The following is a 57,492-nucleotide window of genomic DNA, read 5'->3' as shown; positions in this document are numbered from 1 at the left end:
AGGCTTTATTTGGGAAATAGGAAAGGAGGGGGAAAATGAGTGAAACAGGGTATACATTACCGACATTAGATGATAGCAATTTGAAAGAGTTTATAAAAAACTTAGATGTTACAATTTCAAAAATAAAAGCTTTAGGAAAATCTGCAGATTTTGCCTTTAATTTATTAAAAATAAGTGCAAAGCTTGCAATTGCTCCTATTGAAAATCTCGCAGGTAAAATACTAAATAAATTAGAAAATAAACTTAAATCCACAGGACAAAATATTCAAAAATTCGGTAAATATTTCAAAAATACATTTAAGGAAAAACCCATTGATATTAGTGGCGCAGCAAGCAAGATAGCTGGATTTGTTAAAGAAAGCATTGGTGCGGCACAAGCTCAGGTGGCTAATGAGTTAAAGTTTAAATCAGCCTTAAATTTAAAAGCCAAAGCCTCTGATCAGGCTTCAAATTCTATATTAAAAATGATATCGGCACAGCGAGCAGAGGGCGTTGTCAGTGATGCAGTACAAATGGCGGGGGTTGAGCAACTTGCTACTTATGCTAAGAATACAAACAGTATTAAGACTTTATTACCTGCAATGAATAATCTTATTGCGAAACAAAAAGGGCTAGGAAGTACAACCGAGGACGCAACAAAGATTGCGGATTTAATGGGAACAGGACTAAATGGACAGACTGATAAATTGCAAGAAGCTGGAATCGCATTCACCCAAGCAGAGGAGAATGCGATAAAATATGGCACTGCAGAAGAGAAGGCGTCAGTACTAGCAAAAGTTATAAGTAAAAATGTAGGTAATGCTAATAAGCAGATGGCTAAAACAGATGCAGGGGCAATTAAACAAGCAAAGGATCAATTTTTAGATTTAAAGGAATCCATTGGAAAAATACTTTTACCTTATTTAGCCAAGTTCGCAAAGTGGTTTACAAAAAATCAACCAGTTATAAAATCGGTTATTCAATCAATTGTAAAAACATTCATCAAGATAGGTGAACCGATATTTTCGTTTCTAAGTGGATTCTTTGATATCATTAAGAAAAATAAAAAGGTGGCTACCATTATAGGCATATTTGCGGCAGTATTTGTTACATTAACGACGGTATTAGGAATATTTAATGCAGTATTGGCGATGTCACCGTTATTTATTATTGTAGGAGTAATCGCCTTAGTGGTTGCAGCTATAGCAGGATTAATTTTATATTGGGACAATCTAATAGAAGCAGTGAAAAAAGCATGGGGAAAAATAACAGAGTTTTTTAAACACCCTATTAAAGGAATAATCGATTTAGTTCAAAAGAGCAAGTCAGATGGAACGCCAGGGAAAGCGAGCATTGGTAATAAGGCACTTGGCACATCCTACTGGAAAGGTGGCTTGACGTACATCAATGAGCGTGGTGGAGAAATCGTTGACTTACCGAATGGTTCTAAGATAATACCTGCTGATAAAAGTGATAGGCTTCTTAGCGGTAATGGTGTCAGCTTTGGCAATGTTTATATTACTGCAAAAGGTGTAACAGCCAGTCAGGTTGTAAATGAAATTGTTCCACAGTTAAAGCTTCAGCTTGCAAATATGTAGGAGGGGAGATATGGAAATTATATTAAGTATTAATAATCGAGAAAAAGTAATTCATTTACCTGTTTTACCTTCTGAAGTAATGATTCAATCTCCTGAGCAAAACGAAACATATCAGACAATTGGCCTTGGAGAGGTAAATTTGATAGGAAATAAAGGTCTTAAAAGTCTTAGTTTCTCAAGCTTCTTTCCTGAAAAAGCGGTATCCTATTCTAAAAGCAATGAAATGTTTGGCTGGGAATATGTAAATGAACTTGAAAATTTACGTGACAGAAAACTACCGTTCAGGCTAGTTATCACTGAAACACCTATTAATATGCCAGTGACAATTGATACTTTTGAATATGGACTGAGGGCCGGCACAAATTATATTCAATATTCGTTAGAATTGAAAGAATTTAGGTTTATGTAGGTGAGCAGATGATTTTACAGATAATCAAAGAAGATAATAGTTCTAAAGATATTAGTTCAATGGTGGGCAACATTTCTCTAAGCAGTAGTCTGGACACGCTAGGAGATCAGCTTGATTTTGAAATCGCTTATTCGGACACCTATTACTATCCTAAATTTGAAGTAAATGCCGGTGATAGAGTAATATTGCAAGATGCTGATAAACAAGAGGTTTTTAGGGGAATTATAGTAGAGAAAACAAGAAATGAAAAGGCACAATCGTTTTCATGCTTTGACTATGCCTTTTACTTAAATAAGTCCAAGACGATCCAACAGTTCAATAGCATTCGAGCAGATAATGCTATCAAAATGTTATTAAATTACTTTAGAATACCTATTGGAGGTATTGCTAATATGCCGACGATTATAAAAAAAGTGTATTTTGATCAAGAGGTATCCGAAATTCTCAAGGATATTATACAGCAAGTTACTGATACAACTCGTGCCAAGTATGTAATGGAGATGGACAAAGGGAAGTTTTATATTCGTCAAGATACCGAATCGCCGCTGAATTTGAAAATAAAGGTTGCAGATAATCTTCCTCCGGTTGACATCAGCAAGACCATTAGTAATCCGTCTAAAAAAGCCAGCATGGAGGAACTCAAAAACAGCATTAGAGTATACGTGGGTAATGAGGACAAAGTAAGATTCAGCGACCAAGTAACAGATCCAGATTCAATAGTGCGTTATGGAGTATTGGAAGAAACAAGAAGCCTTGAAGATAAGGATATCGCTCAGGCTAAAAACATCGCTAAGAATTTACTGAAAGAGCTAAACAAAATGCCGGTTGAAGGAAGTATTGAAGTTCTGGGGCACTTTGACCTGAGAGCAGGGCGCACTATTCAACTAAATGAGCCTATCACTAATCTGGTAGGTAAATATAAAATAAAGTCGGCCAATCATAGTATCGGAACAATACACACAACAAGTTTGGAACTGGAGGGGGTATAGTATGGATTCTATAACAGAACTGGCAAAACTATTTAAAGAAAGGAATAATCCGACCCTGCAAGGGATTAGTGTCGGCAAGGTTCTATCACCACCTCCTAATCTAAAAATTACGGTGAATGGTTTTATCTTTGATAAATCAGACCTAGTAGTAGCCAATCACTTATTGACTACCTACGACACAAGCAGTGCACAGGTAGGAGATCATGGAGAGCATTTGCATACCGTGGAAGAATTATTACACAGTGGGGATAAAATAATCGTTATACCAAGCATAAACAATGCGATCTATTTCATAATTGATAAGGTAGGTGATATTTAATGTTTCCGAACACAGAAATAACGGAAATAGCAGTCACGGAAGAGGAGACCAACATGGGAACCTCTTTTTTATTTGACTTCAAACGAGGAGATTTTGTCACCGTTGACGGCAAAGTAACCGCTGTAAGCGGACTGGGTGCTGTTAAGGGTTGGATTAAAAAAGTACTAAACACGGAAAAGGGCAAGTTCAAGATCTATGAAACCGATGAATCCCAAGAGTATGGAGTCAAGTTAAAAGATTTTGTAACAAGCGGCTATTCCACGGACTTTGTGCAAATTGAACTGGAAAGAGAAATAAAGGAAGCATTAGCCCGCAATACGGATATTACCAGGGTGCATACTTTTGAATTTGAAAAGAATAAAAGGAAGCTAACGTGCAGTTTTACCGTAGAAACGGTATATGGAACGACAGGAGGTGAAGTAATACTATGACAATAACAAAAGAAACATTAAAAACAAGAATGCTTGCCGATATTAGCAATGATTATGATAAATCCGAGGGCAGTTTTTTCTTTGATGCGATTGCTCCTGTAGCAATTGAGTTAGAAAAATCATATAGCAGTCAGGATACCATTCTAGAACATGCTTTTGTCGATACTGCAACCGGAGCATATCTGGATCGCAAATGTGCGGAACTTGGACTGAGTCGTAAGGCTGCAACGAAGGCAACGGGTAAGGTTCAGATAACCGGAGCCATCGGAGCCACGGTACAAAAAGGCATATCTGTAGCCACAGAGTTGGTGACGTTTGTGACTACGGAAAGTGCAATCATTGGAGAAAGCGGAACCGCTTTGGTTAGTGTGGAATGCGAAGATAACGGCAGTATCGGTAATGTAGCCGCCAATGCAATTAAGTATTTTCCAATCACGATAGAAGGGCTTATAGCCGTTACCAATCCGGAAACCTTTACAAGCGGCTATGATGCAGAAACAGATAAAGGTTTAAGAGATCGGTATCATGACAAAGTGAATACCCCGTCTACATCGGGCAATGCTTCACATTATGAACAATGGGCTAAGTCTGTAACGGGAGTGGGGGGCGCTAAAATATTTCCCACGTGGAACGGCCCGGGAACGGTCAAAGTAGTAATCTGCGACAGTAATAAACGTGCAGCAGATAGTCAGTTGGTGGCTAGTGTAGCTGCCTATATTGAAACACAGCGGCCTGTCGGTGCAACAGTGACCACAGAAAGTGTGGCAGAAAAAAACATTGATATTACGGCAAGCATTGTGATTTTAGGAAATACAACAACGATTGAACAGGTGAACAGCAGCTTCCAGAGCGAAATAAATGCGTATTTTAAAGAAACTGCACTGAATCAGACGTACATCAGCTACGCAAGGATAGGAAGCATTTTGTACGATATCTATGGGGTGATGGATTATTCTGATTTAGAACTAAACGGTGAAGCAAGAAATGTTATTTTATCGGATACGGAGCTTCCTGTCATCGGAACGGTGGTGTTGTCATAATGTTGCTGGATTACATGCCAAGCTATTATAAGGACAGCAAAGTTTTTGCAGCGCTATTAAAAGCTTTTACCGATGAGATCAATGCCAACAATTACGCTATATCAGATTTGGAAAGTCAATTTTTTGTTGATACGGCCACATGGGGACTGAGTGTCTGGGAAAAAGAATTGAATATAACCACAGATATATCAAAGGCCTATCAGGAACGACGGGAGCTGATCAAATCCAAGATGAGGGGAACCGGAACCTGCACGATCGAGATGATTAAAAATACGGCATTGGCTTATACCAATGCGGAGATCGAAGTGATCGAAGACAATCCGAACTATAAGTTTGTCGTACGGTTTATCGGTGTGAAAGGGATACCAGATTATATAGAAACTTTTAAACATACCATCGATACCATCAAGCCTGCTCACTTGAGTTATAGAGTAGAGTATAACTATAACACGTGGGGAGAGGTAAAAGAAGTCACATGGGGGACTATAAAAACAGGAACTTGGGGTGAATTAAAGACGAGAATTCTGGAAAACCCCTACACAAGATGGCAGGATGCCAATGCTATGACATGGGATCAAGTAGAAGCAAAGACATGGGATGAATTAAATACAAGGAAGGTGATTTAATGGCAACGAAAACAGCAAACTACAATTTAGTTAAACCATTGGGGAAAGAGAAAGTGGACGTTGATGTTATTAATGCAAATATGGATGCTATTGATACAGCCATGAAAGGGTTGGATAACAGCAAGGTGACCGTAGCAAATAATTTGACGACAGTCGAAGCAGGTCACGCATTAGATGCGGTGCAGGGAAAGGTGCTGGCGGATAGCATTTCTGCGGTTAACAGTGCCTTAAGCAAGGAAGCCACTCAATCATTAAAAGGATTAATGAGCGTAGTGGATAAGATCAAATTAGATGGGGTAGAAGCCGGAGCCAATAAGTACATCCATCCAAGTACTTCCGGCAATAAACACTTACCATCAGGGGGAGCGGTGGGTCAGATACCACAAAATACTGCTGATGGTACTGCAACATGGCGGGATTTAGTGGCGGTGGAGGCTGCTTTGTCGGCAACGGTACAGACATTATATGGTGTAGCCAATGTGGATGCGGCGCTACAGAAAACTATGCAAGGGGGATTGCTCTCTGCCCTACTAACAGGATTTAGCAAAACCAATGATATGGGTGATATCGTGGCGACTGATACTTTAGTAAGAGCATTGAGTAAGTTGAGTAACAATCATCTGTACGCTTATGGCAACTTTACCACAGATGGTACTGCTAACAGAGAGATCAATGTTGGATTTAGTCCGAATCTTGTAATGGCGGCTGGTTATAGCTACAACGCCTCATACAAGACTTGGGTGGGACGTATGGACATTTATACTCCTAATGCCAGCATTACGATGTCAAATAAAGAAGGTTTAGGTGCAACTGATGTTAATTATGAAAATAAACTAGTTGTTAATGGGTTTGTGCTAAATAATGGTTTAAATGGTGTCAATGGCGGAAACACTAATATTGGGACATGGTTAGCGTTTAGGATATTATAGGAGGACGTTATGGTTGTTTATGAAAATAAAGGTTTTGAGACCAACAATTTGTTTCCAAATGAGGATTGGACAGGAAAAGCAAAATACATAGTTAAAGATAGTACAGAACTGGCAAATAAAATATCCGCCTATGCCCCTTCCTATGACTTTGTAACCGATGGAAATGACACACTAATTGATATTATACCGACAGAAAAACCACCAGAACCAACACTGACCAGCGTAGAACTCCGTGAACAAGCCTATGAAACCATGCTCTATAGAGACGAGGGGGTGGCACTTATTGCGTGGGATAATAATTCAGCTATCACTGTTGATCAGGCAAACAAAAAGTGGCTGGACTATAGCGCAGAAGGCAGCACGATTGCAAATGAATTGTCGACCCTAATCGTGAGTGCAAAGGCATACATTAGGGAACTGTATCAGGATGAATAACCTTACTTAAATAGCATTAAGCATAGAAATTAAGACAAAAGAATAGAGGTGATTGAATGTCGACAAATACAACAAATTATAATTTAATAAAACCGGCTGATAACGAGACGGCTGATATTAGTGTTATAAATGTTAATATGGATAAAATGGATCAGGTTTTGAAAGTTATAGAACAGCATGCAGAAGATTTAGATATTCAGAATGTAAAACTTGATGGAGAACAGATACTAACCGGAGTAAAAATCTTCCCTGCCTTAGTTAGTAACGGAGATAATAATCATCTCCAATTTTTCCGCAATTTCGAAAAAGAATGGCATATAGAAGCCTTAGAGGATCGACTCAGCATTGTACAGAGTGGAATTGGGGAGAGGCTTTCAATAAATAAGGATGGAAATGTCAATATAAACGGAGAGTTAAACGTTCCAGAACCAACACAGGATTCCCATGCTGTAAATAAGCAGTACGTGGACGAAAATAATTATGTTCATCCGATTAACTCGGGAAATAAACACATACCTTCTGGCGGCATAGTGGGGCAGATATTGCAAAACATTGATGATGGTACAGGAACGTGGCAGGATTTAGCTGCATTAGAAACTACTTTATCTGCAACTACACAGACGCTTTTCGGCGTGACTAATGTAGATAGTGCTTTACAGAAAATAGGTAATAGTATGTTTACATATACTGTTGAAAACATTACTTCGTCACAAGCATGGGCTGTACCTATTGGTGTAACAAAAATAGATATAATAGGAATAGGTGGAGGAGGTGGAGGAGGCGTTGTTTTGTCTACATATACAAATCCTGGTTCTAGTTATACATATACTGGCGCTGGTGGCGGAGGTGGAAATGGAGGTAGTGCTATTGTTTTAAATAATATAAAAGTTACTTCTGGAAATATTTTAACTATTTCTATTGGTAGCGGTGGTTCTGCAATTAGTGCAGGCGGTTCTAGCAAAAGCGGTGGAAACACAACTATTAAATTTCCAAATGGTGCGACAGTAACGGCAAGTGGTGGTTTGGGAGGTATTTGTACATCTGGTGTAGGCGGTTCATTATATTCTGGTACTAATTCTCCTAATGCAGAATCATCTTCAAATTATCCATTCACAAATAATGCTGGTGCAGCTGCAACATACACTACATCTGGTACAGTGTCACCAAATTTTTTAGTTGGTTTTGATTTTAATTCTTTAATTACTTTGTCTGCTGGAGGTAGCGGCGCCGGAACACAATGCGTAAACAATTCATCTTATACATTAGGCACGGCACAAACAGCATCAAGCGGAGGAGGTAGCGGTGCTTCCGCTGGTGTCGCAGTAGCTCACTCTGCTACGGGATACGGTTGTGGCGGAGGAGGTTCTTGTGCGAGTACATTACCAACAAGTGCATCTGCTTATATAGTAACAAACCCAACATCTGGTGCAGGTAAGCAAGGTGTGGTTTATATAGGATATTATAAAGCAGTATAATAGGAGGACATTATGAACTTAGCATTAATAAATAAAGAAACAAATATATGTGAGAATATAGCTGTATTTGATAATGTGGAGATAGCAACAAATATGTTTATAGATCACTACATTATAGCCGAAGTAGAAGCAGACTATGGTATCGGTGATACATATAAAGATGGAGAATGGATTAAAGCGGTAGGAATACGTGAATTAGTTGATACGGAGTATGAACCTAGTTCATCAGGTGCCTCAAATAAGAGGGGGAGGAGTATCTCACAAAAGTTAGCCTCTTTTCTGATGAGGCATTAAATATTATCGCAAAATCATAGAGGCTTTAAAATAAAATTTATCCTAATACCAGAAATATAAGAATTTAAGATAAATTTTGATCTTTGTTAGTATAAAAAATCCCTAGTGAAGGTAGGGACAAGGGGGATAAGCTTATATGTAGACAATTAAATACAAGAGAGGTGATTTAATGGCAACAAATACAACAAATTATAATCTAGTAAAGCCAACGGACGATGAATTCGCAGAGATAAGCGTCATTAATGCAAACATGGATATTATTGATACAAGTCTAACGGCTTTAGAAGAGGAAAAAGAAGCTATCTTAAAAAGTGCAACAGAGAAGCTAACTTTAGTAGATGCGGATGCGCTGCCAATGATCGATAGTGTTGATAGTGGTAGAACTAAGAAGCTTTCGTTTTCAAATCTAAAGGCTTTGCTCAAAACGATCTTTGCTACAACAGAAGATGTCTCTGAACTCAATATTTTCTTAAGTAAATCAATAAATCAAAAAGATTCAGATTCTACAACACTAATGTTTAATTGTACTTTTGAGCAAAGTACATCAAAATGGAAGGCGGTTGATAATACTAAGCCAGTGCTATTGCTAATGCTTTTGTCAACTGGCTCATTTAGTATTTATAAGTCAACTGCAATTGATGCTGAAGGTTATGTAACTGCATGGGATAGTGGGCAGATACCCAAAAAAGCAGATGTATTACCTTTAATTGGTGGAACGTTGAGTGGGAATATAATTATATCACGAGATTCGCCCGCTATTTCTTTCAAAAATGGTGATAATACTAAAATGTTTGCTAGGATCGCTAAAGACGCAACTAGTGACTTTTCCAATGATTATGGAACAAGTTTACGTGACTATGATATAGACGGAAAACAATGCCAGCTTGTGGTCAGGTCGAATCTAGATATTACGAATCAATTAATCTTTAATACTGATAAACCAACGTATCGATCGTATAAGGTATTTGGTGAACACAACATCACGGTATCAACCTCGACCCCATCTTCTGCCCTTGCCGAAGGTGCACAGCATCAAGTATATGCATAGTGAGGTGATTGGCTATGACAATATATAGAGGTGTTGGAGGTGTAAATCGAACAGTAAAGCAACAATTTAGAGGTGTGAGCGGTGTTAATCGAGAGATTAAAGAGCAGCATAGGGGAGTTGATGGTATTAATCGGAATGTGTTTAGCAGTAATGTTGATTTAATACAAATCCCATATCCAAGTGATTTACTATTTTATTTACCGATGAATGATGATTCGGTAATACCTAAAGAAAGAATCAATAATGAGGCTATCACAATGGTTGGTACGGCAAATATAGAAAGTGGGATAAATGGAACTCAATCAAAATCTAGATATTTACCAAAAGATACATATTTCTCATATGCAAAACCATACATTCCAACAACAGGAGCATTTTCTGTGAGAGCATTTGTTAGGTTTTCTACTTCTAGTTCTGGTACAGGTGGAAGAATTATATATAGTACTAGGTATGACGACAATCTTAGATACGGTTTCATATTGAGTGTTACCAAGAATAACGAAATCTTTTTTGCACTTGATTATGCTTATAATTCGCAGATTTTTCCTGAAACCACTGTCGCAAAAAACATAGTTGATAATGCTTGGCATGAAATCATATTTTCATGGGATGGAACTTTAAACTCGGGTGGAGTAAAGTTATGGGTTGATGGTAGCCTTATTAGTTCTCCAAAAGCAACATCAATGTATTCTGTGCAACATCACAATAATGGTTGTACTGGTAATAAGATGTTAAATGGGGCAAGTGTTTATAGTACATTCAATGGCTATATAGCAGAACTTGCAATATTTAACACAGTTAAAATCCCAAGTAGTTTTTAGAATAAAAAGTGAGGTATTAAAATTATGAAAATAAAATTAAACGACAACACAGAATTAAACGTAATCCAAGTGAATGGAAGCTCAAGATACTTCCAAGGTTCAAATCGGGACAGTCTTGAATTTGTATTTGCAAAAGATGCCTATACTTTTACAGAGTTAGAGGCATTATTTGCGGAGAGAACAAAGACAGCAAAGGTGACCACTCTTGATGATACGGATACAGAAAATCCAGTAGAATTAGGTGCATTTGATGACTATACCTTAAGAGCATCAATGGAACTTAAGCCGGTCATAGTAACTCCTGCAACGACAGAAATCCCGGAAGTAACCGAAGAAAGAATTTTTGTAGTAATGGCACAGCTTACATATATAGAAAAGCAATTGAACAAGTTAGGAGTTCTATAACTGACTATACCATTAATTAAGTAGACAAGAGAGGTAATTCTATGTCAACAAGAACAACAAATTATAAATTAGTGAAACCGGCAGAAAATGAATTTGCAGACATCGATGTTATAAATAGCAATATGGATATCATCGATTCAAGCTTAAAGGGACTAGAGAAGGAGCTGTCTGATAATATTGATACTATAAATAAAAAACTTATTGCAGATGCTGTTGTACCATCTATTAGCTTAGGGATGAACTCTGTTATCCGTAAAACAGATAACCAAACATCAATACCGAAATTCACCATACAAGGAAAGAGCTATGTAAACTTACTTGGTAAGGATGGGAATTGTGAGGATGTTAGTAAGTTTGGTGTGTCTGCAACTACTATAGAATTAGACTCTACAAACAAAGTGTTCGGTACTAATTCTATTAAAATAACAACTAATACAGCCAACTCAGCACACGATTTCAGATATACTGGGCGTGGTTCGGTATACATACCTATAGCAGATATTGGACTTTCTATAGGAGAGTGCTTTACTGCTAGTGGTTATACAATGCCTAATGTGGGAGGCGCGTTGTTAAGAGTCAGTTATTACGACACAACTCAAACATTTATCTCAACAGTAGACTCTGGTATAAATCTCAATACATCTGGATTCACTAGATTATTGTGCAAAGGGACAATACCTGCGAATACCGTATATATTGCTTTATATGTTAGGCTTACTAATGCAAGTGGTAATGTTACGTTCACAGGCACTACGGAAAATACAAACGTCGATGGAATCATGCTACAAAAAATCACCTCCGACGAGTACACCAACCTAACCGTTGATCAACTCCTAGAGAAGTATCCATATATTGATTCGTACGTATGCTTACAGAACCCATATATCGAAGTAAGACATGATAATCTTGTAAGGAATGGCAATTGCGAAGAAGGTGTTGGCTGGTGGCAAGTTCCCGGTAATACAGGGTTTACAATAGTTAATGGAAAGCTTAGAGTGACCGCAAACGCTGTCGGGAATTATATTGCTCAAGCAATTTCAGTTAAGCCAAATACCGACTACTATATTAATTACAATGCAACAGATGGAACAGCGACTGGCACTACTTACATATCTAACCCTACAGATTTAGCTACTATTAAAACAGGTGCTGGTACGTTCAATAGTGGTAACAACACTTTATTATTATTAAGGCTTAGACCTTCTGCCGTAGGGTATTGCGATTACGACCATATTCATTTAATCGAAGGAACAACCCCACCAACGGCATATAAACCATGCGGAATAGAACGCTGTGTGATTGAAGGCAAATTTACATCTGATGATACATTAACTTACGAGAATGGAGAGGTAAGTGGACTCCTGAATTGGAAACATAGAACGCTGTATGGTAAGGATTACGATTGGGTGTATAGTACTGACTACGTTGGATATAAACAAATAACGTTACTTAACATTCTATTACCAAATATTAAAACCGATTTTACTAATATTTGTATAAAATACGATGGAAAGTCACTTCCGTATGCTGATACCGCTGGTGGAGCAGACAGGCACAATTGCGCTAGTAACGGCACCACTTATTTATCTATACTTGACACAGATACAGGTTGGGCAGAAACCATTGCTCCAAATGCTGACGAAGTTAAGGCGTTCATGAATGGTTGGAAAGCTGTTAGTAATAATGGGACTAGATACAGGTTGTGGTCAGATATTAATAATTTTAGTAGTGGAACAGACATAAAATCTTACCCAAGTGAAACTGCAACCACATTAACAGTAGCTACAAGCGGTACAATAAGTGTCACTGTGGCAAATTCTAGTATGTTTTCTGTTGGAGATTCAATTTGTGTCATGGGAAATCCTGTTGCTACCATATCGGCTATAAGTGGTAATGTATTAACATTATCGGCAACACAAGCAGTACAACCTATAGGAAGAGTAGTTGTAAGAGCAGACACGCCGACTACAGACACCAGAATATTAACCTACTGTAAAAACAACATAGCACCAAACTACGAAGGTTATCAACTACACTATAAATTAGCGAATCCAGAACCGATCACAGATGTAAACACTCATATTCATGGAGATACCCCGAAGTTTGATAATGGTGATGATTACTTGTATTTAGATTATGGTATGGTGCTTGGAGAAGTTGCGAGTCCTCAATTAGATCCGAATACCCGATATTATATTAATACTACAAATGGAAATTTGTACCCTAGTATTTTGCAAAACAAAGCGGAAATTATTTCTGCTGTATATAGAAATGGTATACATGATACAAATTGGGAACTGCGCACTAATAGTCTTTATGCATACGGGATTGCAAATGCAAGTAGCTACATGCCCGTTATTTACGACACTAACGCAACCTATACAGTAGACTATCAAATTCTAAAAACAACACAGACTACCCCAACAAGCATTACAGCATCATATCAGCAGGACATATTAAATGCTATATCTGACTTGGCAGAGATTGTAAATAATAAACAGAAACATGATAGTGCGTTGGATAATTTGGTAGATTTGAGTGTTTATGAGAGAATAAATCGGATAAGTAGTGGTCAGGCTGTTAGTTGGTATCATATGTATAATGCAATGTATATAGAGTATTTAATTCCTATTAGATATAAAAAGTGCATCCCTATTATGACGTTAACAGATTATAAAATTCAAGTTGGAACAGGGAGTTCTGCGGAAGTAGTAACTAGCAAATTTAACTTAAATTATGTCGGATTTTATGAAACAGCAATGTTATTTCAGTTTAGGACAACTGATACCGCTACCATTACAAACGTTAAAACTTATGGAGCATATGTTGCACTAAATGCTATAGTAGACTGTCGAGGGAGGGTATAGACTATGATAAACTATAAAAACCATGAAATAGACATATCAACTACAAATTACTCTGATGGAGTGGCTATCATACCATTACCAACAGGTGAAATCGTTTGTATTCCTGAAGAAGATGCAACCGCAGAAGAGATGGGAATAATTGAACAGATAAAAGCGGACGCATCTGCTAGGACAATTGAAGCGCCGATAGAGAGTGAAAGTAGTGGACAGGCAACAGAGTCATCTAAGAAAAAGACCCTCAACTTGTGGAAGTCTTTTACTACTAAATAATTTAGGTTGAGCGACGAAGTTAATGCTGATGTCAATCAGCACTTATAATTACCTCAACCAAAATAATTCATATAACCCTTTGGACAATTCATATCTGAGAGTTTAACTTCTTGGTGAGAATATAGTACAAGATTGACACAACTTCAAAGCACTTAAGAAAGAGTCTAAAAAGGTAATGAAAGGGGTGAAGCAGAACATGATAAATAGCCTAAAACAGGCGATTACAGACAAGCTGACAGAAATTTATCCAGCTCATACGGTTTATGACGAAGAAATACCGGAGACTATTGAAGGTCCGGTATTTTTAATTGCTCTTACGAAGCAGGACTATAAAAAACGAATGAACAATAAGTATAAGAGCATCATATCGTTTGACATCGCATATTACAGCGATAAACCGACTACCGACGTAAAGGTTGATTTCTTAAACGCGCAGCGTGAATTATTCAGAGCATTTGACTTAATAAGCACCTTCCGAGTGCTTAATAAACAAGCAAACATAAAAGAGAACATATTGCATTTCACGTTTGATATCAGCTACTGCGAAATGACAGCTGAAACAGAACCAGTAATGCAGTCTCAAACAACAACTACAAATTTATAGAAAGAAGGTTGAAAAAAATGGCAGGAACATGGACAAGTCAAAATAAAATATTACCCGGTGCTTATGTTAATTTTCTTACAAATACGGCACTATCGATTACCCCAGGCGAAAGAGGAATGGTGGTATTATTGCAGGAAATGAGTGCAGGAAACGCAGGAGATCTGTATGGGATCACAGTGGCAGATGCAAGTGAGTATCCTGATGGCACCACAGATGCAGATAAACTACTTGTAAATGAGGCGCTAAAAGGAGCACAGAAAGTAATCATCTACAATTTAGGAACTTCCCACACATCAGAGGTACTAACTACCGCTTTAGCTATTTTAAAAACAATAAAATTTAACACGCTTTGTTATCCTTATGATGCAGCTACATATAGTGAAAATCAAGTTACTATTGCGACATGGATTAAAAATATGCGTACGGATGAAGGCATCAAAGCGCAAGCAGTGCTGGCGAATTATGAAGCAGACAACGAAGCCATTATTAATGTAACCCAGGGAATTAAATTGTCAAATGGCATCACGCTTACAGCGGCACAGGTGACCGCTTGGGTAGCAGGGGTTACGTCCGGAGCCAATATCAATAAATCCAATACAGGGCAAAGTTATGCCGATGCTATTGATGTAGTCCCTAGGATGACGAAAAGTGAAATGGAAGCAGCTGTTACAGCGGGAGAATTTATTTTCAAGGTGGATTCAGCGCAAAACGTCACCGCAGTCTATGATATCAATTCACTGACGACTTATACAATGGATAAGAGCAAATTATTTAGAAAAAATAGAGTGATCCGAACAATTGACGGAATCAATAACGATATCGTGGAAATCTTCGAAAGCAACTATCTTGGTAAGACCAATAATAATACCGATGGCAGAGCGTTACTACGAGCAACGTTGATTTCATATTTCAATGAACTTCAAGCAATGGCTGCCATTCAGAGTTTTACTGCCGATGATGTGACGATATCCGCCGGAACTGACTCTGATGCGGTGGTCATTGATTGCTACATTCAGCCAGCTGATAGCGTTGAAAAGATTTACATCACCGTAAACTTATCATAAGAAAGGGGTTATAGAATATGACGAATACTTATACAAAATTAGCAGATACCATTTCATCACATGAAGGTAAAGGATATATCACCATCGATGGGGCAAACAGAGAATTGTTCGAATTATCAAAGCTCACTGCACAGATTGATTTAACAGTCACAGCTAAACGAATGCTAGGCAATAGAATGACCCAGCATAAAGTAACAGGCGCTGAGGGCACAGGCAGCATGACGCTGTATTTCGCCAATAGCCAGATTTTCCGGCAGGCGTTAACCTATTTGAAGGATGGCACCTACACAGGAATCACCCTTCAAGTGTATAACGAAGATGCTCAGTCCACGGTCGGACGGCAAGAAGTTGTAATGGGAAATGTTATCCTAGCGACTATTCCGGTTGCGTCACTCGACGATGGCTCAGATGATCCGATCACTTTTGATACGGACTTTACGTTTGATACAATCGAAGCCTTGACAACTTTTGATTTGCCGGAGAACTATAGATAATGTATAGGGGAGCGATAAGCTCCCTTTTTTAATAAGAAAAGAGGTACGAGATGAGCTCATTAAACGCATTTTTAAATCCGATACAGGCAGAAAATAGGGAAGTTGTTATTTCAAATCGTTTTCAAGAAGATGGAAAACCTGTTCCGTTTGTAATTAAACCAATTACGCAGGAAGAAAACAAAGCACTCATTAAGAAGTTTACCAAAAAGGATAAAAAGGGCAATGAAACCTTTGATAAGACAGAATATGTCTCCGCTCTAACATCCAGTGCGGTAGTATCCCCCGATTTAACCAATGCAGAGCTTCAAAAAGCATACGGTGTATTAGGGGAGTCCTCCTTACTTCAAAAAATGCTTTACGTTGGAGAGTACGCTACATTAGCTCAGGAAGTACAGGCGTTAAGCGGGTTGGATAAAGACATTAACGAGGATATTGAAGAAATAAAAAACGAGTAGAGCAAGGTGATCCTGAATTTTGCTTGGCTCACTTTGCTTTACAAAAACTTCATATATTGCCTTCGGTTTTGGCCGCAATGGATGAAAGAGAAAAAGCCTTTGTATATGGAAGTATTCAATTGAGAATTGAAGAGGAAAAAAAGAGCGCGTCAAAGCTTCAATCTCCGAATAAAAGAATAAAGAGAGGGGGGAGATGATAATGGGTACAACAATAGACGCAATGCTTAAATTGTATGATTATGGAAAAAGTAATAAAGAGAATATAAAAAAAGGGATGGAATTAACGAGTATCTACGATAACATGCAAGCGAGAATAGAACGTATAAACGATGGCTTGCAGACACAAGCTGATCTGCAAAGCAAAGTCTATGCTGCGGCGAACAGGTCAAGAGAGTCGTATTGGGATATGGCAGATACGGTTATAAAATTAGGATCCCTAGTAGGAGATGCGTTTGAATCCAATGATGAAAGTATAAAATTTGCCGAATTAGCACAGAAATCCTTTAAAGCAGGCGGAGCAAACCCAGAAGAACGAGCTGCGGGAATGGACATACTTACACAGACAATGGCAACGGGGACGCTCCAAGGAGATGATTTTATCTCAATCATGGATAATGCGCCTATGCTTGAACAAGCTCTTGCCGATGCCACAGGAAAATCAATAATTGAATTGAGGAAAATCGGTGTGGAAGGGGGCGTTGCTGCCGACTTGATTAAAGTTGCTTTCTTTGCGGCTTCTAATGAAATAGACGAAAAGTTTTCTTTGATGCCGATGACCTTTGCCGATGCGTGGACCAGAATAAAAAATGCTGGTATTCAAGCTTTTGGTGGTCTGATGGAAAGTATTATTAATATTCAAGATCGTATACTAAATACAACAGGTGTTGAGATTATAATAAATGCATTAATTATGGGGATGTTTCTGCTGGGCGGGGTACTTCAATGGGTTGCAAATCTGATAATCCAATCATGGGAATATCTCTCGCCGATTTTGGAAACTATTGGGGGCGTTTTACTGGTTAATATTATTACAGGACTAGGGGTTATGGCTGTTGCTCTTTGGGGTGTCGCATCTGCTGCTATTTCTGCGGGTTTAGCAATGGCAGCGCAATGGGTAGTGGCAAATTGGCATATCATTTTGGTTATCTCTGCTATTGTAATGGTTATTCATATTTTTAGTGCTTTGGGTATATCGGTACAAGATGTATTTAGTTTTATTGGGGGAATTATAGGTATCTTTGTAGCTCATTTTTATAATAGCTTTATTTATATTTGGAATGTAGTGGCTGCTTTTGTTAATTTTTTTGGAAATGTCTTTAATAGTCCTCTGGCATCTGTTCAAGCGCTATTTTTAGATTTAGCCATTAATGTGTTAGGCTATATTGGCAAAATGGCGAAAGGTATTGAGGACGTTATTAATAATATCCCGGGAATAGAAATTGATATAACAAGTGGGATTAGTGACCTTAAGAGTAAATTAGAAAAAGCCTCTGCAACTATAAAAAGTGAAGGAGAACTGGTTGAGTTTGTTCAGCAAAAAGGATTGATGGACTATTCAAAAGGCGCTGAAATAGGCAGCAACCTAGGGGGTAAGGGTTATGACGCTACAATTGGAAAACTTAGCGATATGGCAAACGGCTTGGGAATTAAACTACCCGGCGGTACAGACGGTATTCCTAACTTCGACGATCTTGGCACCTCAAGCAATCCTTTAACCGTGCAAGGGACAGGAAGCAACGGAAGCATTGGAGTGAATATGGAAGAGGAAGATTTGCAGTATTTAAAGGACATGGCAGAACGGGATTATATCAATAAATTCAGTTCCAAAACCCTTGCACCAAATATTCAGGTTAGCTTTGGCGATGTTCACCAAACTGCTGATATTGACATGGTGGCAAGTAGAATGCAGAAAATATTGCAGGAGCAAATAGCGACTACAGCGGAGGGGGTTTATTAATAATGAGCAATTATGCGATCTATTTTGATTACGATAACGAAACCTATCGACTTCCCGTGAACCCTGAACAAATCCAAGTAAAGAGCTCCATGGCCACAGAAAAGTATGAAGTCCTTAAGCTGGGACAAATTGTTATGCCGACGCGCATGGAGTTAAAAGAATACTCTTTTGAATGTGAACTTCCGCATAAAAAGCAGCATTACGTTGAAACATCGGGTGGCTTCAAGGGTGCAGACTATTATCTAAACATTTTTGAGTTATGGAGAGAAAAACTGATTCCGGTACGGTTTATAGCCAGTAACGGGATTGGTGATGACATTAACACGTTAGTTCTTATTGATGACCTCTCCATAACAGAAAAAGCAGGGGAAGAAGGAGACAAATATGTGTCTTTTAAGCTAATTGAGTATAGAGAATATGCCAAAATGCCTGCAACAGTAAATCTTACAGATACCACTGCCCAGATAGTCCAAACCCCAAATGTGGAGGCCGTAAGCCCGAAAAATATGGGAACGTATACCGTAGTTTCCGGCGATTCGCTTTGGAAAATAGCAAAAACATATTACGGCAATGGTGCCAAGTATACGAAAATTTATAATGCCAACAAAGATAAAATTAAGAACCCCTCTTTAATTTATCCGGGTCAAGTATTGACCATACCAAGTTAGGGGTGATGCAATGGAATTTACAGTGCAAGTGGATTCAACCTTGTATGATATAAGCGAACTAGTAACGAAAGTCTCCTATACCGATAAGCTGAATGACGGTTGCAGCAAATTAGAATTCTCGTACATCAATGATAATTTGGTGATTACCAACGGCAGTACAGTACGGTTTAAATACAACGATTCAGAGATTTTTAACGGGCATGTGTTTAAAGTCAGCAGAGACGATAAAAAAGAAATTTCGGTAACGGCGTACGATCAGCTTCGGTATTGCAAAGCGAAAGACGTCATTGTTGTGGATGGTGACACGACGACAACCTTAGTAAAAAGAATGTGTCATTATTTTAATCTCCGAACAGGAACGCTTACGGATACCGGATATGTCTTAGACACAAATGTACATGATGATAAGACGTGGCTTGATATGATTTACGCGGCTATCAGCGACACCTTACTCAATAAAGGGTCAAAGTACGCTCTGCGGGACGAATTCGGGGCTATAACACTTCGAAATTTAGAAGATTTGCGACTAAATCTGATTCTGGGGGATGAAAGCCTTTGCTATGGGTACGACTATGAAAAATCAATTGACGATGAGTTTTATAACCAAATTAAAATCTATTTAAAAGGCGAAACATCGCGTGATAGTCAATTTGTAAGTGCAAAGGATGAAACCTCTATTGAAAAGTATGGCATGCTGCAATATTTTGAAGCATCAGATGAGAATAGTAATGCTTCAAAAGCCAAGAAGAAAGCGGATATATTGCTCAAACTTTATAATAGAGAAGTGGAGACTTTAAGTCTTGAATGTTTAGGCGACACAAGAATCCGAGCAGGGACAAGTTTCTATGCTTACATTTCAGACATTGGCCTAAACAAGAGTCTCTTTGTAAAACAAGTCACTCATAAATTTTTGCCGAATCACACGATGAGTTTGGAGGTATCCATTTGATAAACGAAATTAAAACGATAGTCCAAAATTATATAAACAATGAAAAACTTTGTAAGCTAACAGTTGGGACTGTCACCAGTACAGGGATTAAGGTAAGCGATAAACTCACTATTCCGAATGTGCTGATTAAAGGAAATTTAAAAGATTGTGTTTCCGCAGGTGACAGGGTGAGATTGATTCGAAACCACGGCGGCCAGGAATTTTACATTGTTGAGATTATTGGATTTACTCCGGTCACAAAAAACAGAACCGTTTCCATAGAACCGATTATGATTTCGAATGGGATGACATTGTCTAGTATAACGATAAAGGATGTGATTTCATGATACCAAAAAGCGCAATTCGTGCAGACTTAGAGATTTCAGAGACCGCAGAAAAAAGCAATACATATAAACTATCCGATGAGAAGATACAAGGCTTTGTCGATGAATTGGAAGCATTGCAACAAGCTATATACAAGGTACTCCATACGGAAAAGTATGAATACCCGATATATAGCTTTTCTTATGGAATAGAACTTGACAATCTGATAGGCAAAGAGCTGGGGTATGTAAAAATTGAACTCAAGAGAAGAATACAAGAGTGTTTGCTGTTGGACAGCAGAATAGAACGTGTCGATAATTTTGAATTTACAAGGACCGGCGACGAGATACGTTGTACGTTTGATGTAGTCAGCATTTACGGGAAAATGACAATAACAAAGGAGGTGAAAGCCTAGTGTTTGAAACGATGACTTATGAAAAAATATTGGCGGACATGATGTCTCGAGTGACATCTGACGTCGACAAAAGAGAAGGTTCCGTGATCTACGATGCGCTTGCTCCTTGCGCCTATCATCTGGCACAAACCTACTACAATCTGAACAATTTTCTTGATTTAGTATTGGGCGACACTGCTGTTGGTGAATACTTAGACAGAGTTGTATCCGATTATGGGATCACACGTAAAAAAGCAACGAGAGCAGTTCGGCAGATTGAAACCACGGCTGCGGTCAGCATCGGAACGAGATGGGGGATCAGTGATACAACGTATGAAATTACAGCATTACTTTCACCAAAAGTGTATAGTGCTACTTGCGATCAATTCGGTGAAATAGGAAACAGGTACTCGGGCCTTCTTGAAAATATTGATAATGTAGGCGGCGTTACTGCTACATTAACCGGCATCATGGCCTCAGGAACTGATGAAGAATCCGATGAGAATTTGCGCGCAAGATTCTATACACAAGTACAGGCGCCTTCCACTTCCGGCAATGCGAATAATTATAAGGAGTGGGCTTTAGAAGTGTCCGGTGTGGGGAATGTAAAAGTCTTTCCTTTATGGAATGGCGCAGGAACCGTTAAAGTATTAGTAGTCGATAGTGATATGGGGATTGATGAAACTTTGCCAGTAGTAGTATATGAGTATATTGAAAAGGTTCGGCCGATAGGAGCCATAGTAACCATTGAAAGCCCCACCAGCCAAACGATAGACATGACGGCAGAAGTAATGCTGGATGGCATCCGATTACTTGAAGATATCCAAACAGCTTTTACCACATTGCTGACAACATATCTGAAAGAATCTGTCTTTGAAATATACAATTTAAGTTATGCCCAAATCGGCAGCTTACTTCTCTCAGTGGAGGGAGTAAAAGACTATAGTAACTTGCTGGTAAATGGCGGAACAGCCAATATAACATTAACCGATGAGCAAATACCAGTTACCGGAACAGTAACGCTGACGGAGGGAGTAGTATGAGCATTGATTTGATGAATGTATTACCTTCTGTTTACGAAGAGAATATAACGATGAATGAGCTTCAGGGAATCCTCAGTACAGATATAAATAGCTTGGCAAGTAGCTTTAATCAAACAATTAATGAATGTTTTGTCAATACTGCTTCGAGCCTTTTAAGCCGCTATGAGAAGATATATGGATTAAAGGTGGATGTGTCAAAAAATGAAGCATTCAGACGGGAGCGTATAAGGGCAAAAACGATTGGAATAGGTACGGTGACAAAGCAGATGATCATGGATACGGCGGCATCCTATTCTAATGGCGAAGTGGAAGTTATCGAAGACCCAGTGAATTCCAACTTTACGATTAAGTTCGTGGGGACACGAGGCATCCCTGCCAACATGACCGATCTTACACTCACCATTGAAGAGGTCAAGCCTGCCCACTTAGCCTTCAATTTTGAATATGTTTACAACACGAACAGAGTTTTGAGTGCTTATACTCACTCAAGACTCTCTGCTTATACCCATGAACAATTGAGAAATGAGGTGATCAGTTAATGTCTACAACGACAACCAATTACGGTTTAACGAAATCAACAGCTGAAGAATACTACAACGTAGAAATCCCAAATGCCAATATGGATGTTATTGATGCGCAAATGAAAGCTAATGCGGATAAAATATCAGCAAATGTAAGCGATATAACTACACTTAATACTTCCTTAAGTGAGAAAGAAAATTTAATCAAGAATGCATCTGTGAAAACAACCTTAGTTGATGCTGACACAATTCCTCTTTCAGATTCAGCAGCTTCATCTAGTACAAAAAAGATAACGTTTGCAAATTTAAAAACTTTACTAGCTAGTTTATTTCTTCCGCTAACTGGTGGAACACTGACAGGTGACATTATCTTGTCGGGATCTGGGCAAAGAATATTTGCATCAACTAGAAGTGACCAGACTACACGAGCTAATTTTTATTGTTCTGGTGTAGGGACTGCAGCTATGCAAACCTTTGGGGATTCTTCTAACTGGTGCGCTTTTTACGTTGCTCCACCATCTAGTAGTAGCGCAAATGAGGCTTTAACGCTAACTCGGGTGATAGCTGGTGCAACTACATATACAACCATCTATCATACTGGAAATACAACCGTCTCAACCACTGCCCCATCGTCTGCCCTTGCTGAAGGTGCACAACACCAAGTATATGCATAGTGAGGTGATTGACTATGACAATATATAGAGCCTTAGGCGGTGTAAATCGCACCGTGAAGCAACAATATAGGGGTGTAGGCGGTGTTAATAGAGAAGTTAAAGAACAGTATAGGGGGGTAGGTGGTGTAAATCGAAAAGTATTTAGTGCAGACACCTTTCTGTACAATCAAGGAGATAGTCAAACCGCATTAACTGGTGGATGGGAAAAAGAATACTATAGGACAAATAGTGGTGCAGGCACGTTAAGTTTAGATGCGTCATACATGACGGTGGTTTGTAATGCAATATCCAGTAATGGGCAGATAGTAGTTATAGGCACTTTAAATAAAATAGATGTAACTCGATATAGGAGTATGGCCGTAACATTCGATGTTGTAACACAGTCCGGTGGTGTAGGTACCGACTACTTTTTTGCGATAGTAAACAGTAAGTTAACGGCGGGAACTACAATACCGATAGCTACGCCTGTAGCATCCGGTGTGCTTCCGACTAACACAGTTACTAGGACTGACGCGGAAATTGCTGTAGATATTTCAAGCATATCCGGATCTTACTATGTGGTACTTGAGTCATATTCCTCAACCTCTGCACAATCCACTATCCGTATAAAGTCAATTAAACTAAACATATAGGAGGTAAGCTTATGAAAATTAAATTAAACGACAATACAGAATTAAACGTAATTCAAGTGAATGGTGGAGGTAGATACTTTCAAGGGCAGAACAGGGACAGCCTTGAATTTGTATTTGCAAAAGATGCCTATACATTTACAGAGTTAGAGGCGTTATTTGCGGACAAGACAAAGACGGAAAAAGTGACTACCATTGATGACGCAGATACAGAGAATCCGGTTACTCTAGGAGTATATGACGATTACGTTTTGAGAGTGTCCATGGAGCTTAAGCCTGTGGTTATAACTCTGGCGACAACGGAAACTCCGGAAGTAACCGAAGAACGTATAACTGTAGTTATGGCGCAACTAACCTACATAGAAAAGCAGCTGGCAAAGCTAGGGTTATTATAACTACACTTAACTTTAATTAATCACACAACCCAACGCCAAAATTTCATATAGCAGTTTATAATCATATTACTTACACAACCCCCTTGGACCACCGTTCCAAGGGGGCTTTACATTTTAGGAGGGGGCATCATCGAGGAATGGATTTTGAGATACTGGCTAGAAGTAGCCTTTGGAATGATAGCAGCATCAAGTACAGCGTTCAGCAAACATATGCTGTCTAAATTTAAAAAAATAAAAAAAGAGCAGGAAGCACAGAGTAAGGGGATTCAGGCGTTACTGAGAGACCGCATTGAAACCTCGTACTATTATTATCAGGAACGCTGTAGCATTACCCTCCATGGTCTTGAGAATGTGAATGCCATGTATGAAGAGTATCAAAACTTAGGAGGCAATGGTACAGTTACAAAGCTGGTGGAAGATATACGGAAGCTTCCCGTTATGGATGATTAGATAAAGCAACAGCAATGAATAGGAGAGAATCTATGTTTCAAGAAATAATAAGCAATCTTAAACTGCTGGGATATGCATTTATGATTTTTACTTGTGCGTACGGAGCCAATATGGCTTTTTCCCTTTGGTACAATATTAAAAGGCTGCGGCAGCCCTTTGATGAGTCCAAACTCAGAGACAGCATCATCAAGCTAGGCGTATTTGTGATTGGTCTTATGCTGTTATGCATTGCGATCACAACACTGCCGGTATTCGCAGACACCATCGGCTGGCCCATATTGGAGGAATATGCGAACCTGTTTACAAATATTATAATGGTAACGGTATTCTTGACAGTGACTTGCAAATACATAAAAGAGGCATTCGAGAAATTTAAGCTCATTGTAAGCGCAGGAGAACTTCCGAATTCAAGTACGGAGGCAAAGAATGATTAGTATAAAAACCAATTTGACGACCGTTAATTTTTCACCGGGCCGAAGCGGCAGCAGCATTCAATATCTTGTTTTCCACTATACGGCGAATGATGGCGATACCGCCGAAGCCAATGCGAATTATTTCAAAAGTATTAACCGAAATGCCAGCGCCCATTATTTTGTAGACGAACGCGATATCGTACAGGTGGTAAAAGACTCGGATACCGCTTGGCATTGCGGAGATACGCAGAAATATACCAATGGAGGGGCGACCCTAAAAGGCATTGTGAAAAATGTCAACAGCATCGGTATTGAGATGTGCTCGGACAAAGTCAACGGAGAATTTGTCATTACAGAAGCTACGCAGGCGAACGCCATTGAACTTGGGAAGATGTTAATGGGGAAATATAATATCCCAGTAGAACGAGTGGTACGGCATTACGATGTAACCGGAAAGTTATGTCCGCAGCCGTTTTTTCAAGACATAAGCCAATGGAATAGGTTTAAAGCGAGATTGGTAGAAATGGAAGAGGAGGATGAAGACGTGATTCGGTATAATAGGTTAAGTGATATCCCTGATACTTACGGATTCCGCACGATTGTGGAGAAACTGATGACAGTAAAAATTATCAATGGAGATGGGTCCGACCCTACCGGGAACAATGACGTAATCGATCTCAGTCATGACATGGTCAGGATGCTGGTATTTAATTATAATGCGGGGGTATATGATTTAAAGCTGAAACAAGCCGGAATATTAAGATAAAAAACAAGAGTCTCTGAAAGAAACGTATAGGACAGGCAACGCTGATGGATATTTTGAGAAAAGATTCATTTCCAAAATTAATCCTGAAGCGATGCGTGTCCTATATGGCTATTTCAATATATTCTCGCTGAATTCTTTTTAATCCTTGTGCGTCTTAATCTTCTCCGGCGATATGAACCTTAAGGATGTTGGTCTTTCCGGAAACGCCAAGAGGTAGGCTTGCGGTGATGACCGTTAGGTCACCGTCTTTAATATAACCTGCCTTTTGTACTGTTTCCGCCGCCAACTGAAATAAATTTTGCAAATCATCAACGGTTGGGAGCATAATCGGGATAACACCCCAGTTTAATCCCATTTGGCGCCATACGGTTTCACTGATGGTACAGGCAATAATCGGACAATCGGGACGATATTTTGAAATCATGCGCGCGGTTCGGCCGGAAGCCGTAACGGTGATGATGGCCGCAGCATTGAGATCCACTGCTGTGGTACAAGTGGCATGGGAAATAGCCGTCGTCACATCATCATGAACAGATGTTGTATTTTGCGTGAACCGATTGAGATAATTGATATCATCCTCGGCCCTTTCTGCGATTCTAACCATTGTTTTTAATGCTTCCACAGGATAAGCACCTGCTGCGGTCTCACCTGAAAGCATGATGGCACTTGTTCCGTCATAAATCGCATTGGCCACGTCGGTCGCTTCTGCTCTGGTCGGCCTAGGGTTCTTCATCATGGAATCGAGCATCTGAGTGGCCGTAATAACAATTTTACCGGCAGCTACGCATTTCTTTATAATTTTCTTTTGTAAGATAGGTACGTCTTCCAGTGGGATTTCAACACCCATATCCCCTCGAGCAACCATGACCCCGTCTGAAGCTTTTATAATCTCATCAATATTTTCAACGCCTTGCATATTTTCGATTTTAGCAATGATTCGGATTTTGCTGTCATTATGTTCGGCTAGTATTTTTCGTATTTCCTTTACGTCATCGGCCGTTCGGACAAAGGAGGCCGCAATATAATCCACCTGATGTTCTATTCCGAAAACAATATCATCATAATCCCGCTTGCTGATAAATGGCATGGACAATTTTGTATTCGGTACATTCACGCCCTTTTTATCGGAAATGGGTCCGCCGTTCACCACTACACATTCGATCTCTGTATCATTTATTTTCAGAATGTCCAATTCTATTAAACCGTCATCAATCAAAATCTTCATGCCGACAGAAACATCTTGAGGCAATTCCTTATATGTAATCCCCGCAATATGTTGATTCCCGATGATTTCTTTTGTCGTTAAAGTAAAGGGTTGCCCTTTCTCCAACAGAATTTTTCCTTGTTCAAATGTACATAAACGGATTTCAGGACCTTTCGTATCAAGAAGGGAAGCGACAGGAAGTCCCAGGGATTCTCGCATTGTTCGAATTCGTTCCAAGGATTTTGCGTGCTGTTCATGATCGCCATGTGAAAAGTTTAAACGGGCGACATTCATTCCTTCCAGCATCAAAGCCTTTAAAATGTTATCATCCATGGTTGATGGACCAAGTGTACATACAATTTTCGTTTTTCTCATACGTTGTCCTTTCTATATAGAAGAAATCATCATTTGTTCTTGCTTTTTATTTTATCATATCTATATGGAATATACCACAAAACCGCATTTCCTATACAAAAAGAGGGCAATTTTACATAGATTTAACACAGTTTTACAAAGCTTTTACGAACAGTGCGCTTTTGATTTAACATTATGAATATACTATGTGATTGTAGACAAAATAAGTGTGAAGAGAACCGTATAATTTAGAAGGCGGAGTTCAAGAAGGAGAAACAAAATGATTAGGAACTTAAAAAAATGTATAACGATAGTAGCAATTGCTTCTATGGTACTTGCTAGTTTTACTGCTTGTGGATCAAGCAAAAGTGACGAACCGGATAAAACACTGGTAGATAGTGAGATTTCAGTGGTATCCAGAGAAGACGGATCCGGCACAAGAGGCGCATTTATTGAATTGTTCGGGGTAGAAGAAAAAGATGCGAATGGTGAAAAGGTGGATAACACGACGGACGAAGCCACCATTACAAACAGTACTTCAGTCATGATGACGACGGTAGCAGGCGATACCAACGCGATCGGATACATCTCACTGGGCTCTTTGGACGATTCCGTAAAGGCCGTTAAGATTGATGGCGTTGCCCCAAGTGTAGAAACCGTTAAAGATGGAAGCTATAAGATCTCAAGACCTTTCAACATTGCAACAAAAGACAATTTAAGTGATGTCGCAAAAGACTTTGCCAGCTTCATCCTTAGTACAGAAGGACAGCAAGTTATTCAAGACAATCACTACATTGCTGTTGGAAATCCAGTAGCTTATGCAGGAACAAAGCCAGCAGGAAAAATTGTAGTAGCGGGTTCTTCCTCCGTCACCCCGGTAATGGAAAAGTTAAAAGAAGCGTACTTAGCAATCAATCCGAATGCAACAATAGAAATTCAGGAAAGTGATTCAACCACCGGCATGACCTCGGCAATTGATGGAATTTGTGACATCGGTATGGCTTCAAGAGAACTAAAAGACAGTGAACTTGGGGCAGGATTAAAACCAACTGTCATTGCGATGGATGGAATCGCAGTCATTGTCAACAAGGGATCTGAGGTAAATGAATTGACTAGCGATCAGGTGAAGCAAATCTATATAGGTGAAATCACCTCTTGGGCTGAACTCTTAAAATAACACAGAACGGGTAAATAGGTTGCGACACGTGTTGCAACCTATTGGCGTTGGAGGACAAGATGAAGAATTATAAAGAAAACTTTATGAAATGGATATTCCTCATTGCGGCTTGTACTTCCGTACTTGCAGTTGCATTGATTTGCCTGTTCTTATTCGTAAATGGTGTGCCGGCTATTCAGAAAATCGGAGTATTTGATTTCCTACTGGGAGAAAAGTGGAAACCATCCAATAACATCTATGGCATCCTGCCTATGATAATGGGAAGTATTTATGTAACCGCAGGTGCGATTGTTATCGGCGTACCGGTTGGTCTTTTAACGGCAATATTTATGGCAAAGTTTTGCCCGCAAGTAATTTATAAACCATTGAAGGCGGCAACCGAATTGCTGGCAGGAATTCCATCCATCGTGTATGGGTTTTTTGGCCTAGTTGTGATGGTGCCTTTCATCCGAGAAAACTTTCAAGGAAATGGGAGCAGCATGTTAACCGCTTCCCTCCTGCTCGGCATCATGATTTTGCCGACGATTATCGGCGTGAGTGAATCGGCTATCCGGACGGTACCTACCGCATATTACGAAGGAGCACTGGCCCTTGGAGCGACACATGAACGCACCATCTTTTGGGTGATCGTCCCGGCGGCTAAATCCGGTATTTTAGCAGGAGTCGTGCTTGGTATCGGCAGAGCCATAGGAGAAACGATGGCGGTGATGATGGTAGCAGGAAATCAGGCGAGAATGCCGGCAGGAATTTTTAAAGGAGTACGAACGATGACTACAAATATAGTACTGGAAATGGGGTATGCAGCAGATCTGCATCGGGAAGCACTCATTGCGACTGCAGTTGTATTGTTTGTATTTATTCTAATCATTAATTTATCCGTATCCGTATTGAACAGGAGGATGGTAAATGGAGGCAATTAAAAAAAGAGATAAAATCAACACATTAGCCATTAATACACAAACGTGGCAGCACAAATTGAAGGCCTACATAGCCAATCCAACCTCCTTTGCGTTGTTTTTACTGGTGAGCATAGCGGCGGTGCTGACCTTCTCGGTACTGATTTTTATCATCGGATATATTCTCATCAACGGCGTACCGAATCTGACACCGAGTCTATTTGCATTTCGGTATTCGAGTGAAAATGTATCCCTGACGCCCGCATTGATCAACACCTTAGTAATGACCTTCCTCTCCTTATTAATAGCGGCTCCGCTCGGTATTTTCTCAGCAATCTACCTAGTGGAGTACGCAAAAAGAGGCAATAAATTTGTAAACATTATACGTATCACGGCGGAAACCTTATCGGGAATACCGTCTATTGTTTATGGATTATTCGGACTGTTGTTCTTTGTGAGTACCTGCAAATGGGGGTACTCTCTTTTAGCAGGTGCCTTCACCTTAGCCATCATGATATTGCCTTTGATTATGAGAACAACGGAGGAAGCCCTAAAAGCAGTACCGGATTCTTTCCGGGAAGGCAGCTTCGGCTTAGGTGCCGGTAAATTAAGAACCGTATTTGTTGTCGTATTGCCTACAGCGGTTCCCGGGATTCTTGCAGGAATCATATTGGGAATCGGACGAATTGTAGGAGAGACGGCAGCCTTAATATATACAGCAGGAACTGTAGCAGAGATTCCGGAGAATCTTTTAAGCTCAGGGAGAACCTTAGCAGTGCACATGTATTCTTTATCGAGAGAAGGGATGCATATGAATCAAGCTTACGCCACCGCAGTCGTTTTACTGATTATGGTGGTAGGGATCAACTGGTTTTCAGGGTTTATAGCAAAGAGGATTACGAGAGGATAGGAAATGGATAAAATTAAGATCAAAAATTTAGATTTATATTACGGAGACTTTAAAGCACTGAAAGAAGTAAATTTAGTGTTGCCTGAAAAGGAAATAACGGCTTTTATCGGCCCAAGCGGATGTGGAAAATCAACGCTTCTTAAGTCGCTCAACCGAATGAATGATTTGGTAGAAGGTTGCAAAATAACCGGAGAAGTCCTACTGGATGATGAAAGTATTTATGGAGGCATGGATATAAATCTGCTTCGAAAAAGAGTGGGGATGGTGTTTCAAAAACCAAATCCATTTCCGATGAGTATCTATGATAATATTGCTTTCGGTCCAAGAACCCATGGCATCAAATCGAAAAGCAAGCTAGATGATATGGTAGAAAAATCATTACGTAATGCCGCTATTTGGGAAGAAGTAAAAGATCGGCTAAAGAAGAGCGCACTCGGTCTATCCGGCGGACAGCAGCAACGGCTTTGCATTGCCAGAGCGCTGGCAGTTGAACCGGAAGTCCTGCTGATGGATGAGCCGACTTCGGCACTGGATCCGATTTCTACCTCTAAAATTGAAGATCTGGCTGCAGAACTGAAAAAGGATTATACCATCATTATGGTAACTCATAATATGCAGCAAGCGGCACGTATTTCAGATAAAACAGCCTTTTTCCTACTAGGTGAGATTGTGGAATTCGGCGAAACAGAAAACCTATTCTCAATGCCGCAGGATAAGAGAACGGAAGATTATATCACGGGTAGATTTGGATGATTACCCGTTCCTATTGAATTGTAGGTAACGCTTGCGAATAAAGCAGCGCAAATATATAATGAAGGAGATTAAAGCATGCGAAGTAGATTTGATAATCAGTTATCATTGCTCAATACAGAATTAATTGAAATGGGTTCTCTTTGTGAAACAGCGATTGCCGATGCGGTTAAAGCATTGGTACAGGGAGATCTTGAGCTCGCACGAAAGACCATTGACGCAGACAAGCGGGTGGATCAAAAAGAAAGAGATATTGAAGCTCTTTGTTTGAAATTATTATTGCAGCAGCAGCCGGTAGCCCGTGACCTAAGACTGATTTCCGCTGCATTAAAAATGATTACAGATATGGAGCGTATCGGAGATCAAGCAGCGGATATTTCGGAAATTGTATTGGTAACGGATTTGTCTATTCCTCACGATTTCGAACACATCAAGGATATGGCAGATGCGACCATCAAAATGGTAACGGAAAGCATCGATGCTTTTGTAGAAAGGGATTTGGTCCTTGCCAAGGAAGTAATCGACTACGACGATGTCGTGGATAATCTTTTTGACGAAATCAAGCTCGCGGTTATTGATGCGATCGCAGCAACGAGGACTCAAAACCAAGAGGCAGAGGATAAGGAAAAACTGGCCACAGGGGCCATCGATATTTTGATGATTGCGAAATATTTCGAACGTATCGGAGACCATGCAACCAATATTGCAGAATGGGTGGAGTTCTCCATAACCGGTACCCACGATAGCCTGACCAATTCGTGAAGCGAATTGTTGACAGACTTGTGCAACACATTTCACAAATCTGTGATTTGTAGAAATTGACTGCCGATAGCTTGACCAATTGAATTGTCGGCGGAAGGAACTGAAAAATTTCTATTAGGCGTAGCCTAATGAAATTTCTGTATAGGACTTGCGCGCCGTATCGAAGATACGGGCAAGTCCGTAAAGGAGGAGTAATAGATGATATTTTGCGTCGAAGATGACAGCAGCATTCGTGAATTGGTAGTGTATACCTTAAAAAATACAGGGTTTGAAGCAGAGGGATTTGCAGATAGCACTGAATTATTTTTGGCTCTGTCAAATAAAACGCCGGAACTGATATTACTGGACATCATGCTGCCGGGAATGGATGGGATCGACATCTTGAAGAGGATAAAAAAGAATAAGCAGACGGAAAATGTTCCTGTCATTATGCTGACAGCAAAAGGCAGCGAATACGATAAAGTCATTGGACTGGATAATGGAGCCGATGATTATGTGTCAAAACCGTTCGGCATGATGGAGCTTGTTTCAAGAGTCAAAGCCGTATTAAGACGTACTCAGCCAAAAGAAAATAAAGCAGAGCTCCAATGCGGCAATCTTTGTTTAAACGCCGAGAAGCATCTGGTGACAGCAAATGGGCAGTCGATTGTATTAACGTTTAAGGAATTCGAGTTGCTGCGCATTCTCATGGAAAATAAGGGAATGGTATTATCTCGAGATAAGCTTTTAGAGAAAATCTGGGGATACGATTTCGATGGGGAGACTCGAACAGTGGATGTCCATGTAAGAACATTAAGGCAGAAGCTTGGTGAAGCAGGGCAAATTATAGAAACGATTCGTGGAGTGGGATACTTAATAGGGGAAGAGCCTAAGGAAAGCCTTAAGTAGTTTTAAAAAGGCAACTTTCGATGGAGAAAAAGATGAAAAGAAGAATTTTTATAAGCTTGTTTATACTCTCAGCCATTTCTATAGGAATCACATCTGCACTGGTATCTTTTATCATGTACAGTGAATTTTATAAGGAAATGAGAATCGAAGTGAAACAAGAGGCGAAGTACGTTGCTGCGGCCGCCAATATTGATAGCAAAGCGTTTTTAGCGGATGTGGATCGTATCTCCAAAGACCGAATCACGTGGATTGATGCACAGGGAAATGTTCTCTATGACAGCGAAGAGAATATCGCCAATATGGATAATCATGCCGACAGGCCGGAGGTAAAGCAAGCTTTGCTAAGCGGTGAAGGAGATAGCGTAAGAATGTCCGCGACCTTGGGCGAACAGACCTTCTACTATGCAATAAAGCTGAATGATGAAAGTATAATCCGTGTAGCAAATACCAAATCGAATGTATATGCGACACTGGCAGAGTGTCTCCCGTATGTCTTACTGGTTTGTCTTTTCATGCTTTTTATTACGATCTTTGTGGCAAAGAAACAGACAAAGTCTATTGTACTGCCCATCAACACCATGGATCTGGAAAAACCGTTGTCGAATGATATTTACGATGAATTTGCGCCGCTGCTAAGGAAACTGGATCAGCAAAACAAAACCATCGCTGATACCTATTCGGCGCTTAAAGCAGAGCGCAAGGAATTTGCTTCGATCACGGAAAATATGAATGAAGGGTTACTGATTTTGAATGCCGGCGGAGAGGTTTTATTTGCAAATCAAAAAGTAATGAATATTTTCTCTAAAAGCAGGGAAAAAAATACCGGAGGGCACTATTTAACGCTAAATAGAAGCAGTGAATTCAGAGAAGCAGTAGAAGAGGCGTTATTGGGGGAACCGTCTGAAAGAAGGCTGAAACAAAATGGAAGATGTTATCAGCTGATGGCAACACCGACTTATGAGAACGGCACAGAGAATGATACAGAACTACAGCTGAGCGGAGCTGTTGTATTAGTTTTAGATATTACCGAAAAAGAAGAAGCCGATAAAATGAGAAGAGAATTCTCCTCGAATGTCTCGCATGAACTGAAGACTCCGTTGACCTCCATTTCCGGCTATGCAGAGATTATGGAAGCCGGCATCGTTAAACCGGAGGATATAGCGGACTTCGCAGGCAAAATTCATACGGAGGCAAAGCGGCTGATTGCATTGGTGGCAGATATCATGAAATTATCAAAACTGGATGAAGGCACCATAGAGTTGGTCCCGGAAGAGGTGGATTTGCGAAGACTTGCGCAAGAAGTCGTGGAGCGGCTCTCCAGCCAAGCGGCATCGTTAAAGGTATCGATGACCTTTGAAGGTCCAAAAGGGCCGATCCTTGTAAAGGGCGTTCGAACCATGCTGGATGAAATGATTTATAATTTATGTGAGAATGCAATCAAATATAATCATGAAGGCGGAAATGTAACGGTTATCGTGGAACCAGCAGCAGATCATCATCAAGCCCTCTTAAAAGTATCGGATACCGGCATTGGTATCCCAATCGAACATCAAGACCGTATCTTTGAACGCTTTTACCGAGTGGATAAAAGCCATTCAAAGGAAACAGGAGGTACCGGCCTGGGACTGTCCATTGTCAAACATGTGGCCAAATATCATCAGGCCGAAATAAAACTGGAGAGTCAAGAAGGGAAGGGAACCACCATAAGTGTTACCTTTTGACGAAGTGTCAAAGATGCACCAAATGAGGAGGGAAACTTTCATATGAGAAAGATTATTGTTTTTATAGTCCTGTTAATGATGCTGTTATCCGGATGCAGCGGAGCACCCACCGATACAAATAATGGTGACAACTCGGGCAAATCCACAGATAATGACAATCAAGTGGAAGAGCAAAAAGAAGGCCAAAACAGCAACTTTAATCAATTTAAGGACGCTCCTGATGATGCCATTGCTTTATTGATTAATTTACCGACTTCCGATCAACGTTCACTTTTAAAGATACAAGAGACCTTATATTTACAGGATACAGAGGAAAAAATTATTGTGATCCCGCGTGATGCGCATGCATCGGTCGAATTATACACGGTCGATGATATTAGTGAAGCAGGAGATATTACAGCAAGTAAATTCTATACGAATGAGGATTGCGGCAAAGACTTTGCCATGGAATTACAAGCGATTCGGCCGGAAGGACTGCCGAATTACAAGTTATTAATCCAATTGCCGAACGGCACAGAAAAGGAATATTTTATTTCTTATAACGGCAAGGATGGAAATCCGAACCTAGAGTATATTTTAAAATAATATGGAACTATATACCCATACCCGATCGGTATGGGTATTTTATAATTTTTTGCATTTAAACAAAGAGCAGACGTAAGATAGGGAATTTATCAATTTGGACAGGCGATACCGATGGATATTTTGAAGAATGATAACCTTTTCAAATTTTGTGAGCAATGGTTTCAGCACCCGTTTCGGCCCGTGTAGGCTAAATAACGAAAGTATGTAGAAAATCTTTTCTTGAATATTTAACGATAAATGATATGCTATATACCATAAATACTATTTCATTTTTAATAAGATTATAGGGGGATGAAAGATGATAGTCAGTACAACGCCTTCCATTGAGGGAAGAAAAATTGTAGAGTACAAAGGAATTGTGTTTGGGGAGGTTATTTCAGGTGTAGACTTTATTAAAGACTTTGCTGCGGGGTTAACCAATTTCTTCGGCGGACGATCGAATTCTTATGAAGGGGAATTGATCGAGGCGAGAGAGAATGCCATTTTTGAAATGAAAAAAAGAGCGGAAAGCATGGGGGCAAATGCAATTGTCGGCGTAGACATTGACTATGAGGTATTGGGACAAGCCAATAATATGCTCATGGTCACGGCTTCCGGCACAGCAGTAGTTGTTGGATAAGCAAACCGCTGCCTAGAGCTATGGCAAGCCGCCTAATGTAATACGTTTTATGGAGGTGCGTCTCAAAAGAACCCAGCAGATTTTGGTTATCCAAATCCATGCATGATCTTTTTCGAGATGTCACCTTTTTTATTTAAACCCGGCATAAAAGATGTTACAGCACCAGACTTTCGTTAATGATATCCGCTATCATTCGGTGTCCTTTTACAGTGAGGTGTAAACCGTCTATATAATAATCCTCTTTCGAATCGAATTTTATCTGCTGTGAAAGAGCGTTATGGAGATCGATACAGTTGATCTGGAAGGTAGAACTGAAATGGAGCATCCATTGCTGAAGGCTTTTCAGCTTAAAGGCTACGGTATTAAAATCCGAAAAAGAGACCCAATCTCTGCGGATTAATGCAGGCTCACAAGGGGGTTCGGTGAGTATAACCGGAACGATGTTGTTTTCGTATGCCTGATGCACCAGAGCCATGATGTTGGCCTGTACAGCGGATAGCTGTGCATCACAAATAAAATCATTAACGCCTCCTGAGATGAAGACATAGTTCGGCTTTTCTAAAATAACGTCCTGATGAAACCGGGCCAGCATCCCGCCGGAGGTATCCCCATTCATTCCTTTGTTTATAAATTCGTGGGGGCTCGAAACACCTAACAGGTCAAACCACGATTCTCCTTCACCAACTCCAAAGCCTTTTGTAAAACTGTCTCCGAGACAAACTATTTTCATCTTTAAAACTCCTTTATTATCTTTTAAAAATCTCTCTATTCGATTATAGTCGCTGAGCTTTTATTCTAATCATATCGATATATCCCGAAAATATCAAGTTCTTCACCTTAATATTTAAATAGTTTATTGAACTCCTGCCTGACGGAAGGAGTTCAAATGGCTGCAGAAGAAGTACGGCATCAGAGCAGCAAGTTCGCATAAAAAGGTATGGTCACTAAACTGATCAGTGTGGATAGGCTCACTAAATTGGAGGCATATTCCCCTTCTACCTCGTAAAATTGTGCCAGAATGGCGGTCTGTGCGTGGCACGGCATCGCCGCAGTTAAAATAAAGACGTGCAAAGGTAAACCGCCTATCCCGAATGCAGTAAACAGAAGGAACACGAGGAGGGGATGAATAACAAATTTCCCCAGCATAATAAGGCATTGGTCAACCGTTATTCGGGAAAAGCCTTTCGACCAAGACTTCGATAAATTGGAGCCGATGACGAGTAAAGACAGCGGTACGCAGAGGTTCCCCAAATAAGTCAGAGCGGTTTCTAAAATGAGAGGCAGAGGCAATTGCAATTCAACTAATACACAGCCGGCTATGACACCTATTAACCCGGGGCTGAAAATCTTTTGAACAGAAAAAGAAGCTTTTTGGCTGCCGGAAGCCTTGGATAGTGTATAGGCACCAATGGTCCAGAATAATACAATGGTTGCTAAGTAGAACGTAAATAAAAAGGGCAAGCCTTCATAACCAAATATAATTTGAATGATAGGAAGGCCTATAAACATGGTGTTGTTAAACGTAAAAGTCACCTGAAAAACTGCCTTTTTTCCATTTTGCAAAGCAAGTACATGAGCAAGAATCTTCCCTAAAGCAAGCATGATGAATAGGCTTGCTGCAATAATGAACAAGTTTAAAGCAGAACTATGCAGCAGTTCAGGGGTAAATCGATTTTCAATACTGGTGACCGCAAGGGCCGGAGCAGCAATTTGGACAACCGAAATAGAGAATACTTGATTCGTGTTCTCCGGCCATAATTTTTTATTTGTAAAGAAAAATCCGACAGCTAAAATCATAAAAACGACTAATACACTAATGAAACCATTCAGCATTGAATCAAAAACCTCCCTATGGTACAACTGTTAAGCTGATTTTCTCATCATATAATAAGCAAAACCTGTGCCATAATCATAAAAAGCGATAATTATCAGCGTTGATCCCATATTTATCGAGTTTTCGATACAGTGTTCTTCGAGGGATCTTTAGTTTTTCCGATACTTTGGAAACATTTCCGTTCTCGGACTTTAGAGCCGCAATAATCAGTTCAATGGTTCGTTCTGTCTTCGCTTCGCCGGAAAATAGAGCGTATATTCCGTTTTCGTCATCCATAACAGCGGTTTCTTCCGGAAGGGTAGGGATATGGTATGTAGGACATGATGAAGCAGGCGTGATTTCGTCAGGAAGATCTTCCACATGAATGACCCCTGAATTTGCCACATTTACAGCTCTTTCTATCACATTTTCCAACTCTCTGACATTCCCGGGCCAAGAGTAATTCAGAAGCATAAACATGGCGTTGTCCTCGATGCTGTAAATACTCTTTGAAAGTTTTTTGGAAATAGTGGTGATGAAATAATTGACTAAAATAGAGATGTCACCGACGCGTGCTCGTAGCGGAGGCACCTGTATGGACAGCACATTGAGTCTGTAATATAAATCATGCCGGAATCTCTTATCATTGACAGAATTGAGCAAATCAACGTTTGTAGCAGCTATGATCCGTACATCAATTTGTTTTGGGTAGGTACCCCCAATTCGCACAATTTCTTTGCTTTGCAGTACTCTCAATAAAGAGGTCTGCAATTCCAGAGGCATGTCTCCTATTTCATCAAGAAAAAGAGTTCCCCCGTCGGCTAACTCAAATTTTCCAGGATGCCCTTCTTTGTTTGCTCCCGTAAAAGATCCCTTTTCATAACCAAAAAGTTCGCTTTCGATGAGACCCTTCGGAAGAGAACCGCAGTTGATGGCGATAAAGGGAGCCTCTTTTCTATCGCTTGCGTTGTGAATCGCCTGAGCGAGCAGCTCTTTTCCGGTTCCGCTTTCCCCTAGAATTAATACGGTGGAATTGCTCTGTGCAGCGGACCGCCCCAGCGATTTTACGCTTTCCATAGCGCCGGAGCAGCTGATGATGGAGTCAAAATTGTATTTTGCGGTGAACCCGCTCAGCTTGTTTACCAGTTTATGAACATGTTTTATTTCGTCCAGCACGATAACCGTACCGATTTTATGGCCTAGCTGATTGAGGACAAGAGTTGCGGAGAGAGAAAGAGAGACTCGGGACCCTTTATGATTGACAAAGGAAAGTTCCGTATCAAAGATTTCTTTTTGGATATTCAGTAAACTCGGATTGCAGGTCGAAAGATTGATAAAATCACCCAGAGAAGCTCCATTCAGGGAAGAAACGCTTAAACGAAGCATCTTTATTGCGTTCGTATTGTGCTGCGTAATAATCCCGTCGTTATCGATCAATAAGATACCGGAGCCAATGGCGTGAAGTGTACTGGACATCTGTTTGTGTGCTAAATTTACTCGCTCATAGGCCTCTGTTATTTTTAGCTCCTTTTCAATTCCGTCGACACATGCATTGACCATGGCCAAGGTATGGATCGGTGAGATTTCTTTGGGACCTACAGCATCCAAACAGCCGATTAAGTTGCCAAAGCTGTCGTGAATAGGAGCCGCCGAACAAATATAGTTGTGATGTGGTTTTATGTAATGCTCTTCTCCCCAAATTTGAACCGGCTGACCGATAGCAAGGCATGTACCGATTCCACAGGTACCGGCATACTTCTCGCTTCTGGTGACCCCAACGGTAAGACCGCTTTTTTTTGTTCGCGTCTGAATGGCTTGATCGTCGCCTATATAATCAATAACCGTCCCCTCCGCATCGGTTAAGGCAAAGACAAAATTACTGCCTTTTACGTATTTATACAGCTTTAGTATATAGGGATGCGCAACGGAAATAAGCCGTTGATTTTCGTTTAGAACCGCGGAGAGTTCGTCGGGGGGAAGAACCTTGTTGATGACCGCAGTAGGAGAGACCCCGAAAGCTTTTGAGCGCTTCCAAGAATCATAGATAAAAGGACGGACCCCGGAAGGATTTAAGGGCATCGGCTCTCCCTGTTCAATGTACGAATGCCAACTATTTAACAATATTTGTTGATAATTTTTTGTAAAAGTAGCCATAATCCACCTCCTGCAAACGGAAATAAGTTTATTGAAACGACTAAATTATATCAGCGAAAATTTAAAACTACAAGAACCAAAATGGCACAGATTGGCCAATGGACGGCACAGGACGGCACAGTGAGGCACGCTGCGGCACAATTATTTCATTGGCAAATCATAAGAATATCAGCTAAAAGTCACATGAATTAACTAAAAATTTAGATTTGTCCATTAAAATATTGACAAATAATTATTAAAATTTAAGTTGCTGCGAACCAAGTAAAATCAATGTTTCAATAGGTAAAACTAATAAACAAATAAAGCAAGCCTATTGCTGAAAATTCCTCTTGGCACAGGATTTGCGTTTATGCATTTATGTCAGTTAATTAATCTTATACGAATTTTGATTCAGACCTCTAAGAAATTTAGAAAGTAATCAAAAAAATTGAAAAGGAGTGATTTTAAATGCCTAGATCAGGAATGCAAGGTGTAGATTTTGAATCTGGAGTAGACTTTGCCAGGCTGAAAAGAGAAAGATTAGCAAGAGCTAAAGAGAGCATGAAGAACTATGGATTAGGGGCAATAATCTGCTATGACTTCGATAATATCAGATATATTACCGGAACCCATATCGGTGAATGGAACCGTAATAAGATGAACCGATATTGTATTTTGATAGATGGTATTGAACAACCGTTTTTGTTTGACCCTGCTTGCCCGTCCAAGAGACAAAGAGTGGATTGGATCGCATCGGATCATATCATGCCGGCAGTCGGATCAATGAGAGGAGCTATTCCTGTCAATGCGGGAATGGTAGAAAAGGTCGTGGATCAAATCTATGGATACATCAAAGAATACGGCGCTGAAAACAAGAAAATCGGTATGGATATCGTAGATATTCCGCTGATTCAGGGCTTGCAGTCAAAGAATCTGGATATCGTTGACGGTCAGCAGGCGATGCTGGATGCCAGAATCATCAAGACAGAAGATGAAATTCAGTTACTAAAGCAGTCAGCCGCTATGGTTGATGCGGCTTACTATGATTTGGGCAAGGCGTTAAGACCGGGAATCTTGGAAAACGAGCTGGTAGCTATTGCAAATCACCAACTTTATAAGTGGGGTGCAGAGCTTGTTGAATTTGTAAACAGTATCTCCGGCGTAAGAGGGAATCCCCACAGCCATACCTTCTCCAATAGAATGGTAAGACCGGGAGAACTGATCTACTTCGATATCGGTAATACCTATAACGGATACAAAACGTGCTACTACAGAACGTTCTCTTGCGGAGTTCCGAACAGGGCGCAGCGGGATGCCTATTCAAAAGCATCCAAGTGGATTAAGGATTCCATCGGGCAGATCAAGGATGGAGCAACTTCCGCAGATGTAGCAAAAATGTGGCCTTCCGCTACAGAACTTGGTTTTAAGAACGAAGAGGAAGCATTCCTGCTTCAATTCGCCCATGGCATCGGTCTTGGACTTTGGGAAAAGCCGGTTATTTCAAGGTTATTCTCATTAGAGACACCGTTCACCTTAAAAGAAGGCATGGTATTCGCCATTGAAACGTGGTGCCCGGCTGAAGACGGAAGCGGCAGTGCAAGAATTGAGGAAGAGGTTGTCGTGAGAAAAGACGGATGTGAAGTGATCACGAAGTTCCCTTCCGATGAAATTACGTCCTGCGGACTGCCGGGCTGCCAATTCCTATAGAAAAATAAGAAATCGGTTTGGTTATAATGGTGCTTATGCTCGCAGTAAGGAAGCATCGGCACCTGAAATATAACACTATTATTTAAGGAGGTTTTATAATGGCTAGAATTGGTTGGATTGGCTTGGGTAACATGGGAAACCCAATGAGCCAGAACCTAGTAAAAGCAGGACATGAAGTAATTGTTTGGAACAGAACAAAATCGAAGGCAGATGAGGTTATTGCAGCAGGGGCTACCTGGGGGGCGTCTCCGAAAGAAGTGGCAGCGAAATCTGATTTTATCTTCACAATGGTAGCAGACGGGCCTACATTACATGCGGTTACGCTTGGAAAAGATAGTATTGTAGAAGGTCTTAGCGCAGGAAAAATCGTCATCGATATGAGTACCGTATCTCCTGCAGAATCCGAAAAAGTGAATGAAGCTGTTGAAAGCAAGGGGGCAAAGCTAATCAGAGGCCCGGTAACAGGAAGTACAGTACTGGCGCAGAATGCAGGCCTTGGAATTTTAGCTTCCGGCGATAAGGCTACATATGATAAGGTTCTTCCGTTATTCGAAACCTTAGGAAAGAACCAATTTTATCTTGGCAGCGGAGAGGAAGCAAGAGTATTAAAGCTTGCCATCAATACCATGATCGCTTCCACCATGCAGATTCAGGCAGAAGCTGTTGTTTTATCTGAAAAAGCAGGACTGGATGTTGGCCAGGTCTGTGAAGTTATTGCCGGATCTGCTGTCGGTTCACCGCTTTGCGGATATAAGAAGGCCGTTATTACGGAAGGTGTTTATGCGCCTGCATTCAGTGTAAAGCTGATGATGAAGGATTTGGATCTTGCGTTTGAGGCAGCAAAACAATATGGTGTGCCAATGACTGCAACCGCCATCACAAGACAATCTTTAGCAGCGGCAGCTGCAACAGGAAGAGCTGAAAAAGACTTCTCCGTTTTGACTCAGGTATTGGAAGATGCAAGTGGATATAAGCGGTAACTTAGTTTTTAAAGTAAAAAAATGATACAATTATGTGAAAATAAATTTATGGAGGACAAAAAAATGGCAAATAAAGCTTATGTGAAGAATGTATATGACTGTGCTTTTGCACAACCTGCAAGACATATTAATGCACACGCTTGGTGTATGGGAAATCCGGCTATGATGGGTACGGACTCCTATGCATTCTTTTCAATCTGTGAGATTTCCTATGGCGGATGTGCAATAGAAGATAACCATAAGAATTCGGATCACTGCTATTTCATCATGGAAGGTGCCGGATACTCGATCATTAACGGAAAGAGATATGAGTACAAGAAGGGTGATGTAATGTGGATTCCTGGAAACAGCAACCACGAAATGTATCCGAAAGGAATTGAAGGGCTTCGTTTTGTCGTTACTTTAACCGGTAAGGACTTCAACCAGACAGAGCCGTTTGTAAGAGCGGTAACGTCAGTACCTACAGCAGTGCCTCCTAAACACAACAATGCCATTGCATGGCCGGTAGTAACGCCAAAAAACGGCGGTTCAAATACAATCGAATTTCATATAACAGAATTGTTCCCGGGAGGAAATGCGGAAGAAGATGTGCATGAAGATGCAGATCATATGTATTACTTCATTGAAGGAACAGGATATTCTATCGTAGAAGGGGAAAGACTGGAATACGGACCTGGAGACGCCATGTTCATTCCTGCCGGGGCAAAACATTCTATGTTCAATACCGGAGAAGGTACGTTACGAATGGTAGCTTCTTTCGGACCATCCAGAAAGGTCATGAGACCATAGTTTCCAACGGTAAAAAATAATTACATTAACAGTTAAACATAAAAACAAAAAGTATGGCGCATACGATTTTGCTTGCAAGATATATGCGCCATAATAAAGGCTAAAAACAGAAAAGAGAATTTATTTATTACGGCAAAGGCTTATTCTCCAGTCTTTGCCCGTTATTTTATTAGAGGAAATATTGCTTGCGATAACCGGAGTATCATAAAAAGCTGCAACTAAAATGCGAGCTACAAGCGCCTCGCAGAGGCTTTTTTTATAGGCAAGTACAGAGGTGATTTGAAGAAAGGGTGTAAAAATGAACAAGATTAAGAATAAAATTCTTTCTATTACGTTAACATTGATATTCGTAGGATTAGCGGCAGTATCTACCCTATCGGGCATCTATAATTCGATAATAGTGAGTATTGCAGTAACGATTATTACACTTGTTCTTTCTGCATTAATAATGACAGCATTCGTAAATCGATTGGTTCAACCCATAAAGGAAATTGAAAACGCTGTTTTTCAAGTGGCGAAAGGCAACTTTGATGTGGAAATAAACTGTCGATCGACGGATGAAATCGGTCATATGGCTGACAGTGTAAGGGAAATGGTGGTCACCGTAAAAGCCATTGTAGAGGAAACTGCCAGAGCTCTTGAGGAAATGTCCCGGGGCAATTTTGAATTGTATCCGCAGACGGAATACTTTGGCGTTTATACACGAATGGAACATGCGATAACAACTATTTTATTCTCTTTGAGTGATACCTTAAGAACGATAAGGACCTCCTCTCAGCAAGTGAACGTAGGTGCAGAGCAGGTCGCTTCCGGTTCTCAGGTATTGGCTCAGGGGGCCGTGGAACAGGCTAGCTCTATTGAACAATTGGCGGCATCCATTGAACTGATTGCTAAGCAAGTAAGGTCAAGCTCGCAAAATATAAACCGTGTGAATCAAAAATCCCTTGAGGTTGGAGAAGAACTGGAACAGAGCAACAGTAAAATGGATGAAATGATGGCAGCCATGAAAGAGATTTCGGAGAAGTCAACAGAAATAAGTAAAATTATCAAGACCATCGATGATATTGCCTTCCAAACCAATATCCTTGCCTTAAATGCGGCAGTAGAGGCAGCCAGAGCCGGTGATGCGGGGAAAGGCTTTGCCGTAGTAGCAGATGAAGTGAGAAACCTTGCAGGGAAATCTGCGGAAGCCGCAAAAGATACGACGGTACTTATTGAAGATTCGGTGAGAGCAGTATCGAACGGAACCCTGATCACAAAAGAAACAGCTGAGTCGATTAAAGCGGTGGTGAAGGAAACCACGCAGGTTGTGGCGTCCATGGTAGAAATTGCAAAGACGTCGGAGGAGCAGGCAGTGGCGGTTAATCAGATTACCTTAGGTTTGGATCAAATCTCATCGGTGGTGCAATCCAATTCGGCAACGGCAGAGCAAAGCGCGGCGGCCAGTGAGGAACTGTCTGGGCAAGCGGATGTACTTCAAGCGGAGCTTGACAAATTCATATTAAAGAGTTAAAAGAGTTTATTCAATACAACGGGATGCCTCCCAAAATGATATGGACAGCGAAGGCCGGCGGGATTCTTTCTGAAAATCAATCCTGTAGGCCTTCGCTGTCCATATCAATGAAAGCTGTTCTATTTAATCAAACGGGTATTGTTTTTTTCTAATCCCTGAAGCTATTTTTTAAATAAATGAGGTTGAATATCATATTTTTTTAGTTTTCGGTAAAGAGTCCTTCTGCTTATGCCCAAAGCCCTTGCAGTAGCCTCCACATTGCCGTTTTTTTCTTTCAAGCCGCGTACAATCAGTTTGTGCTCCGCCGATTCGATGGAAAGGCTTTCCGTGAACACATTTTTGGCAAGTTCCGTATAGTGAGGTGTGCACGTATAGTCTTCCTTCTCCAGTGTACATTCTTCCGGCAGCTGAATATTCATAATTTCTTCGCTGTCTGACAGGTTTATGGCGCGTTCGATAACATTCTCTAGTTCCCGCACATTACCGGGCCAGGAATAATTTAATAAAGCAGGATAAAGGGCTGGCGAAAGCCTATAATGTTTGCCCTTTTGATTTTTATGGATAGAGATAAAGGTTTCTGCTAAGAGGATAATATCTTCCGATCGATAACGAAGAGGCGGCAGTTTTAACGTAAAAACATTGAGCCTAAAGTATAGATCTTCCCGGAACTGTTTGCATTTTATCTCGTGCAGTAAATCTTTATTGGTTGCTGCAATAATTCGGACATCGATTCTTTTCGGGTATTTTCCGCCGATTCGCAGCACTTCTTTGCTTTGAAGGACCCGCAGCAGAGAAGATTGAACATCCATCGGCATATCGCCGATTTCATCAAGAAAAATAGTGCCGCCATCTGCCAATTCAAATTTGCCGGGTTGCCCGTCTTTATTAGCCCCTGTAAAGGAACCTTTTTCGTAACCGAATAATTCACTTTCAATGAGGCCTTTTGGCAGGGAACCGCAATTAATGGCAATAAAAGGCCCCTTTGCATAACTGCTTGCATTGTGTATGGATTGTGCGATCAGTTCTTTTCCGGTTCCGCTTTCCCCTAAGATTAAAACGCTTAAGTCTGTTTCGGCAGCTTTTTTGGCATATTTAAGGGTCTCTTTCATGGCCGCGGAATCGCCTTTGATGTCTTCAAAGGTATAGGTCGATTTGAAACCACCGATTCTATTCACGATCGTATGAATACGTTTAGGTTCATCAAACCGGATAACGGTACCGCTTCGAATTCCCTGTTCGTCTATGACAAAATCGACACTGATGTTTAGATTCAAAGGAGGGCTGTCGGGGCCGTCTATGTACAAGCTGATTTCCTTGCTATCAATGGGAGAACTAAGCAGGGACGTGAAGTTTAGATGGGAACCACTGAAAAAGCCGGACAGTTCTTTTCCGATAATATCGGCATATTGCAGACGGAACATAGATAAAGCCGTATTATTGATCTGAATGACCCGATTTCCCTGATTAAGAAGAATCAATCCGGAAGGGATGGATTCAATAATGCTGTTGCGCTGAGCGCTGATCATTTTAATTTCCTCATACGCATGTAATATTTTCAGTTCTTTATTGATTCCGTCCACGGCACTGACTAACATGCCGAAAGTATGTGCATGGGACTGAGCATAAAGCCCCGTAATATCCAGGCAGCCTATGGTATTCCCAAAAGCATCGGTTATCGGTGCGGCACTGCAGCAATAGCCCTTGTGCGCATCAATATAATGCTCTTCGCCCCAAATTTGGATCGGTTGATTGAGGGCAAGACTTGTTCCGATGGCATTTGTGCCGGCAAACTGTTCACTTCGGTTTGCCCCTACCACGAGCATTGAATTTGCCCGTCCTTTTTCGATAATCTCCTTATCCCCTATTAAATCCAAAATATAGCCATTTTTATCACATAACAATAAATAAAAACCGGAACCCTCTACAATAGAGAACAGTTTTGACATGTATGGATGAGCAGTTTCGATAAGTTTTAGATTGCTGTTAATTTTTTGATTCAGCTCGGTGCTGTCGAGAAGATTTGTTTTCGGCAGATAGGGATTCACCTGAAAGGCACGCGAACGAACCCAGGATTCGTAAATCTCCGGGCGAATATAGGTATCGTCAGCTTCTTGATTATTTATGAATTTTTCCCAGGCCTGTCTTAACCCTTGGGAATGGATGCCGTTTATACTCATGGAAATTCTCCTTTAATCGATAGAGAGGTTCGAAAAATAAGGAATCCATGATAACAGTGCCATTTTAACACAGTGATTTTCTTCTGACAAGAGCGGGCGGTAAAAATAGAACGGCAGAAATTGAAACCGTGACATAATGACGCAGTTGGTCAAGGTGAGGCACAGGTTGGCACAGGAGAGGATGCACAGAGTGGCACAAATGGAAAGCAATAATGTTGCACCATTCAAGGTACAGAAAAAGGGTATCGCGTGAAAAGATTGAAAAAACAACGGTATGGGAATTTTCTGTTTAATATTTTAAATAACTCTGCTATTTTGGCATAGCCTTTGCGTTATATAAAGGCAACAAATAATGAATTCCAGAAAAGAGAGGTTCGGAAGATGAAAATAAAGGATTATGATAAGAGCCGGTTGCTAGGTTTTTATGAAACGATGTTTAAAATGAGAAGATTCGAAGAAGAGACGTTCGAGTTTTATAAGAAAGGCATGATGGCCGGGCTTGCTCATTTATATCTTGGGGAAGAAGCTGTGGCAACCGGAATTTGCGCGGCATTGAACGACGATGATTACATTGGAAGTACACATCGAGGCCATGGACATCTTGTTGCCAGGGACGCAGATATTGCTCGGATGATGGCTGAAATACTGGGGAAGAAAACGGGCTATTCAAACGGTAAAGGAGGTTCCATGCATATCATGGCCATGGATAAAGGAATCCTTGGTGCAAACGGTATCGTAGGAGGGGAAATTCCCATCGCAACCGGAGCGGCCTACACCGCAAAATATAGGCAGAACGGTAGAGTTGCCGTTTCTTTTATGGGAGATTCCGCAACAAACGAGGGTACTTTTCACGAAAGCATCAACATGGCAGCGGCTTGGAAGCTTCCTTGTATCTATGTGATTGAAAATAACCTTTACGGAATTTCCGTAGACATCAGAGACGTAACCAATACACCGGATCTTGCGGTCAGAGCAAAGGCGTATGACATCCCGGGTGTTGTAGTGGACGGTATGGATGTCCTCGCTGTATATGAAGCGGCAAAAGTCGCAGCGGAAAGAGCAAGAAGCGGGGAAGGTCCTACCATCATCGAATGCAAGACGTACAGATGGCAGGGACATCACGTTGGAGATCCGGCGGTTTATCGAAAAAGAAGAAGCGAAACAGAGAAGGAAGATTGGATGGCAAAGTGCCCGGTAACGACTTTAAGAGCGGAGCTGATAAAGTCGAAGAAAGCCACCGAAAAAGAAATCCGTGCAGTAGAAGCAACCATTGAAGAAGAAGTTCAGACTGCGGTTAAGTTTGCTGCCGAAAGTGATTATCCGGATCCTTCAGAGGCATATAGCGATGTATTCATGGAAGGGACTCTTTAAGGAACGGCCGGATAAAACGACCCAACACGAAAAGAGAAATCGAAAAAAGAATTGTGAGGTTTAGATAAATGAAAGAACTGACATATGCACAAGCCATTTGTGAGGCTTTAGATGAAGAAATGGAACGGGATGACAATATCGTTATGCTTGGTGAAGACATTGGCTTCCTTGGCGGAAACTTTAAGACAACGGTGGGACTTTTTGAAAAGTACGGAGATTTGAGAGTAAAGGATACGCCCATTTCAGAACAAGGCTTTGTGGGCATGGGTGTGGGCATGGCATTAACAGGATTGAGACCGGTCGTAGAGCTGATGTTTTCAGACTTTTTACTTGTAGCAGCAGATCAGGTCATCAATCAGGCTGCGAAAATCCGGTATATGTCCGGGGGACAGGCAACCGTTCCGATGACAATCCGTTGTCCTATCGGTGCAGGGCGGTCTTCAGCAGCACAGCATTCCCAATCCATGCAGGCGATGGTAGCACACTTCCCGGGGATGAAGGTTGTCGTGCCTTCAACCGCACAGGAGGCAAAAGGATTACTGAAAACAGCCATTCGAGATAACGACCCGGTTATCTTTTTCGAACATAAAATGGAGTATAACAAAAAATATCAGATCGACGACAACGTAGAGCCAATTCCGTTCGGTAAGGCAAGAATTGCAAGAGCGGGCAAAGACATCACCATTGTTGCGACCTCCTCCATGGTGATGAAATCAGAAAGAGCAGCGGAAAGATTGGCAAAGGAGGGCATAGACTGTGAAGTCATTGACCTTAGAACCATCGTACCGTTTGACAAAGAAACGGTCGTGGAATCCGTTAAGAAAACAGGAAAGTTGATTGTAGCGGACGAAGCACATGAACGATGCGGGATCGGTGCAGAAGTTGCGGCGGCCATTGCAGAGGATGTGTTCTACTATTTGGATGCGCCTTGCGGAAGAGTAAATAATCCAAACGTGCCGCTTCCGTTCAGTCCGGCATTGGAATTCCCTCTCATCCCATCTGAGGAAAAAATATATGAAAAGGTGAAGAATTATTTCAAATAAACCGGATAGTTTCAAATAAACCGAAAACAGATGATAGGAGGAGGAAAACATGGCAGAAATAATAATCATGCCAAAGCTTGGCTTCAATATGAACGAAGGAAAGCTTGTGAAATGGTATAAAAAAGAAGGCGATGCCGTAGCAAAAGGCGAAAACCTCTTTTCAATAGAGACAGATAAAACCAATATGGATATAGAAGCAACAGGAGACGGTGTGGTCAGGAAGCTTTTCATCGAAGAAGGGGATACGTTACCGGTTACTCTACCTATCGCCATCGTCGGAAATGCTGAGGAGAACATTAATGCCGTGATGGCTGATGCATTGGCACAGCTTGGTAAAGAAGTTCTTGCCGACCCTGACACAACGTCTCACCCGGTTGCGGAAAGTACACCTGTTTCAGCAACACCCGCTGTTTCAGCAAAGACAGAAGGCGGAAAAATCAAAATCACTCCGAGAGCCAGAAGGGTTGCAGCGGAAAACGGTTTATCAATAGACAGTCTTCCCCTTGTTGGCACCGGCTTTGACGGAGGCATTTGCGAAAAGGATATACTCGGCTATTTGGCCTCCAATAAGATCAGGGTATCTCCTGTCGCAAAAGCGATGGCAGATGCAGAAGGAATTTCGTTGGACGATATCAAAGGAAGCGGTATAGGCGGTAAGATCATGAAGGCTGACATGGAAGCCGTTATGAACAATAGAGTCAAAGCAGAAGCCGCAGGAACGGCTGCAGAAGTGACCGCAGGAGCCGGAGAAAAGAAATTCTCCCCTGACGGAAAGGAAATCCTGGAAGAGGTTCCTTATGCGGGAATAAGAAAGATCATCGGAGAGAAGTTAGCGGAAAGTAAGTTTACTGCACCGCATTTATACTTCACTCAGAAGGTGAATCTGGATAAGCTTCTCGAACTGAGAAAAGAAGTAAATGCAGCGCAGGAACAAAAAGTTTCCGTGACAGATTTTATCACAAAGGCGGCCGTGAAGGCGTTACAGAAATATCCGGATATGAATTCTTCGCTTATTGGCGGAACCATCGTGAAATATAAGACGGTCAACATAGGCATTGCCGTAGCGGCACCGACCGGACTGATCGTACCAAACGTAAAAAGTGCGGAGCAGATGAGTGTGGTAGAACTGGCAGCAGCAAGCGCTCCGCTGTTTAAAAAGGCCAGAGAAGGAAAACTGACCCCGGGCGAATATACCGGAGGCACCTTCACGATTTCAAATCTTGGCATGTTCGGGATTGAGAACTTCACCGCAATTATTAACCCGCCGGAGGTGGGCATACTTGCTGTCAGCTCAACCAAGGATGAACCGTTTGTTGTGGCACATAAAGACGGAAGTAAAACCATTGAGATCAAGCCGATGATGAACATTCAGCTCACCGTGGATCACCGATTAATAGACGGTTTACTGGCGGCGCAATTTGTAACGGAAATCAAAAAATATGTAGAAAACCCTATTAGTCTATTCGTATAATCCATTCCTACTTAACACGGATAGTTCATATCACATGACACAGGGCTGATGTATCTCTATACTCTGTAATGCATCAGCCCAACATCCCAATGGAAATGTACATAGGCTATATACACATAAGGAGATATAAAATGGCAGAAGTAATCATCATGCCGAAACTCGGCTTTAACATGAGCGAAGGAAAGCTTGTTAAGTGGTATAAAGCGGAAGGCGATGAAGTAAAAAAAGGGGAAAACCTGTTTTCCATAGAGACCGATAAAACAAACATGGATATCGAAGCAACCAATGACGGAACCGTAAGGAAACTTCTTATTGACGAAGGCGATCAAATTCCTGTAACATTGCCAATCGCAATCGTTGCGACCAAGGATGAAGATATCACTGCAGCACTGGAACAAGCATTAAAGGATTTAGGCAAGGATAATGCTGCAGAAAACACCGCAACTTCTCTTAACAAGGCAGAGGCAGCGCCTGCAAGTTCCTCCAATCACTCTGCAGGCTTAAAAAACACCAATGACTACGAAGTGCTAGTCATTGGTGGCGGCCCTGGCGGATATGTTGCAGCCATTAAAGCGGCGCAAATGGGGAAGAAGACGGCCATTGTTGAAAAAGCACATTTCGGAGGAACTTGCTTAAATGTAGGATGCATTCCGACAAAGGCCCTATTGCGAAGCGCAGAGGCCTTGAATGAAGTAAAAGAAAGTGCGACATTTGGAGTTACTGGCGTGGATATTGCCAATGCAAAACTCGATTTAAAGAGAGTTCAGGAAAGAAAGAAACAGGTGATAACTCAGCTGGTTGGCGGCGTTCAAGGATTGCTTAAAGGCAACGGGGTAACGCTCATCAACGGAGAAGGGAATTTAATAGATAAAAACACGCTAGAAGCAGCGGGAAAGAAATATACAGCGGACTATATTATTATAGCGACCGGTTCCGATGTAAAAAATCTGCCGATTACAATAAGCCCGAAACGGCAAGTGCTCACAAGTAAGGAAATGCTGGAACTTTCGGAAACTCCCAAAACAATGACTATCATTGGCGGAGGTGTTATCGGCATCGAGTTCGCGTATTTCTTAGCAAGCATCGGAACGAAGGTGACGGTGATAGAATTCTTAGACAGAATCCTGCCGATGGTTGATGAAGAGATTACCGCACAAGTTGCGGCAAACCTAGTAAAGATGGGCATTACAATTCATACCGGTGCTAAGGTAACGGAGATAACCGATCAATCCGTCCGGTTTGAAAAAGCAGGAGAGGTTCAAGAAGTAGAAGCAGAAAAAGTTCTCATGGCAGTAGGCAGAGCGCCTAGATTAGACGGTATCCCTTGTGAAGCACTTGGCATAAAAACGGAAAGAGGTGCTATCGTTACAGATGAATGCCTGAAAACATCCGTTTCAAACATCTACGCTATCGGGGATGTAAATGGTAAAGCCATGCTGGCACATACCGCCTCCATGGAAGGAATCGTAGCGGTGGAAAATATATGCGGACATAAATCTGCGATGGACTACGGCAAGATTCCAAGCGCGATCTATGTACAGCCTGAAATTGCCAGTGTGGGACTTACCGAAGCAGAAGCCAAGGCAAAGTATGGGCAGGTAAAAGTTGGGAAATTCCCTCTTTTGGCAAATGGCAAAGCAAAAGTTGCAGGAGAGGAAAGAGGCCTTGTAAAGGTGATCCTTGAGCCTAAATACGGGGAGATCGTAGGGGTTCATATGTACTGCATCCATGCAACGGATATGATTTCAGAAGCTGTTGTGGCCATGAAGCTGGAAGGAACAGCCGAAGAAGTGGCCAACGCCATCCATCCGCATCCAACCGTCTCAGAGGTCATGCATGAAGCCATGCATGCCGCAACGGGAAAAGCGATCCATTTCCTATAAATAAGTTTTCCTTTTATGACAAATTCTCCACTGTCATAATACTCAACATGGAAGCCCCCTCTTTTTAGTGGGGGTTTCTTAAAAATAACGGCAATTTCAATATTGATATAAAGAGTATCTATCATAATCCTTCAAAAGAGAAATAAATTTTAATCTTTGCGAATGGAGAAGGAGTATAAGAAATGTATAAGTTAATGGAGTGTAATGGACTAACAAATTATAAAGATGGATTGAAAATGCAGCAAACTGCCTTTGAAAAAGTATACAATGAGCAGTATAAAGGCATTCTGATCATTTTAGAGCATTATCCAGTCTATACAATAGGGACTGGTGGGGGATGGGAAAACCTACTATGTTCGAAAGAGTATCTTAAAGAACAAGGAGTAGATATTGTTGAAATAAATCGTGGAGGGAATATTACATTTCATGGCCCCGGACAAGTGGTAGCATACCCAATTTTTGATTTATCAAAAATGAAACGGGATGCACATTGGTATATTGAATCCCTTGAACAGATCGTAATCAATGTGCTGAGTGAGTATGGAATAGAAGGAGCAAGAAAGCCGGAATATAAAGGAGTTTGGATTGATGATAAAAAAATATCCGCGGTAGGTGTTCATCTAAAAAGATGGATTACATCTCATGGGCTTTCTTTTAATATTAATGTGGATAAAAAGTATTTTAATCAAATTAATCCCTGTGGTATTACTGAATTTGGAATTGCCTCCTTAGAGGATTATATGGAGGATGTTGATATTGCTAGCATTAAGCAACACTTGGTAAAAAATTTTGAAAAGGTATTTGACATTCAGTTTGATGCATACATAGGGCAAGGAGAGAGAACCGATGAGTAGTATTTTACAAAAACCAGAATGGCTAACAAAAAAAATATCCAATATAAATATAATTGAAGATACAGCAGCCTTGCTAACGGATTTATCTCTTCATACGGTATGCGATGGAGCCGATTGCCCGAACCGGTGTGAGTGCTATTCGAAAAAAACAGCAACTTTTATGATTTTAGGGAGTGTTTGTACAAGACAATGCCGCTTTTGTGCTGTTTCAAAAGGAAGGCCGGGATTGTTAGATGCTAATGAGCCGGCCAATGTAGGAAAGGCCTGCAGGGAGCTTGGGCTGAAACATGTTGTTGTAACATCTGTTACACGAGATGATCTTCCGGATGGCGGAGCAGAGCATTTTGCCCTTACAGTACAAGAGATTAGAAGCCAAAATCCTTCTGCTACCATTGAATTATTAATTCCTGATTTGAATGGAAACTGGGATGCGTTAAAGATCATTACAGATTCAAAGCCTGACGTTCTGAACCATAATGTGGAAACCGTACCAGCTCTTTATGCGAATGTAAGGCCACAGGCTAATTATGAACGGTCATTAGAACTGATAAGAAAAGTAAAAGAGTTTGACTGTAAAATTTTTACTAAATCAGGGATTATGGTAGGATTAGGAGAAAAAGAGGAACAAGTATATCAAGTTATGGATGACTTAATAAAATCTAATTGTGACATATTGACGGTTGGTCAATATTTACAACCATCAAGCCAACATATATCATTGAAAGAATATGTTCATCCTGAAAAGTTTGAAGAATACAAGTGGATTGCAGAAACAAAAGGCTTTAAATATGTATATTCGGGCCCTTTTGTAAGAAGTTCGTATAATGCTTCATTGGGATTAGATCAAATCAATACGCTTAACGGCCAGATTGCCATCTCTATAACATAGGCAATACGGCTTTAAAAAACAGTCGCTGCCCTATTTCTATAGAAATAGGGCAGTTTTGCATTAAATTTAATAAAAAAATGGACAACTATATGTTTAAAAGGTTGTTGTGTGATAAAATGAAAATAATGGAACGAAAAACGATAGGAGGGATGTACAATGGCAATTGAGAAAGTACGTCAGTTTTTTAAACAATATGGAATGGAAGACCGCATTCAAGAATTTGAAGTGTCCAGCGCGACTGTTGAATTAGCGGCTAAAGCGGCAAACTGTGAGCCAGAGCGCATCGCAAAAACACTTTCTTTCAAGAAAGACGAAGGGTGTATGCTAATCGTAACTGCAGGAGATGCTAAGATCGATAATGCGAAATTCAAGGCCCAATTCAGCATGAAAGCGAAGATGCTTACACCAGACGAAGTCGTGGAATTGGTTGGACATGCAGTGGGAGGGGTTTGCCCTTTTGGTATCAATGAGCAGGTTGATGTGTATCTGGACGTTTCCTTGAAACGTTTTCATACGGTATTTCCGGCATGCGGCAGCAGCAACAGTGCGATTGAACTGACGATTGAAGAACTTGAAAAATATTCCGGCAGTAAGGAATGGATAGATGTTTGTAAAGGATATTAGAAAATGAAAGAAAAAAAGTGGAAAAAGTTTTTATCTTACTATAAGCCCTATAAAAAATTGTTCGCAGCAGATATGTTTTTCGCCTGCATGGGAGCAGGGGTGACACTGGCGATTCCGCTGATTATCCGCTATATTACCAATCATGTGATTTACTATGAGCAAAGCGAAGCTTTCCGGGTGATATTGACGCTGGGATTGGCCATGCTTGGGATGGTCGTGCTGGAATGCTATTGCAATTTTTTCATTGCGTTTTATGGACACCAAATGGGTGCCCGAATGGAATTTGATATGCGTAATGAAATTTTCAGCCACTATCAAAAACTCTCCTTTAACTTTTTTGCCAATCAAAAGGTTGGGCAATTGATGTCTAGGATCACCAACGATTTATTTGAAATCAGTGAACTGTTTCATCATGGACCGGAAGATTTGTTAATCTCCATCATCAAGCTGTTCGGTTCCTTCACTATTTTATTAGCCATCGATTGGAAGCTCGCACTGATTGCTTTTGCGATGATTCCGATTATGGTAGCGTATGCCGGATACTATAACTTCAAAATGAAAAAAGCTTTTAAAAGAAATCGAGCTAGGATTGCAGATATCAATGCGCAGATTGAAGACAACTTATCCGGAATCCGGGTGGTGAAATCTTTTGCCAATGAAGATATTGAAATGGAAAAGTTCAGAGAAGGCAACAGCCGCTTCTTAGCAAGCAAAACGGACAGTTATCGCTACATGGGCATTTATAATTCGGGATTGGGTGCGTTTACAACCTTAATCAGTATTGCCGTTATTGTATCGGGAACCATCTTCATCACCAATAAATCCATTGAGGTAACGGATCTGATTACCTTCTTATTATATATCAATAATTTTACCGAACCGGTTAAAAAGCTGATTAATTTTACCGAGCAATTTCAAAACGGAGCATCCGGATATGAACGCTTCTTGGAAATTCTTGCAATTGAGCCGGATATCGTGGATTCGCCCGGTGCGTCGGATATGAAACAGGTTCGAGGGGAGATCGTATTTGACCAGGTCTCTTTTCGCTATGAAGAGGGTACCGAAAAAGTGTTGTCCGATATCAACTTAAATGTGAAGGCAGGCGAGTATATCGCTTTAGTCGGCCCGTCGGGTGTAGGAAAATCGACGCTGTGCAGTTTAATACCACGGTTCTACGATGTGTCGACCGGCAGCATCAAGATCGATGGAAAGGATATAAGAGAAGTACGGTTGAAGAGTCTGCGGGATAATATTGGAATCGTTCAGCAGGATGTCTATCTTTTTGCCGGAAATGTGATGGAAAATATTCGTTACGGGAAGCCGGAGGCAACAGAAGAAGAAATCATTCAGGCCGCTAAAAATGCAAATGCACATGAATTTATCATGGAACTTCCGGACGGATACGATACGGATATCGGTCAGCGCGGAATCAAGTTATCCGGCGGACAGAAACAACGGCTTTCTATTGCCAGAGTATTTTTGAAGAATCCGCCCATTTTGATTTTCGATGAGGCGACTTCCGCGTTAGACAATGAGAGTGAACGTGTGGTTCAAGAATCGCTGGAAAAATTGGCCGCTAACCGCACGACTTTTGTGATTGCACATCGTTTGTCTACCATAAGAAATGCAGAGAAAATCCTTGTGTTGACGGAAGATGGGATTGCAGAATCCGGTTCGCATAAAGATCTGCTCGAAAAAGACGGAATTTATGCAAGCTTGTATAATATGCAGTTTGCGAATGAATAAAATAAATAAACGACTTTGTCCCGTATAAAACAATAACCCTCTGAAAGCTGTCTGTGAAGACAGCTTTTTTCTAAATTTCTGTAAAAATAAAAAAATGTAAGCTTTTTATTTATGCGTGCGTCTAAATCTATGAAAGGAGAGCAAACATGGAGCATTTTCCGGTACCGGATTTAAAGGGGAAACCTGATATGCAGCGGCTGATCAGAGAGTATGGTGACAGTATTTTAAGGATGTGTGTTCTTTATTTGCACGATATCCATCTAGCGGAAGACGCGGTTCAGGAAACCTATATCAGAGTCTACGAAAAGTGGGGACAATTTAAAGGAAATTGTTCCGAAAAAACGTGGATTACAAGCATCGCCATTAATGTATGTAAATCACAGCTGAGAAGCGCTTGGTTTAGAAATCGATTATGCAAGGAAGAAGCACAGAAAGAACCTTTTCAAGAAGATCCGCCGCTATGGGATGATACTGTACTGCAAGAAATTTCTAGTCTCAAGCCCCGATATAAAGAAGTGATCCTATTATTTTATTATCAGGAAATGAAAACGAAGGAAATAGCAGTGGCTCTTGGCGTGACGGAGTCCGCCGTCTCAGTGCGCTTAAACCGAGCAAGGAAGCAACTGAAAAAATCATTGAAAGGATGGTATTATGATGAATAGCTGGAAGAGCGATATAGATGATCGGCTGAACGAAATAAATATCAGTCCTGAAGTATCTCAAAAAATATTGGATGCTACTGTTTATAGACAAAAAAAGGATAGAGGGAGGGTTTGTCTGAGAAAAGGTCTGGCGGTGGCTTTTGCAATGTGCGTATTTATTGTAGGTTCCATTACTGCATTTGCAGCAACTGTTCCGGCGGTAAATGACTGGATTTATACGCTCAGTCCAACCCTTGCCGAACGGCTTTATCCGATTC

At 40.8% G+C, this 57,492-nt stretch carries 61 protein-coding genes (1 of these 61 running past the window's edge); 56 read left to right on the top strand and 5 right to left on the bottom strand.

What is annotated here, in order from left to right; translation table 11 throughout:
• Positions 1–35 precede the first annotated feature (35 nt).
• From JYB65_RS07320 to JYB65_RS07160, 33 genes are all read left to right on the top strand, one after another.
• Positions 36–1,577: a phage tail tape measure protein gene (locus tag JYB65_RS07320; RefSeq protein ID WP_206582000.1), complete on the top strand. Its 1,542-nt coding sequence runs from the start codon at positions 36–38 to the stop codon at positions 1,575–1,577.
• 10 nt (positions 1,578–1,587) lie between these two features.
• The gene (locus JYB65_RS07315; RefSeq protein ID WP_206581999.1) at positions 1,588–1,986 is read left to right on the top strand and encodes a hypothetical protein; all 399 of its coding nucleotides are present in this window, start codon (positions 1,588–1,590) and stop codon (positions 1,984–1,986) included.
• Between the two features lie 8 nt (positions 1,987–1,994).
• Positions 1,995–2,975: an XkdQ/YqbQ family protein gene (locus JYB65_RS07310; RefSeq protein ID WP_206581998.1), complete on the top strand. Its 981-nt coding sequence runs from the start codon at positions 1,995–1,997 to the stop codon at positions 2,973–2,975.
• Position 2,976: 1 nt separating this feature from the next.
• Positions 2,977–3,294, top strand: coding sequence for a DUF2577 family protein (locus JYB65_RS07305; RefSeq protein WP_206581997.1), 318 nt, complete (start codon positions 2,977–2,979; stop codon positions 3,292–3,294).
• Positions 3,294–3,725 carry a DUF2634 domain-containing protein gene (locus tag JYB65_RS07300; protein WP_206581996.1) on the top strand — a complete coding sequence of 144 codons (432 nt, stop codon included), beginning with the start codon at positions 3,294–3,296 and terminating at the stop codon, positions 3,723–3,725. Before JYB65_RS07305 ends, JYB65_RS07300 begins: the two co-directional genes overlap by 1 nt.
• Entirely contained in the window at positions 3,722–4,765 is a 1,044-nt protein-coding gene (locus JYB65_RS07295; protein WP_206581995.1) for a baseplate J/gp47 family protein, read from the top strand. Before JYB65_RS07300 ends, JYB65_RS07295 begins: the two co-directional genes overlap by 4 nt.
• Complete coding sequence (locus JYB65_RS07290) at positions 4,765–5,391, top strand: YmfQ family protein (protein WP_206581994.1); 627 nt, start codon at positions 4,765–4,767, stop codon at positions 5,389–5,391. Before JYB65_RS07295 ends, JYB65_RS07290 begins: the two co-directional genes overlap by 1 nt.
• Positions 5,391–6,320, top strand: a complete 930-nt coding sequence (locus JYB65_RS07285) for a hypothetical protein (protein ID WP_206581993.1) — start codon at positions 5,391–5,393, stop codon at positions 6,318–6,320. Before JYB65_RS07290 ends, JYB65_RS07285 begins: the two co-directional genes overlap by 1 nt.
• A 9-nt stretch (positions 6,321–6,329) precedes the next feature.
• Positions 6,330–6,755, top strand: coding sequence for a hypothetical protein (locus tag JYB65_RS07280; protein ID WP_206581992.1), 426 nt, complete (start codon positions 6,330–6,332; stop codon positions 6,753–6,755).
• Between the two features lie 56 nt (positions 6,756–6,811).
• Positions 6,812–8,230, top strand: coding sequence for a glycine-rich domain-containing protein (locus JYB65_RS07275; RefSeq protein ID WP_206581991.1), 1,419 nt, complete (start codon positions 6,812–6,814; stop codon positions 8,228–8,230).
• A 12-nt stretch (positions 8,231–8,242) separates the two neighbouring features.
• Positions 8,243–8,524, top strand: coding sequence for a hypothetical protein (locus JYB65_RS07270; RefSeq protein ID WP_206581990.1), 282 nt, complete (start codon positions 8,243–8,245; stop codon positions 8,522–8,524).
• A 169-nt stretch (positions 8,525–8,693) separates the two neighbouring features.
• Positions 8,694–9,572: a hypothetical protein gene (locus JYB65_RS07265; RefSeq protein ID WP_206581989.1), complete on the top strand. Its 879-nt coding sequence runs from the start codon at positions 8,694–8,696 to the stop codon at positions 9,570–9,572.
• A 14-nt stretch (positions 9,573–9,586) separates the two neighbouring features.
• Entirely contained in the window at positions 9,587–10,393 is an 807-nt protein-coding gene (locus JYB65_RS07260) for a LamG-like jellyroll fold domain-containing protein (RefSeq protein WP_206581988.1), read from the top strand.
• Positions 10,394–10,417: 24 nt separating this feature from the next.
• Positions 10,418–10,798 carry a hypothetical protein gene (locus tag JYB65_RS07255; RefSeq protein WP_206581987.1) on the top strand — a complete coding sequence of 127 codons (381 nt, stop codon included), beginning with the start codon at positions 10,418–10,420 and terminating at the stop codon, positions 10,796–10,798.
• 41 nt (positions 10,799–10,839) lie between these two features.
• On the top strand, positions 10,840–13,665 hold the full coding sequence (locus tag JYB65_RS07250; RefSeq protein WP_206581986.1) for a hypothetical protein: 2,826 nt from the start codon (positions 10,840–10,842) through the stop codon (positions 13,663–13,665).
• 3 nt (positions 13,666–13,668) lie between these two features.
• Positions 13,669–13,935, top strand: a complete 267-nt coding sequence (locus tag JYB65_RS07245) for a hypothetical protein (protein ID WP_206581985.1) — start codon at positions 13,669–13,671, stop codon at positions 13,933–13,935.
• Between the two features lie 196 nt (positions 13,936–14,131).
• Positions 14,132–14,539 carry a phage tail terminator family protein gene (locus JYB65_RS07240; protein WP_206581984.1) on the top strand — a complete coding sequence of 136 codons (408 nt, stop codon included), beginning with the start codon at positions 14,132–14,134 and terminating at the stop codon, positions 14,537–14,539.
• Positions 14,540–14,556: 17 nt separating this feature from the next.
• Positions 14,557–15,603: a phage tail sheath C-terminal domain-containing protein gene (locus JYB65_RS07235; RefSeq protein WP_206581983.1), complete on the top strand. Its 1,047-nt coding sequence runs from the start codon at positions 14,557–14,559 to the stop codon at positions 15,601–15,603.
• Positions 15,604–15,620: 17 nt separating this feature from the next.
• Entirely contained in the window at positions 15,621–16,097 is a 477-nt protein-coding gene (locus JYB65_RS07230) for a phage tail tube protein (RefSeq protein ID WP_206581982.1), read from the top strand.
• A 50-nt stretch (positions 16,098–16,147) separates the two neighbouring features.
• Positions 16,148–16,552, top strand: coding sequence for a phage tail assembly chaperone (locus JYB65_RS07225; RefSeq protein ID WP_206581981.1), 405 nt, complete (start codon positions 16,148–16,150; stop codon positions 16,550–16,552).
• 199 nt (positions 16,553–16,751) lie between these two features.
• Entirely contained in the window at positions 16,752–18,509 is a 1,758-nt protein-coding gene (locus tag JYB65_RS07220; protein WP_206581980.1) for a tape measure protein, read from the top strand.
• 2 nt (positions 18,510–18,511) lie between these two features.
• Positions 18,512–19,177: a LysM peptidoglycan-binding domain-containing protein gene (locus tag JYB65_RS07215; protein WP_206581979.1), complete on the top strand. Its 666-nt coding sequence runs from the start codon at positions 18,512–18,514 to the stop codon at positions 19,175–19,177.
• A 10-nt stretch (positions 19,178–19,187) separates the two neighbouring features.
• Positions 19,188–20,126: an XkdQ/YqbQ family protein gene (locus tag JYB65_RS07210; RefSeq protein WP_206581978.1), complete on the top strand. Its 939-nt coding sequence runs from the start codon at positions 19,188–19,190 to the stop codon at positions 20,124–20,126.
• Complete coding sequence (locus JYB65_RS07205; RefSeq protein WP_245156619.1) at positions 20,123–20,452, top strand: DNA helicase; 330 nt, start codon at positions 20,123–20,125, stop codon at positions 20,450–20,452. The genes JYB65_RS07210 and JYB65_RS07205 overlap by 4 nt, the downstream gene beginning before the upstream one ends.
• Positions 20,449–20,844, top strand: coding sequence for a DUF2634 domain-containing protein (locus JYB65_RS07200; protein WP_206581977.1), 396 nt, complete (start codon positions 20,449–20,451; stop codon positions 20,842–20,844). Before JYB65_RS07205 ends, JYB65_RS07200 begins: the two co-directional genes overlap by 4 nt.
• Positions 20,844–21,866, top strand: a complete 1,023-nt coding sequence (locus JYB65_RS07195) for a baseplate J/gp47 family protein (protein ID WP_342366637.1) — start codon at positions 20,844–20,846, stop codon at positions 21,864–21,866. Before JYB65_RS07200 ends, JYB65_RS07195 begins: the two co-directional genes overlap by 1 nt.
• The gene (locus tag JYB65_RS07190; RefSeq protein ID WP_209010501.1) at positions 21,863–22,405 is read left to right on the top strand and encodes a putative phage tail protein; all 543 of its coding nucleotides are present in this window, start codon (positions 21,863–21,865) and stop codon (positions 22,403–22,405) included. The genes JYB65_RS07195 and JYB65_RS07190 overlap by 4 nt, the downstream gene beginning before the upstream one ends.
• Entirely contained in the window at positions 22,405–23,061 is a 657-nt protein-coding gene (locus JYB65_RS07185) for a hypothetical protein (RefSeq protein ID WP_206581976.1), read from the top strand. The genes JYB65_RS07190 and JYB65_RS07185 overlap by 1 nt, the downstream gene beginning before the upstream one ends.
• 14 nt (positions 23,062–23,075) lie before the next feature.
• Complete coding sequence (locus JYB65_RS07180) at positions 23,076–23,693, top strand: hypothetical protein (protein ID WP_206581975.1); 618 nt, start codon at positions 23,076–23,078, stop codon at positions 23,691–23,693.
• An 11-nt stretch (positions 23,694–23,704) separates the two neighbouring features.
• Positions 23,705–24,085, top strand: coding sequence for a hypothetical protein (locus JYB65_RS07175; protein WP_206581974.1), 381 nt, complete (start codon positions 23,705–23,707; stop codon positions 24,083–24,085).
• Between the two features lie 144 nt (positions 24,086–24,229).
• Positions 24,230–24,535, top strand: coding sequence for a hypothetical protein (locus tag JYB65_RS07170; RefSeq protein WP_206581973.1), 306 nt, complete (start codon positions 24,230–24,232; stop codon positions 24,533–24,535).
• A gap of 32 nt (positions 24,536–24,567) precedes the next feature.
• Positions 24,568–24,969 carry a hypothetical protein gene (locus JYB65_RS07165; RefSeq protein WP_206581972.1) on the top strand — a complete coding sequence of 134 codons (402 nt, stop codon included), beginning with the start codon at positions 24,568–24,570 and terminating at the stop codon, positions 24,967–24,969.
• Positions 24,962–25,714 carry a peptidoglycan recognition protein family protein gene (locus JYB65_RS07160; RefSeq protein WP_206581971.1) on the top strand — a complete coding sequence of 251 codons (753 nt, stop codon included), beginning with the start codon at positions 24,962–24,964 and terminating at the stop codon, positions 25,712–25,714. The genes JYB65_RS07165 and JYB65_RS07160 overlap by 8 nt, the downstream gene beginning before the upstream one ends.
• 154 nt (positions 25,715–25,868) lie before the next feature.
• On the opposite strand, the gene pyk is transcribed toward JYB65_RS07160, so the two are convergent.
• Positions 25,869–27,293, bottom strand: a complete 1,425-nt coding sequence (gene pyk, locus JYB65_RS07155) for a pyruvate kinase (protein WP_206581970.1) — start codon at positions 27,291–27,293, stop codon at positions 25,869–25,871.
• Positions 27,294–27,552: 259 nt separating this feature from the next.
• Between pyk and JYB65_RS07150 the strand changes: the two genes are divergently transcribed.
• The 9 genes from JYB65_RS07150 to JYB65_RS07110 all read left to right on the top strand — a co-directional run bounded on the left by JYB65_RS07150 (position 27,553) and on the right by JYB65_RS07110 (position 35,580).
• Positions 27,553–28,449 (top strand): substrate-binding domain-containing protein, encoded by an 897-nt coding sequence (locus JYB65_RS07150; RefSeq protein ID WP_342366636.1) that lies wholly within the window; start codon positions 27,553–27,555, stop codon positions 28,447–28,449.
• A gap of 59 nt (positions 28,450–28,508) precedes the next feature.
• Positions 28,509–29,369, top strand: a complete 861-nt coding sequence (gene pstC / locus JYB65_RS07145; RefSeq protein WP_206581969.1) for a phosphate ABC transporter permease subunit PstC — start codon at positions 28,509–28,511, stop codon at positions 29,367–29,369.
• Entirely contained in the window at positions 29,356–30,255 is a 900-nt protein-coding gene (gene pstA / locus JYB65_RS07140) for a phosphate ABC transporter permease PstA (RefSeq protein ID WP_206581968.1), read from the top strand. Before pstC ends, pstA begins: the two co-directional genes overlap by 14 nt.
• 3 nt (positions 30,256–30,258) lie before the next feature.
• Complete coding sequence (gene pstB / locus JYB65_RS07135; RefSeq protein ID WP_206581967.1) at positions 30,259–31,008, top strand: phosphate ABC transporter ATP-binding protein PstB; 750 nt, start codon at positions 30,259–30,261, stop codon at positions 31,006–31,008.
• Positions 31,009–31,083: 75 nt separating this feature from the next.
• The gene (gene phoU, locus JYB65_RS07130; RefSeq protein ID WP_206581966.1) at positions 31,084–31,767 is read left to right on the top strand and encodes a phosphate signaling complex protein PhoU; all 684 of its coding nucleotides are present in this window, start codon (positions 31,084–31,086) and stop codon (positions 31,765–31,767) included.
• Positions 31,768–31,965: 198 nt separating this feature from the next.
• Positions 31,966–32,655 (top strand): winged helix-turn-helix domain-containing protein, encoded by a 690-nt coding sequence (locus JYB65_RS07125; protein WP_206581965.1) that lies wholly within the window; start codon positions 31,966–31,968, stop codon positions 32,653–32,655.
• Between the two features lie 32 nt (positions 32,656–32,687).
• A complete protein-coding gene (locus tag JYB65_RS07120) occupies positions 32,688–34,376 on the top strand; it encodes an ATP-binding protein (protein ID WP_206581964.1) in 1,689 nt (562 codons plus the stop codon).
• Between the two features lie 42 nt (positions 34,377–34,418).
• Positions 34,419–34,961 (top strand): hypothetical protein, encoded by a 543-nt coding sequence (locus JYB65_RS07115; RefSeq protein ID WP_206581963.1) that lies wholly within the window; start codon positions 34,419–34,421, stop codon positions 34,959–34,961.
• Between the two features lie 298 nt (positions 34,962–35,259).
• A complete protein-coding gene (locus JYB65_RS07110; RefSeq protein ID WP_206581962.1) occupies positions 35,260–35,580 on the top strand; it encodes a putative heavy metal-binding protein in 321 nt (106 codons plus the stop codon).
• A gap of 154 nt (positions 35,581–35,734) precedes the next feature.
• On the opposite strand, the gene JYB65_RS07105 is transcribed toward JYB65_RS07110, so the two are convergent.
• The 3 genes from JYB65_RS07105 to JYB65_RS07095 form a co-directional block, all read right to left on the bottom strand.
• Positions 35,735–36,310 (bottom strand): GDSL-type esterase/lipase family protein, encoded by a 576-nt coding sequence (locus JYB65_RS07105; protein ID WP_206581961.1) that lies wholly within the window; start codon positions 36,308–36,310, stop codon positions 35,735–35,737.
• Positions 36,311–36,489: 179 nt separating this feature from the next.
• Positions 36,490–37,413, bottom strand: a complete 924-nt coding sequence (locus tag JYB65_RS07100; RefSeq protein ID WP_206581960.1) for an AEC family transporter — start codon at positions 37,411–37,413, stop codon at positions 36,490–36,492.
• Positions 37,414–37,489: 76 nt separating this feature from the next.
• Positions 37,490–39,547, bottom strand: a complete 2,058-nt coding sequence (locus JYB65_RS07095; RefSeq protein WP_206581959.1) for a sigma-54-dependent Fis family transcriptional regulator — start codon at positions 39,545–39,547, stop codon at positions 37,490–37,492.
• A 447-nt stretch (positions 39,548–39,994) separates the two neighbouring features.
• Here JYB65_RS07095 and JYB65_RS07090 point away from each other — a divergent pair, with 447 nt between their 5' ends.
• The 4 genes from JYB65_RS07090 to JYB65_RS07075 all read left to right on the top strand — a co-directional run bounded on the left by JYB65_RS07090 (position 39,995) and on the right by JYB65_RS07075 (position 44,515).
• A complete protein-coding gene (locus JYB65_RS07090; RefSeq protein WP_206581958.1) occupies positions 39,995–41,233 on the top strand; it encodes a M24 family metallopeptidase in 1,239 nt (412 codons plus the stop codon).
• Positions 41,234–41,331: 98 nt separating this feature from the next.
• On the top strand, positions 41,332–42,213 hold the full coding sequence (locus JYB65_RS07085) for an NAD(P)-dependent oxidoreductase (protein ID WP_206581957.1): 882 nt from the start codon (positions 41,332–41,334) through the stop codon (positions 42,211–42,213).
• Between the two features lie 63 nt (positions 42,214–42,276).
• Positions 42,277–43,002, top strand: coding sequence for a cupin domain-containing protein (locus JYB65_RS07080; RefSeq protein WP_206581956.1), 726 nt, complete (start codon positions 42,277–42,279; stop codon positions 43,000–43,002).
• Positions 43,003–43,300: 298 nt separating this feature from the next.
• Entirely contained in the window at positions 43,301–44,515 is a 1,215-nt protein-coding gene (locus tag JYB65_RS07075) for a methyl-accepting chemotaxis protein (protein WP_206581955.1), read from the top strand.
• Between the two features lie 161 nt (positions 44,516–44,676).
• On the opposite strand, the gene JYB65_RS07070 is transcribed toward JYB65_RS07075, so the two are convergent.
• Complete coding sequence (locus JYB65_RS07070; protein ID WP_206581954.1) at positions 44,677–46,692, bottom strand: sigma-54-dependent Fis family transcriptional regulator; 2,016 nt, start codon at positions 46,690–46,692, stop codon at positions 44,677–44,679.
• Positions 46,693–47,073: 381 nt separating this feature from the next.
• On the opposite strand from JYB65_RS07070, the gene JYB65_RS07065 reads away from it, so the two are divergent.
• From JYB65_RS07065 to JYB65_RS07020, 10 genes are all read left to right on the top strand, one after another.
• Positions 47,074–48,063, top strand: coding sequence for a thiamine pyrophosphate-dependent dehydrogenase E1 component subunit alpha (locus tag JYB65_RS07065; protein WP_206581953.1), 990 nt, complete (start codon positions 47,074–47,076; stop codon positions 48,061–48,063).
• Between the two features lie 68 nt (positions 48,064–48,131).
• On the top strand, positions 48,132–49,106 hold the full coding sequence (locus tag JYB65_RS07060; RefSeq protein WP_206581952.1) for an alpha-ketoacid dehydrogenase subunit beta: 975 nt from the start codon (positions 48,132–48,134) through the stop codon (positions 49,104–49,106).
• 49 nt (positions 49,107–49,155) lie between these two features.
• Entirely contained in the window at positions 49,156–50,577 is a 1,422-nt protein-coding gene (locus JYB65_RS07055) for a dihydrolipoamide acetyltransferase family protein (RefSeq protein ID WP_206581951.1), read from the top strand.
• Between the two features lie 131 nt (positions 50,578–50,708).
• A complete protein-coding gene (lpdA, locus tag JYB65_RS07050; RefSeq protein WP_206581950.1) occupies positions 50,709–52,460 on the top strand; it encodes a dihydrolipoyl dehydrogenase in 1,752 nt (583 codons plus the stop codon).
• 182 nt (positions 52,461–52,642) lie between these two features.
• On the top strand, positions 52,643–53,314 hold the full coding sequence (lipB, locus tag JYB65_RS07045) for a lipoyl(octanoyl) transferase LipB (protein ID WP_206581949.1): 672 nt from the start codon (positions 52,643–52,645) through the stop codon (positions 53,312–53,314).
• Positions 53,307–54,203 carry a lipoyl synthase gene (gene lipA, locus JYB65_RS07040; protein ID WP_206581948.1) on the top strand — a complete coding sequence of 299 codons (897 nt, stop codon included), beginning with the start codon at positions 53,307–53,309 and terminating at the stop codon, positions 54,201–54,203. Before lipB ends, lipA begins: the two co-directional genes overlap by 8 nt.
• A gap of 156 nt (positions 54,204–54,359) precedes the next feature.
• Positions 54,360–54,827 carry a YbaK/EbsC family protein gene (locus tag JYB65_RS07035; protein ID WP_206581947.1) on the top strand — a complete coding sequence of 156 codons (468 nt, stop codon included), beginning with the start codon at positions 54,360–54,362 and terminating at the stop codon, positions 54,825–54,827.
• 3 nt (positions 54,828–54,830) lie between these two features.
• Positions 54,831–56,573 (top strand): ABC transporter ATP-binding protein, encoded by a 1,743-nt coding sequence (locus JYB65_RS07030; RefSeq protein ID WP_206581946.1) that lies wholly within the window; start codon positions 54,831–54,833, stop codon positions 56,571–56,573.
• A 146-nt stretch (positions 56,574–56,719) separates the two neighbouring features.
• Entirely contained in the window at positions 56,720–57,235 is a 516-nt protein-coding gene (locus tag JYB65_RS07025) for an RNA polymerase sigma factor (protein ID WP_206581945.1), read from the top strand.
• A protein-coding gene (locus JYB65_RS07020) for a DUF4179 domain-containing protein (RefSeq protein WP_206581944.1) crosses the window boundary here: on the top strand, positions 57,225–57,492 show its start. 1,061 nt of this gene lie beyond the right edge of the window; 268 of the gene's 1,329 nt are visible here — the first part of the coding sequence; its start codon is at positions 57,225–57,227; the stop codon falls past the right edge of the window. Before JYB65_RS07025 ends, JYB65_RS07020 begins: the two co-directional genes overlap by 11 nt.

Source organism: Clostridium aminobutyricum (genome assembly GCF_017255415.1).
GTDB lineage: Bacteria > Bacillota > Clostridia > Peptostreptococcales > Anaerovoracaceae > Aminipila > Aminipila aminobutyrica.
Note: the sequence above shows the minus strand (reverse complement) of the source record. Positions and strands in the feature narration are given on the sequence as shown.

What these genes read in the sequence shown, in the direction of transcription:
- JYB65_RS07320 (WP_206582000.1), top strand. Translation starts at nt 36, where the DNA reads ATGAGTGAAACAGGGTATACATTACCGACATTAGATGATAGCAATTTG.
- JYB65_RS07315 (WP_206581999.1), top strand. Translation starts at nt 1,588, where the DNA reads ATGGAAATTATATTAAGTATTAATAATCGAGAAAAAGTAATTCATTTA.
- JYB65_RS07310 (WP_206581998.1), top strand. Translation starts at nt 1,995, where the DNA reads ATGATTTTACAGATAATCAAAGAAGATAATAGTTCTAAAGATATTAGT.
- JYB65_RS07305 (WP_206581997.1), top strand. Translation starts at nt 2,977, where the DNA reads ATGGATTCTATAACAGAACTGGCAAAACTATTTAAAGAAAGGAATAAT.
- JYB65_RS07300 (WP_206581996.1), top strand. Translation starts at nt 3,294, where the DNA reads ATGTTTCCGAACACAGAAATAACGGAAATAGCAGTCACGGAAGAGGAG.
- JYB65_RS07295 (WP_206581995.1), top strand. Translation starts at nt 3,722, where the DNA reads ATGACAATAACAAAAGAAACATTAAAAACAAGAATGCTTGCCGATATT.
- JYB65_RS07290 (WP_206581994.1), top strand. Translation starts at nt 4,765, where the DNA reads ATGTTGCTGGATTACATGCCAAGCTATTATAAGGACAGCAAAGTTTTT.
- JYB65_RS07285 (WP_206581993.1), top strand. Translation starts at nt 5,391, where the DNA reads ATGGCAACGAAAACAGCAAACTACAATTTAGTTAAACCATTGGGGAAA.
- JYB65_RS07280 (WP_206581992.1), top strand. Translation starts at nt 6,330, where the DNA reads ATGGTTGTTTATGAAAATAAAGGTTTTGAGACCAACAATTTGTTTCCA.
- JYB65_RS07275 (WP_206581991.1), top strand. Translation starts at nt 6,812, where the DNA reads ATGTCGACAAATACAACAAATTATAATTTAATAAAACCGGCTGATAAC.
- JYB65_RS07270 (WP_206581990.1), top strand. Translation starts at nt 8,243, where the DNA reads ATGAACTTAGCATTAATAAATAAAGAAACAAATATATGTGAGAATATA.
- JYB65_RS07265 (WP_206581989.1), top strand. Translation starts at nt 8,694, where the DNA reads ATGGCAACAAATACAACAAATTATAATCTAGTAAAGCCAACGGACGAT.
- JYB65_RS07260 (WP_206581988.1), top strand. Translation starts at nt 9,587, where the DNA reads ATGACAATATATAGAGGTGTTGGAGGTGTAAATCGAACAGTAAAGCAA.
- JYB65_RS07255 (WP_206581987.1), top strand. Translation starts at nt 10,418, where the DNA reads ATGAAAATAAAATTAAACGACAACACAGAATTAAACGTAATCCAAGTG.
- JYB65_RS07250 (WP_206581986.1), top strand. Translation starts at nt 10,840, where the DNA reads ATGTCAACAAGAACAACAAATTATAAATTAGTGAAACCGGCAGAAAAT.
- JYB65_RS07245 (WP_206581985.1), top strand. Translation starts at nt 13,669, where the DNA reads ATGATAAACTATAAAAACCATGAAATAGACATATCAACTACAAATTAC.
- JYB65_RS07240 (WP_206581984.1), top strand. Translation starts at nt 14,132, where the DNA reads ATGATAAATAGCCTAAAACAGGCGATTACAGACAAGCTGACAGAAATT.
- JYB65_RS07235 (WP_206581983.1), top strand. Translation starts at nt 14,557, where the DNA reads ATGGCAGGAACATGGACAAGTCAAAATAAAATATTACCCGGTGCTTAT.
- JYB65_RS07230 (WP_206581982.1), top strand. Translation starts at nt 15,621, where the DNA reads ATGACGAATACTTATACAAAATTAGCAGATACCATTTCATCACATGAA.
- JYB65_RS07225 (WP_206581981.1), top strand. Translation starts at nt 16,148, where the DNA reads ATGAGCTCATTAAACGCATTTTTAAATCCGATACAGGCAGAAAATAGG.
- JYB65_RS07220 (WP_206581980.1), top strand. Translation starts at nt 16,752, where the DNA reads ATGGGTACAACAATAGACGCAATGCTTAAATTGTATGATTATGGAAAA.
- JYB65_RS07215 (WP_206581979.1), top strand. Translation starts at nt 18,512, where the DNA reads ATGAGCAATTATGCGATCTATTTTGATTACGATAACGAAACCTATCGA.
- JYB65_RS07210 (WP_206581978.1), top strand. Translation starts at nt 19,188, where the DNA reads ATGGAATTTACAGTGCAAGTGGATTCAACCTTGTATGATATAAGCGAA.
- JYB65_RS07200 (WP_206581977.1), top strand. Translation starts at nt 20,449, where the DNA reads ATGATACCAAAAAGCGCAATTCGTGCAGACTTAGAGATTTCAGAGACC.
- JYB65_RS07190 (WP_209010501.1), top strand. Translation starts at nt 21,863, where the DNA reads ATGAGCATTGATTTGATGAATGTATTACCTTCTGTTTACGAAGAGAAT.
- JYB65_RS07185 (WP_206581976.1), top strand. Translation starts at nt 22,405, where the DNA reads ATGTCTACAACGACAACCAATTACGGTTTAACGAAATCAACAGCTGAA.
- JYB65_RS07180 (WP_206581975.1), top strand. Translation starts at nt 23,076, where the DNA reads ATGACAATATATAGAGCCTTAGGCGGTGTAAATCGCACCGTGAAGCAA.
- JYB65_RS07175 (WP_206581974.1), top strand. Translation starts at nt 23,705, where the DNA reads ATGAAAATTAAATTAAACGACAATACAGAATTAAACGTAATTCAAGTG.
- JYB65_RS07165 (WP_206581972.1), top strand. Translation starts at nt 24,568, where the DNA reads ATGTTTCAAGAAATAATAAGCAATCTTAAACTGCTGGGATATGCATTT.
- JYB65_RS07160 (WP_206581971.1), top strand. Translation starts at nt 24,962, where the DNA reads ATGATTAGTATAAAAACCAATTTGACGACCGTTAATTTTTCACCGGGC.
- pyk (WP_206581970.1), bottom strand. Translation starts at nt 27,293, where the DNA reads ATGAGAAAAACGAAAATTGTATGTACACTTGGTCCATCAACCATGGAT.
- JYB65_RS07150 (WP_342366636.1), top strand. Translation starts at nt 27,553, where the DNA reads ATGATTAGGAACTTAAAAAAATGTATAACGATAGTAGCAATTGCTTCT.
- pstC (WP_206581969.1), top strand. Translation starts at nt 28,509, where the DNA reads ATGAAGAATTATAAAGAAAACTTTATGAAATGGATATTCCTCATTGCG.
- pstA (WP_206581968.1), top strand. Translation starts at nt 29,356, where the DNA reads ATGGAGGCAATTAAAAAAAGAGATAAAATCAACACATTAGCCATTAAT.
- pstB (WP_206581967.1), top strand. Translation starts at nt 30,259, where the DNA reads ATGGATAAAATTAAGATCAAAAATTTAGATTTATATTACGGAGACTTT.
- phoU (WP_206581966.1), top strand. Translation starts at nt 31,084, where the DNA reads ATGCGAAGTAGATTTGATAATCAGTTATCATTGCTCAATACAGAATTA.
- JYB65_RS07125 (WP_206581965.1), top strand. Translation starts at nt 31,966, where the DNA reads ATGATATTTTGCGTCGAAGATGACAGCAGCATTCGTGAATTGGTAGTG.
- JYB65_RS07120 (WP_206581964.1), top strand. Translation starts at nt 32,688, where the DNA reads ATGAAAAGAAGAATTTTTATAAGCTTGTTTATACTCTCAGCCATTTCT.
- JYB65_RS07115 (WP_206581963.1), top strand. Translation starts at nt 34,419, where the DNA reads ATGAGAAAGATTATTGTTTTTATAGTCCTGTTAATGATGCTGTTATCC.
- JYB65_RS07110 (WP_206581962.1), top strand. Translation starts at nt 35,260, where the DNA reads ATGATAGTCAGTACAACGCCTTCCATTGAGGGAAGAAAAATTGTAGAG.
- JYB65_RS07105 (WP_206581961.1), bottom strand. Translation starts at nt 36,310, where the DNA reads ATGAAAATAGTTTGTCTCGGAGACAGTTTTACAAAAGGCTTTGGAGTT.
- JYB65_RS07100 (WP_206581960.1), bottom strand. Translation starts at nt 37,413, where the DNA reads ATGCTGAATGGTTTCATTAGTGTATTAGTCGTTTTTATGATTTTAGCT.
- JYB65_RS07095 (WP_206581959.1), bottom strand. Translation starts at nt 39,547, where the DNA reads ATGGCTACTTTTACAAAAAATTATCAACAAATATTGTTAAATAGTTGG.
- JYB65_RS07090 (WP_206581958.1), top strand. Translation starts at nt 39,995, where the DNA reads ATGCCTAGATCAGGAATGCAAGGTGTAGATTTTGAATCTGGAGTAGAC.
- JYB65_RS07085 (WP_206581957.1), top strand. Translation starts at nt 41,332, where the DNA reads ATGGCTAGAATTGGTTGGATTGGCTTGGGTAACATGGGAAACCCAATG.
- JYB65_RS07080 (WP_206581956.1), top strand. Translation starts at nt 42,277, where the DNA reads ATGGCAAATAAAGCTTATGTGAAGAATGTATATGACTGTGCTTTTGCA.
- JYB65_RS07075 (WP_206581955.1), top strand. Translation starts at nt 43,301, where the DNA reads ATGAACAAGATTAAGAATAAAATTCTTTCTATTACGTTAACATTGATA.
- JYB65_RS07070 (WP_206581954.1), bottom strand. Translation starts at nt 46,692, where the DNA reads ATGAGTATAAACGGCATCCATTCCCAAGGGTTAAGACAGGCCTGGGAA.
- JYB65_RS07065 (WP_206581953.1), top strand. Translation starts at nt 47,074, where the DNA reads ATGAAAATAAAGGATTATGATAAGAGCCGGTTGCTAGGTTTTTATGAA.
- JYB65_RS07060 (WP_206581952.1), top strand. Translation starts at nt 48,132, where the DNA reads ATGAAAGAACTGACATATGCACAAGCCATTTGTGAGGCTTTAGATGAA.
- JYB65_RS07055 (WP_206581951.1), top strand. Translation starts at nt 49,156, where the DNA reads ATGGCAGAAATAATAATCATGCCAAAGCTTGGCTTCAATATGAACGAA.
- lpdA (WP_206581950.1), top strand. Translation starts at nt 50,709, where the DNA reads ATGGCAGAAGTAATCATCATGCCGAAACTCGGCTTTAACATGAGCGAA.
- lipB (WP_206581949.1), top strand. Translation starts at nt 52,643, where the DNA reads ATGTATAAGTTAATGGAGTGTAATGGACTAACAAATTATAAAGATGGA.
- lipA (WP_206581948.1), top strand. Translation starts at nt 53,307, where the DNA reads ATGAGTAGTATTTTACAAAAACCAGAATGGCTAACAAAAAAAATATCC.
- JYB65_RS07035 (WP_206581947.1), top strand. Translation starts at nt 54,360, where the DNA reads ATGGCAATTGAGAAAGTACGTCAGTTTTTTAAACAATATGGAATGGAA.
- JYB65_RS07030 (WP_206581946.1), top strand. Translation starts at nt 54,831, where the DNA reads ATGAAAGAAAAAAAGTGGAAAAAGTTTTTATCTTACTATAAGCCCTAT.
- JYB65_RS07025 (WP_206581945.1), top strand. Translation starts at nt 56,720, where the DNA reads ATGGAGCATTTTCCGGTACCGGATTTAAAGGGGAAACCTGATATGCAG.